Annotated in this window: 51 protein-coding genes and 1 CRISPR repeat array (1 of these 52 cut by a window edge); of the genes, 32 read left to right on the top strand and 19 right to left on the bottom strand. The window is 69.5% G+C overall.

Going from position 1 to position 56,872, the window contains the following annotated elements:
• Positions 1 to 1,342, top strand: partial view of a carboxylesterase family protein gene (locus ACWGSK_RS25390; RefSeq protein ID WP_358514121.1) — the 3' portion only. The gene continues 11 nt to the left of window position 1, outside the view; 1,342 of the gene's 1,353 nt are visible here — the last part of the coding sequence; the start codon falls outside the window, past its left edge; the stop codon is at positions 1,340 to 1,342.
• 51 nt (positions 1,343 to 1,393) lie between these two features.
• Here the strand turns inward: ACWGSK_RS25390 and ACWGSK_RS25385 are convergent, their stop codons facing one another.
• A complete protein-coding gene (locus ACWGSK_RS25385) occupies positions 1,394 to 1,738 on the bottom strand; it encodes a hypothetical protein (protein WP_358514119.1) in 345 nt (114 codons plus the stop codon).
• A 57-nt stretch (positions 1,739 to 1,795) separates the two neighbouring features.
• On the opposite strand from ACWGSK_RS25385, the gene ACWGSK_RS25380 reads away from it, so the two are divergent.
• Positions 1,796 to 2,707, top strand: a complete 912-nt coding sequence (locus tag ACWGSK_RS25380) for an MFS transporter (RefSeq protein ID WP_452456954.1) — start codon at positions 1,796 to 1,798, stop codon at positions 2,705 to 2,707.
• A 240-nt stretch (positions 2,708 to 2,947) separates the two neighbouring features.
• Here the strand turns inward: ACWGSK_RS25380 and ACWGSK_RS25375 are convergent, their stop codons facing one another.
• Together ACWGSK_RS25375 and ACWGSK_RS25370 are read right to left on the bottom strand one after the other, a co-directional pair.
• Positions 2,948 to 3,784 (bottom strand): phosphosulfolactate synthase, encoded by an 837-nt coding sequence (locus ACWGSK_RS25375; RefSeq protein ID WP_358514114.1) that lies wholly within the window; start codon positions 3,782 to 3,784, stop codon positions 2,948 to 2,950.
• Entirely contained in the window at positions 3,777 to 5,213 is a 1,437-nt protein-coding gene (locus tag ACWGSK_RS25370) for an MmgE/PrpD family protein (protein WP_452456953.1), read from the bottom strand. Before ACWGSK_RS25370 ends, ACWGSK_RS25375 begins: the two co-directional genes overlap by 8 nt.
• A 360-nt stretch (positions 5,214 to 5,573) precedes the next feature.
• On the opposite strand from ACWGSK_RS25370, the gene ACWGSK_RS25365 reads away from it, so the two are divergent.
• From ACWGSK_RS25365 to ACWGSK_RS25320, 10 genes are all read left to right on the top strand, one after another.
• Positions 5,574 to 5,945: a VOC family protein gene (locus tag ACWGSK_RS25365; protein WP_358514108.1), complete on the top strand. Its 372-nt coding sequence runs from the start codon at positions 5,574 to 5,576 to the stop codon at positions 5,943 to 5,945.
• A 216-nt stretch (positions 5,946 to 6,161) separates the two neighbouring features.
• Positions 6,162 to 7,205 carry a LacI family DNA-binding transcriptional regulator gene (locus tag ACWGSK_RS25360; protein ID WP_358514106.1) on the top strand — a complete coding sequence of 348 codons (1,044 nt, stop codon included), beginning with the start codon at positions 6,162 to 6,164 and terminating at the stop codon, positions 7,203 to 7,205.
• Positions 7,202 to 8,200, top strand: a complete 999-nt coding sequence (locus tag ACWGSK_RS25355) for a carbohydrate ABC transporter permease (protein ID WP_358514104.1) — start codon at positions 7,202 to 7,204, stop codon at positions 8,198 to 8,200. Before ACWGSK_RS25360 ends, ACWGSK_RS25355 begins: the two co-directional genes overlap by 4 nt.
• 3 nt (positions 8,201 to 8,203) lie before the next feature.
• Positions 8,204 to 9,031, top strand: coding sequence for a carbohydrate ABC transporter permease (locus ACWGSK_RS25350; RefSeq protein ID WP_358514102.1), 828 nt, complete (start codon positions 8,204 to 8,206; stop codon positions 9,029 to 9,031).
• 64 nt (positions 9,032 to 9,095) lie between these two features.
• Complete coding sequence (locus tag ACWGSK_RS25345) at positions 9,096 to 10,367, top strand: ABC transporter substrate-binding protein (RefSeq protein ID WP_358514100.1); 1,272 nt, start codon at positions 9,096 to 9,098, stop codon at positions 10,365 to 10,367.
• 48 nt (positions 10,368 to 10,415) lie between these two features.
• Entirely contained in the window at positions 10,416 to 11,588 is a 1,173-nt protein-coding gene (locus ACWGSK_RS25340) for an ADP-ribosylglycohydrolase family protein (protein WP_358514098.1), read from the top strand.
• Positions 11,585 to 12,940, top strand: coding sequence for an ADP-ribosylglycohydrolase family protein (locus tag ACWGSK_RS25335; protein WP_452456952.1), 1,356 nt, complete (start codon positions 11,585 to 11,587; stop codon positions 12,938 to 12,940). The genes ACWGSK_RS25340 and ACWGSK_RS25335 overlap by 4 nt, the downstream gene beginning before the upstream one ends.
• Entirely contained in the window at positions 12,937 to 14,988 is a 2,052-nt protein-coding gene (locus ACWGSK_RS25330; protein WP_452456951.1) for an SUMF1/EgtB/PvdO family nonheme iron enzyme, read from the top strand. The genes ACWGSK_RS25335 and ACWGSK_RS25330 overlap by 4 nt, the downstream gene beginning before the upstream one ends.
• Positions 14,985 to 16,193 carry a CaiB/BaiF CoA transferase family protein gene (locus tag ACWGSK_RS25325; RefSeq protein WP_452456950.1) on the top strand — a complete coding sequence of 403 codons (1,209 nt, stop codon included), beginning with the start codon at positions 14,985 to 14,987 and terminating at the stop codon, positions 16,191 to 16,193. The genes ACWGSK_RS25330 and ACWGSK_RS25325 overlap by 4 nt, the downstream gene beginning before the upstream one ends.
• Positions 16,190 to 17,029: an HpcH/HpaI aldolase/citrate lyase family protein gene (locus tag ACWGSK_RS25320; RefSeq protein ID WP_358514089.1), complete on the top strand. Its 840-nt coding sequence runs from the start codon at positions 16,190 to 16,192 to the stop codon at positions 17,027 to 17,029. Before ACWGSK_RS25325 ends, ACWGSK_RS25320 begins: the two co-directional genes overlap by 4 nt.
• Positions 17,030 to 17,077: 48 nt before the next feature.
• Here the strand turns inward: ACWGSK_RS25320 and ACWGSK_RS25315 are convergent, their stop codons facing one another.
• Positions 17,078 to 17,617 carry a M23 family metallopeptidase gene (locus tag ACWGSK_RS25315; RefSeq protein ID WP_452456949.1) on the bottom strand — a complete coding sequence of 180 codons (540 nt, stop codon included), beginning with the start codon at positions 17,615 to 17,617 and terminating at the stop codon, positions 17,078 to 17,080.
• 303 nt (positions 17,618 to 17,920) lie between these two features.
• Positions 17,921 to 18,400 carry a hypothetical protein gene (locus ACWGSK_RS25310; RefSeq protein ID WP_358514085.1) on the bottom strand — a complete coding sequence of 160 codons (480 nt, stop codon included), beginning with the start codon at positions 18,398 to 18,400 and terminating at the stop codon, positions 17,921 to 17,923.
• A gap of 96 nt (positions 18,401 to 18,496) precedes the next feature.
• Here ACWGSK_RS25310 and ACWGSK_RS25305 point away from each other — a divergent pair, with 96 nt between their 5' ends.
• Together ACWGSK_RS25305 and ACWGSK_RS25300 are read left to right on the top strand one after the other, a co-directional pair.
• Positions 18,497 to 20,485, top strand: coding sequence for a S9 family peptidase (locus ACWGSK_RS25305; RefSeq protein ID WP_358514083.1), 1,989 nt, complete (start codon positions 18,497 to 18,499; stop codon positions 20,483 to 20,485).
• A gap of 62 nt (positions 20,486 to 20,547) precedes the next feature.
• The gene (locus ACWGSK_RS25300) at positions 20,548 to 21,294 is read left to right on the top strand and encodes a class I SAM-dependent DNA methyltransferase (RefSeq protein ID WP_358514081.1); all 747 of its coding nucleotides are present in this window, start codon (positions 20,548 to 20,550) and stop codon (positions 21,292 to 21,294) included.
• 97 nt (positions 21,295 to 21,391) lie between these two features.
• Here ACWGSK_RS25300 and ACWGSK_RS25295 read toward each other — a convergent pair whose 3' ends face one another.
• The 4 genes from ACWGSK_RS25295 to ACWGSK_RS25280 all read right to left on the bottom strand — a co-directional run bounded on the left by ACWGSK_RS25295 (position 21,392) and on the right by ACWGSK_RS25280 (position 26,141).
• Positions 21,392 to 22,042 carry a class II aldolase/adducin family protein gene (locus tag ACWGSK_RS25295; RefSeq protein WP_358514079.1) on the bottom strand — a complete coding sequence of 217 codons (651 nt, stop codon included), beginning with the start codon at positions 22,040 to 22,042 and terminating at the stop codon, positions 21,392 to 21,394.
• Entirely contained in the window at positions 22,039 to 23,280 is a 1,242-nt protein-coding gene (gene otnK / locus ACWGSK_RS25290) for a 3-oxo-tetronate kinase (RefSeq protein ID WP_452456948.1), read from the bottom strand. The genes ACWGSK_RS25295 and otnK overlap by 4 nt, the downstream gene beginning before the upstream one ends.
• 97 nt (positions 23,281 to 23,377) lie before the next feature.
• A complete protein-coding gene (locus ACWGSK_RS25285) occupies positions 23,378 to 24,754 on the bottom strand; it encodes a GntP family permease (RefSeq protein ID WP_452456947.1) in 1,377 nt (458 codons plus the stop codon).
• Between the two features lies 1 nt (position 24,755).
• Positions 24,756 to 26,141: a homoserine dehydrogenase gene (locus tag ACWGSK_RS25280; protein ID WP_452456946.1), complete on the bottom strand. Its 1,386-nt coding sequence runs from the start codon at positions 26,139 to 26,141 to the stop codon at positions 24,756 to 24,758.
• A gap of 167 nt (positions 26,142 to 26,308) precedes the next feature.
• Here ACWGSK_RS25280 and ACWGSK_RS25275 point away from each other — a divergent pair, with 167 nt between their 5' ends.
• Positions 26,309 to 27,133, top strand: a complete 825-nt coding sequence (locus tag ACWGSK_RS25275) for a DeoR/GlpR family DNA-binding transcription regulator (RefSeq protein WP_087100530.1) — start codon at positions 26,309 to 26,311, stop codon at positions 27,131 to 27,133.
• A gap of 81 nt (positions 27,134 to 27,214) precedes the next feature.
• Here the strand turns inward: ACWGSK_RS25275 and ACWGSK_RS25270 are convergent, their stop codons facing one another.
• The 3 genes from ACWGSK_RS25270 to ACWGSK_RS25260 are packed head-to-tail and all read right to left on the bottom strand — an operon-like array spanning position 27,215 to position 30,332.
• Positions 27,215 to 28,246: a FecCD family ABC transporter permease gene (locus ACWGSK_RS25270; RefSeq protein WP_452456945.1), complete on the bottom strand. Its 1,032-nt coding sequence runs from the start codon at positions 28,244 to 28,246 to the stop codon at positions 27,215 to 27,217.
• Complete coding sequence (locus tag ACWGSK_RS25265; protein ID WP_452456944.1) at positions 28,243 to 29,319, bottom strand: iron chelate uptake ABC transporter family permease subunit; 1,077 nt, start codon at positions 29,317 to 29,319, stop codon at positions 28,243 to 28,245. Before ACWGSK_RS25265 ends, ACWGSK_RS25270 begins: the two co-directional genes overlap by 4 nt.
• A gap of 14 nt (positions 29,320 to 29,333) precedes the next feature.
• Complete coding sequence (locus ACWGSK_RS25260) at positions 29,334 to 30,332, bottom strand: ABC transporter substrate-binding protein (RefSeq protein ID WP_452456943.1); 999 nt, start codon at positions 30,330 to 30,332, stop codon at positions 29,334 to 29,336.
• 141 nt (positions 30,333 to 30,473) lie between these two features.
• On the opposite strand from ACWGSK_RS25260, the gene ACWGSK_RS25255 reads away from it, so the two are divergent.
• Both ACWGSK_RS25255 and ACWGSK_RS25250 read left to right on the top strand, forming a co-directional pair.
• Positions 30,474 to 31,229, top strand: a complete 756-nt coding sequence (locus tag ACWGSK_RS25255) for a helix-turn-helix domain-containing protein (RefSeq protein WP_452456942.1) — start codon at positions 30,474 to 30,476, stop codon at positions 31,227 to 31,229.
• 135 nt (positions 31,230 to 31,364) lie between these two features.
• Positions 31,365 to 31,529 (top strand): hypothetical protein, encoded by a 165-nt coding sequence (locus ACWGSK_RS25250; RefSeq protein ID WP_160049361.1) that lies wholly within the window; start codon positions 31,365 to 31,367, stop codon positions 31,527 to 31,529.
• A 103-nt stretch (positions 31,530 to 31,632) separates the two neighbouring features.
• Here ACWGSK_RS25250 and ACWGSK_RS25245 read toward each other — a convergent pair whose 3' ends face one another.
• The 3 genes from ACWGSK_RS25245 to ACWGSK_RS25235 form a co-directional block, all read right to left on the bottom strand.
• Complete coding sequence (locus ACWGSK_RS25245) at positions 31,633 to 32,073, bottom strand: hypothetical protein (RefSeq protein WP_452456941.1); 441 nt, start codon at positions 32,071 to 32,073, stop codon at positions 31,633 to 31,635.
• Entirely contained in the window at positions 32,073 to 34,616 is a 2,544-nt protein-coding gene (locus ACWGSK_RS25240; protein ID WP_452456940.1) for a multicopper oxidase domain-containing protein, read from the bottom strand. Before ACWGSK_RS25240 ends, ACWGSK_RS25245 begins: the two co-directional genes overlap by 1 nt.
• Before the next feature lie 152 nt (positions 34,617 to 34,768).
• The gene (locus ACWGSK_RS25235) at positions 34,769 to 35,485 is read right to left on the bottom strand and encodes a helix-turn-helix transcriptional regulator (protein WP_452456939.1); all 717 of its coding nucleotides are present in this window, start codon (positions 35,483 to 35,485) and stop codon (positions 34,769 to 34,771) included.
• 288 nt (positions 35,486 to 35,773) lie between these two features.
• On the opposite strand from ACWGSK_RS25235, the gene ACWGSK_RS25230 reads away from it, so the two are divergent.
• From ACWGSK_RS25230 to ACWGSK_RS25200, 7 genes are all read left to right on the top strand, one after another.
• Positions 35,774 to 39,433, top strand: coding sequence for a nitrate reductase subunit alpha (locus ACWGSK_RS25230; protein WP_452457016.1), 3,660 nt, complete (start codon positions 35,774 to 35,776; stop codon positions 39,431 to 39,433).
• Between the two features lie 31 nt (positions 39,434 to 39,464).
• Positions 39,465 to 41,027 (top strand): nitrate reductase subunit beta, encoded by a 1,563-nt coding sequence (gene narH, locus ACWGSK_RS25225; protein WP_452456938.1) that lies wholly within the window; start codon positions 39,465 to 39,467, stop codon positions 41,025 to 41,027.
• Entirely contained in the window at positions 41,024 to 41,680 is a 657-nt protein-coding gene (gene narJ / locus ACWGSK_RS25220; protein WP_358515777.1) for a nitrate reductase molybdenum cofactor assembly chaperone, read from the top strand. The genes narH and narJ overlap by 4 nt, the downstream gene beginning before the upstream one ends.
• Positions 41,677 to 42,423 (top strand): respiratory nitrate reductase subunit gamma, encoded by a 747-nt coding sequence (gene narI, locus ACWGSK_RS25215; RefSeq protein ID WP_087100522.1) that lies wholly within the window; start codon positions 41,677 to 41,679, stop codon positions 42,421 to 42,423. Before narJ ends, narI begins: the two co-directional genes overlap by 4 nt.
• Positions 42,420 to 43,601 (top strand): MFS transporter, encoded by a 1,182-nt coding sequence (locus ACWGSK_RS25210; protein ID WP_452456937.1) that lies wholly within the window; start codon positions 42,420 to 42,422, stop codon positions 43,599 to 43,601. The genes narI and ACWGSK_RS25210 overlap by 4 nt, the downstream gene beginning before the upstream one ends.
• 264 nt (positions 43,602 to 43,865) lie before the next feature.
• On the top strand, positions 43,866 to 44,699 hold the full coding sequence (locus ACWGSK_RS25205; RefSeq protein ID WP_087100520.1) for an aldo/keto reductase: 834 nt from the start codon (positions 43,866 to 43,868) through the stop codon (positions 44,697 to 44,699).
• Between the two features lie 71 nt (positions 44,700 to 44,770).
• Entirely contained in the window at positions 44,771 to 44,935 is a 165-nt protein-coding gene (locus ACWGSK_RS25200) for a hypothetical protein (RefSeq protein WP_160049359.1), read from the top strand.
• A 108-nt stretch (positions 44,936 to 45,043) separates the two neighbouring features.
• Here ACWGSK_RS25200 and ACWGSK_RS25195 read toward each other — a convergent pair whose 3' ends face one another.
• Entirely contained in the window at positions 45,044 to 45,709 is a 666-nt protein-coding gene (locus ACWGSK_RS25195) for a poly-gamma-glutamate hydrolase family protein (RefSeq protein WP_452456936.1), read from the bottom strand.
• A 126-nt stretch (positions 45,710 to 45,835) separates the two neighbouring features.
• On the bottom strand, positions 45,836 to 46,141 hold the full coding sequence (locus ACWGSK_RS25190) for a hypothetical protein (protein ID WP_087100518.1): 306 nt from the start codon (positions 46,139 to 46,141) through the stop codon (positions 45,836 to 45,838).
• Between the two features lie 220 nt (positions 46,142 to 46,361).
• On the opposite strand from ACWGSK_RS25190, the gene ACWGSK_RS25185 reads away from it, so the two are divergent.
• From ACWGSK_RS25185 to ACWGSK_RS25175, 3 genes are all read left to right on the top strand, one after another.
• The gene (locus tag ACWGSK_RS25185; RefSeq protein WP_087100517.1) at positions 46,362 to 47,408 is read left to right on the top strand and encodes a zinc-binding dehydrogenase; all 1,047 of its coding nucleotides are present in this window, start codon (positions 46,362 to 46,364) and stop codon (positions 47,406 to 47,408) included.
• A gap of 184 nt (positions 47,409 to 47,592) precedes the next feature.
• A complete protein-coding gene (locus ACWGSK_RS25180) occupies positions 47,593 to 48,729 on the top strand; it encodes a hypothetical protein (RefSeq protein ID WP_143847424.1) in 1,137 nt (378 codons plus the stop codon).
• 60 nt (positions 48,730 to 48,789) lie between these two features.
• The gene (locus ACWGSK_RS25175; RefSeq protein ID WP_087100515.1) at positions 48,790 to 49,221 is read left to right on the top strand and encodes an HIT family protein; all 432 of its coding nucleotides are present in this window, start codon (positions 48,790 to 48,792) and stop codon (positions 49,219 to 49,221) included.
• Between the two features lie 164 nt (positions 49,222 to 49,385).
• Positions 49,386 to 49,780: direct repeats of the CRISPR family, unit length 29 nt; unit sequence GTGAGCCCCACGCACGTGGGGATGGACCG.
• A gap of 81 nt (positions 49,781 to 49,861) precedes the next feature.
• On the opposite strand, the gene ACWGSK_RS25170 is transcribed toward ACWGSK_RS25175, so the two are convergent.
• Entirely contained in the window at positions 49,862 to 50,593 is a 732-nt protein-coding gene (locus ACWGSK_RS25170; RefSeq protein WP_452456935.1) for an SDR family NAD(P)-dependent oxidoreductase, read from the bottom strand.
• A gap of 93 nt (positions 50,594 to 50,686) precedes the next feature.
• Here ACWGSK_RS25170 and ACWGSK_RS25165 point away from each other — a divergent pair, with 93 nt between their 5' ends.
• The 4 genes from ACWGSK_RS25165 to ACWGSK_RS25150 all read left to right on the top strand — a co-directional run bounded on the left by ACWGSK_RS25165 (position 50,687) and on the right by ACWGSK_RS25150 (position 52,980).
• Positions 50,687 to 51,166, top strand: coding sequence for an MmyB family transcriptional regulator (locus ACWGSK_RS25165; protein ID WP_087100514.1), 480 nt, complete (start codon positions 50,687 to 50,689; stop codon positions 51,164 to 51,166).
• Positions 51,163 to 51,762 (top strand): helix-turn-helix domain-containing protein, encoded by a 600-nt coding sequence (locus tag ACWGSK_RS25160; protein ID WP_452456934.1) that lies wholly within the window; start codon positions 51,163 to 51,165, stop codon positions 51,760 to 51,762. The genes ACWGSK_RS25165 and ACWGSK_RS25160 overlap by 4 nt, the downstream gene beginning before the upstream one ends.
• A gap of 83 nt (positions 51,763 to 51,845) precedes the next feature.
• On the top strand, positions 51,846 to 52,505 hold the full coding sequence (locus ACWGSK_RS25155) for an SAM-dependent methyltransferase (protein ID WP_452456933.1): 660 nt from the start codon (positions 51,846 to 51,848) through the stop codon (positions 52,503 to 52,505).
• Entirely contained in the window at positions 52,498 to 52,980 is a 483-nt protein-coding gene (locus tag ACWGSK_RS25150) for a DinB family protein (protein WP_452456932.1), read from the top strand. The genes ACWGSK_RS25155 and ACWGSK_RS25150 overlap by 8 nt, the downstream gene beginning before the upstream one ends.
• Before the next feature lie 311 nt (positions 52,981 to 53,291).
• Here ACWGSK_RS25150 and ACWGSK_RS25145 read toward each other — a convergent pair whose 3' ends face one another.
• Entirely contained in the window at positions 53,292 to 54,056 is a 765-nt protein-coding gene (locus tag ACWGSK_RS25145) for a transposase family protein (protein WP_452456931.1), read from the bottom strand.
• Positions 54,057 to 54,820: 764 nt separating this feature from the next.
• Here ACWGSK_RS25145 and ACWGSK_RS25140 point away from each other — a divergent pair.
• A complete protein-coding gene (locus ACWGSK_RS25140) occupies positions 54,821 to 56,185 on the top strand; it encodes a DUF222 domain-containing protein (RefSeq protein ID WP_452456930.1) in 1,365 nt (454 codons plus the stop codon).
• Positions 56,186 to 56,872 lie beyond the last annotated feature (687 nt).

Raw genomic sequence — 56,872 nt, 5'->3', positions numbered from 1 at the left:
CACCTCCGTCTCCAAGGGTGAACACCACCGCCTGGACACCCCCGCGGGCCCGATCGTGGGGAAGGTGCGCGGCGGGGTCCTGCGGTTCCTCGGCATCCCCTACGCGCGGGCCGAAAGGTTCCGGGCGCCCTCGCCGCTCGAACCCTTCACCGAACCCTTCGAGGCCACCGAGGCCGCGCCCGCCGCCCCACAATCGATCTCCCGGGTGGTCTCCGAGGCGGTCGAGGGCATCCCGACCGGTCGCCAGGACGAGAACTGCCACCACCTGTCGGTGACCGTGCCCGTCGACCTGGCCGAGGACGAGCGCCCGCCCGTCCTGGTGTGGTTCCACGGCGGCTCCTATGTCACCGGCGCGGGCGACCTGGCGATCTTCGACCCGGCCCGGCTGGTACGCGAACAACGGGTCGTCGTCGTGTCGGTCACCTTCCGGCTCGGGGTCCTGGGCTACCTGCGTCTGCCCGGTGTCGCCCCCGCCAACCTGGGCCTGCTCGACCAGGTGGCGGCGTTGCGCTGGGTGGCCGCCAACATCGCCTCGTTCGGGGGCGACCCCGACAAGGTCACCCTCTTCGGGCAGTCCGCCGGTGGTGACGCCGTCGCCCACCTGATGATCAGTCGCGGCGCCGAAGGGCTGTTCCGGCGCGCGATCGTGCAGAGCGCCCCGCTGGGACTCCTCAGCCGACGCGACCGCATGTACGAGGCGATGGCCGGGGTGGTGGGCACCCTCACCCCCGAGACCGACACCCGCGACATGCTCGCCCGTCAGGAGAGGGCGGTCGAGGCCGGCAGGGGCTTCGGGCTGCCCAGCGCCATGCCGTTCGGCACGCGTTACGGGCACGATCCGTTGCCCCCCGAGTCCCTCCGAACCCGCGCCTGGCGCGAGGCGGCGCCCCGGATCGACGTGCTCGTCGGGGCCACCAGCGAGGAGACCGGGCTGTTCGCCGAGTTCCTGCCCCCGATCAAGAGGATGTCCGAGCTGCCGGTGATCGGCTCCACCCTGCGCCGGGCCCTGGTGCGCCTCACCACCTGGGTCATCTACACCGGGCCCGTGCGGGGCTTCGTCCGTCGCCATCGCCGGGCCGGTGGTCGGGCGGTGCGCTACACCTTCACCTGGCGGCCGGAGGGGAGCCCGTTCGGGGCCGCGCACATCACCGACATCCCGTTGCTGCTGGGCACGCGCAAGGCCTGGGAACGGGCGAGCCTGGTCGGCCGCACCTCCTGGGAGGAACTCGACCGGCGTGGTCGTGCGGTGCGGCAGGTGTGGGGCGAGTTCGCGCGCACCGGGTCGGTGAGCGCCGAGTCCGCTTCGGCGGCCGCCGACAGCCTCACCGTCCACCGGTCCTGACGAACCCGACCCCGACGAGCCCCGTCCCCGTGAACCCGCCGAGGTCGGGGCTCAGCCGACGATCCGGCGCAGCTCCGACCGGCACCGGCGGTACAACTCCACCGGGTCCTCCTCGCGCCCCTGCGCGGCCAGTTCTCCCCAACGCTCCCAACAGGCGCTCCACACCGCCACGGCCACCTCCACCACCAGCAGCACCGTGGTGGGGTCCAGCCCTTCCAAGCGGTCGTTGAGACGCTCGCGCAGACGCGTGGCGAGTCCGCGTTCCTGGGCGGCGGCCAGCGCCCTGAGTTCGGAGTCCCCGGACAGCAGTCGCGCGACCCTGCGGTGTTCCTCCCGCTCTGGGTCGTGTTCGCGACCCATCACCTTCTCCAACGCCGCCTCGACGTCGCGCAGCACGGTGTCGGGGTCGGTGCCGGTGACCTCCAGGGTCTCGATCGCCCGGAGCAGGCGCGATTGTCCCGGGAGACCGGCCTGTTCCTTGGTGGTGAAGTGCCGGAAGAAGGTGCGGGAGGAGACCCCCGAGCGTTCGGCGGTCTGGTCTACGGTCTGGCCTCCGCCGAGGGACTCACCGATGGAAGCGTCGTCCCGCTCGTGGCCCTGGTGGTCGGTGCGGTCGCCCTGGTGCTGTTCGTCCTGCGCCAGCGCGCCCTGACGCGCACCGGCGGCGAGCTGCTGGACCTGCGTCCCTTCGCCGTGCGCAACTTCCGTGTCTCGTTGATCATCGTGGTCGTATGCATGGCGACCATGCTCGGCACCGTCATGGTGCTGCCGATCCACCTCCAGGTCGGCCTGGGTCTGAGCGTGCTCACCACCGGCCTGCTCCTGCTCCCGGGGGGCCTGATCCAGGGCGTGCTCTCGCCCATCATCGGCCGGGTCTACGACCGGGTCGGACCACTGCCCCTGGTCGTCCCCGGTGCCGTCCTGCTCGCCGCCGGTCAGTGGTGGCTGAGCACCCTGACAGCCCAGACCTCCATCACGGTGGTCGTGGCCATGCACGTGGTGTTCTGCGTCGGTATGGCGATGCTCATGACCCCACTGATGACGCTCGCCCTCGGTTCGCTGCCGCGCAGGCTCTACTCTCACGGCAGCGCGATCATGAACACGCTGCAGCAGCTCGCGGGCGCCGCCGGTGTGGCCGTTCTGGTGACGGCCATGTCGATCGGTGCCGCTGGAGCGGGCACGGCCGACGCGGTCGCCGCCCAGGTCCAGGGCACCCAGGACGCGTTCCTCGTCGGCGGCTGCCTGGCCCTGGTGGCCGTTGTCTGCGCACCACTGGTGCGCCGGCTGCGTCGGGACCCCGACGCCGAATCGATCGAGCCCGCCCGAGAGCGGAGCGGATCGGAACAGGCCGGCGCTTCGGCCTGAGCCGTGACCCGCGACGTGCCCCCGGGGTGACACCACCCCGGGGGCCCGCCGTGCGGAGGCTCGGACCACGCGGGTGCGGCCGTCGACGGGTGTGATCGGTGGCCGGTGTGACCCTCACGCCCGTCTCGCTCATCCGGGTATCCCTTCACGCTTTCCGGACCGGCTCCGCGCCGGCCCTGGTTCTCGCCTTCGACGCGTGTCCGTTCCGGGTATTCGACGAATACCCGGCCGGGGTCCGGATCAGGGCGCCGGGTTGATGACACGACCCCAGGTGGACTTGTTGCCCCAGACGTTCTGCCGCAGACCCTCCAGCTGAAGGATCTGGGAATGGTCGACGAAGAGGTTGACCTCGTTGCCGTAGTTCTTGACGTACCACTCGAACACGGGACCGTCCGCGGCCTCGAACATCACGTTCTCCAGGCCCAGCCCGTTGATGATGGACGCGGCGGCGCCGGTGTTCCACTCGTTCACGTTCTCGGTGATGCCCTCGGACTCGATCATCACGATCGACGCACCGGCTTCGAGGGTCTTCTCGGCGCGGTCGATGAGGTCACCGATGTCCTTCTCGCCCTCGCTCGCCAGCTCGGCCTGGCCGGAGTCGCCGCCGGAACCGATCTGGATCCCGAGCTCGGGCTTGGCCTTCAGCCCGGCGTCGACGACCTTTTCCACCAGGCGCAACAACCCGGAGGTGTTGAGCATGATGAAGCCCGTGGAGATCTCGATGACGTCGAAGCCGACCTCCTTGGCCTCCCTCAGGTACCGGTCGACCGCGTCGTCGCCGTAGCGCAGCACGGTCTCGATCCATCCGCCCGAAGACACGTAGGCTCCGTGCTCGTGGGCGATGTCGCTGAAGGCGCGCACCTGCTCGGTCGGCACCAGCGAGAACGAGCCACCGGCCCACTTGATGCCGTCGACCCACTGGCCGGCGACATCGAAGACGTCCCGCAGGTGGCGGGTGCCGAAGGTGCTGTAGTAGGGCGCCCGGATCTCGGTCATCCCGAAGGTGCGGGGCTTGGCCGGCCGGTAGGCGCGGGGAACGAAGTTGAATGACACGTCGTGTGGGACGGCGTTACCCATGATGGTGTCCCCTTTCTCGTGGGCCCTCTTCCCTTTTCGGAGCGTGCGGGCGAGGTCGGGACCGGATGGTCCGGACCCTGGCCAGGGCCGCGGTGAGGTCGGTGGTGTCGGCGTAGTCGAGGCCGCGCACGATCTCCGCGATCTCCTCGCGCAGTTCGGCGTCGGCGAAGGGCCGGGTCAGCGCGTCGAACTTGGCGCGGGCGCCGGCCCAGTCGAGCGGGTCGGTGTGGAAGCCCTTGTAGGCCGAACGTTCGGCGCGCAGCACGGTCCCGTCCCGCAGGGTGACCTCCAGGTCGGCGGGCATCTCCTCGGGGAAACGGGCCGAGAACCCCGTATCGGGGACGATCTCGACCTTGCGCATCAGTCGCTGCACGTCCCGGGCCACGATCCGCTTCGGCGCGTACTGGGCGGGATCGAGCACACCGTCCAACAGGACCACGGCGACCATCCACGGCAGTGAGTGGTCGGCCTCCTCCTTGGTGCGGACGGTGCGTTTGTCGCCCTCCTCCCCGCCGCCGATGATCGAGTACGCCACGTCGAAGGTGCGCAGCCGTACGGCGGTGATCGCGTCGGCGTCGAAACCGGCCTGGGCCCGGATGGCCTGGGCGGCGTCCAGGGCCGACTGGGAGTGGATCTCGGCGTTGTGCTTCTTGATGATCGAGCGCCGCACCCGCTCCAGGTCCTCCTTGGACCAGTCGATGGTGAAGTTCCCGGCGATGGATTCCTTGAACCCCTTGTTGCCCTCGAACACCTCCGCCGGACCGGTGATCCCCCGCGAGGCCAGCAGCGCCGCGAACGTGCCCTCCTTGGACACCTGCGGGTAGGCCAGGCCCTTCCAGTGCGAGAGGTCGCCGGTGCGGGTCACCCGCAGGGCGTTGTTGGCGGTGCCGGAGATCGCGATCGCGTTCGCGATCTGATCGACGGGCAGTCGGAACGCCTTCGCGGCGGAGGCGGCCGCGGCGTAGGCGCCCTGGGTGGTGTGGTCGAAGCCCTTGGCGCGGACCGGAGCCACGTCCGACAGCCGTGAGTGGACCTGGTAGGCCACGGCGAAGGCGGTCAGCAGTTCCCGGCCCGAGGCGTTCACCGATTCGGCGGCGGCCAGGACCGCGCCGAGGTTGTCCGACGGGTGGTTCGTCTCGCCCGGGGCGAGGTAGGAGTCCATGAAGTCCAGATAGCGGCTCAGCGCGCTGTTGTGGAAGGCGGCCCGGTCCGGGGAGGTCCGGCCTCCGCCGATCAGCGTGGCGGTCGGCTTTCCGCCCAGATCCTCGATGAGGCCGCGGATCGCGACCATGGGTTCGGCGTCCAGTGCGCCGATGGCGACGCCGAGCGTGTCGAGCACCCGGATCTTCAACTGGGTGATCGCTTCTTCGCTCAAGTCGTCGAACGTGGAGCCCGCCACGAAGCGGGCCATGCCCTGTACCTCGGTCATGAGCACCCCCTGGGAATGAATCTGATCCTTAGGTAAGGCTAGCCTTATTATCACTCATAGTTATCTCGTTGTCAAGATAAATGGGGGGCGTATCGTCACACCGGGCCCGATCGGGAACGAAGGCCGAGCCGGTGTGGTGGTCCACTCGGGATCCGTCCGGACGAGGGGGAGGGTTACGAGGAGTGATCGCGTCCGGGGCCGACGTCGCTATGCGGGATGGCGCCGCTGCTCATCGCCATGGCGGAGCCGGGTGGTCGAGCCCCCGTGTCAGGCCGAGTGCTACGGGCGCGAGAACGATGAGGTTCGCCGGGCCGAGAAAACCATTGACCGGGGGTCGGCGCCGTGTAATCGTCGGTGCCCATGAGTCCTATCGCGAAGTTCAGCCTGGCCGCCATCGACAGCCGTGACCCCCTCGCCCTGGCCGAGTTCTACGCGGCGATCACCGGATGGCGGATCGAGCCGTGGGAGGACGACGGCTGGATCGAACTCGCGAGTGAGGTCGGAGCCACGATCGCCTTCCAGAAGGCCCCCGGCCACGTGCCGCCGGAATGGCCCGGTGACGCCCACCCGCAGCAGCTCCACCTCGATTTCGACGTCCCCGACCTGGACGAGGGAGAGCGGCGGGTGTTGGGGATCGGTGCTCGCAAGACCGACTTCCAGCCCGCCCCGGACAACTTCCGGGTCTTCGTGGACCCGGCCGGCCACCCCTTCTGTCTCGTCCGTTCGGACTGAGCCCACGGCGGGGGATGAGCGTGGGGTGGGTATCCGGGGCCGTTGAGGTCGACTCCGGAAGCCTTGCGGACGTCCGAAATAATCCCTAATGCCTGACTTGACGGTCTCCGGATCAGGGCACTAGGTTTCCGGAAACGTTTCCAGATCTCTTCTCGCGCCGCCTCTCGGCGCGGCTGGAAACGTTTCCGCATCCCCCTCGGCTTGGCTGGAGCCACGATGACGTCCTCACGAGCGACCCTGATCCAGGTCGCGGAACGGGCAGGGGTCTCCCTGTCCTCCACCTCCCGCGCCCTGCACGGAGGCGGAGCCAGCGCGGCCATGGTCGAACGCGTCCGCGCGGCCGCCGCCGAACTCGGCTACAGCCCGGACGCGATCGGGCGCTCGCTGCGGATGAAGAGGACGTTCCAGGTGGCCTTCGCCGTCGCCGACATCGGAAACCCCGTCTACGTCGAGATGATGACCGCCATCCACGAGGTGCTGGCCCCGCGCGGGTACCGCGTGGTCGTGATGTCCACGGGGGACACCACGACCTCCACCACCGAGCTGGTCCGCAGCCTCAGCGGCGGTTTCGTCGACGGGATGATCCTGGTCCCGCTGCGCACCGACGACGCCCTCATCGAGGCGTTGCGGGAACAGGAGGTCCCCGTCGTGGTCATGGGCCGTCCCCTCAAGGAACACGGGATCGACTCGGTCTCCACCGATTCGGCCGACGGGATCGCCCGGGCCGTGAACCACCTGCGCGAACTCGGTCGATCACGGATCGGGTTCCTCAACGGCCCCCTCGACACCACCCCCGGCCAGGCGCGCCGGCGCGGTTTCGAGGCCGTGGGCGCCCAAGGGCCGGTCGAGGAGGCCGAGAACTTCACCGTGGCGGCCGGTGTGGTCGCCGCCCGACGTCTGCTCGCGGCCGGTGAGGCCGAGGGCCGTCCGCTCGACGCCGTGGTGGCCGCCAACGACCTGTTGGCCATCGCCGCCATCCGCGCCGCGCGCGAACGCGGACTCACCGTCCCCGGGGACCTCGCCGTCACCGGCATGGACGACACCGAGTTCGGCCGGGTGTTCCAGCCGAGCCTGACCAGCGTCTCCCTCGGTTCGGCCGAGCGAGGGCGGGCCGCCGCCGAGATCATGCTGAGCCTGGCCGAGGGAAGCCACGAGGGGACCCGACAGATCGAGGTCGGACCCGAGCTCGTCGTTCGAGAGTCCACCGACCCCACCGCCCTGCCCGACGACATCGAACCCCTCTCCCTGGACTCACCTTGAGAACCCTGTCCTTCAAGGACCCCACCACGGGCAGGAGAACCTCCTCGCCCGGCGGCCCGCCCACCGGCCGCCGTACCCCCGCGCACCGGGGACCGCGCCCCGGCGGCCTGGCCCGGAACCGCCGCCGTGAGGCCGCCGCGCTGGTCATGCCCTCGCTGCTGCCGATCCTGGTGCTGAGCGTCGCCCCCCTGATCATGGGCGTGGCGTTGGCCTTCACCGACGCCCGCCTGGTGCGCCGGCCCGACTACGAGGTGGTCGGCCTCGACAACTTCGGCCGGCTGTTCGACAACTCCTTCTTCTGGGAGTCGTTCCGCATCGGCATGGTGTGGGCGGTCTCGGTCACCCTGCTCCAATTGGTCGCCGCCCTGGGCCTGGCCCTGCTGCTGAACTCGGGGCTGCGGCTCCAAGGGCTCACCCGGGTGCTGGCCCTGATCCCGTGGGCGATGCCCCCGGTGGTCGTGGCCATCATGTGGCGGATGATCTACTCGCCCAACGCCGGTCCGCTCAACGCGGTCATGGACGGTGTGGGTCTTCCCGGCGACATCAACTGGCTCGGTGACTTCTCCACGGCCCTGCCCGCCGTCATCGTCGTCGGGGTCTGGGTGGGCATGCCCCAGACCACCGTGACGCTGCTGGCCGGACTCCAGCAGATCCCCGACGAACTGCACGAGGCCGCCGCCATGGACGGGGCGGGCGCCTGGCGTCGCTTCGTCGACGTGACCCTGCCGAGCCTGCGCCCCATCATCGCCTCCATCACCTCCCTCAACTTCATCTGGAACTTCAACTCGTTTTCGCTGGTCTACGTCCTGACCGAGGGAGGGCCCGGCGGTCGCACCATGCTGCCGATGCTCTTCACGTACCTGGAGGCGTTCAAGAACCGCAACATCGGCTACGCCGCCGCGATGGGCGTGGTGCTCGTGACCGTGGTGGTCCTGCTCTTGGCCCTCTACCTGTGGTCGCAGTTCCGCCAGGACGACAAGGGCAAGGTGGGCTGACCGATGCGCACTCTCGTTCGACCCGCCCAGTACGCGGCCCTGGCCTGCTACATCCTCTTCCTGGGCTTCCCACTGCTGTGGCTGATCTCGGCCTCGTTCAAGACCTCCGCCGAACTCAACTCGCTCGCGGTGAACCTGTGGCCCGCCGAATGGCACTTCGACAACTACGTCCGGGCACTCGCCCGCCAGGGGTTGGTGGGCTCGGCGTGGAACAGCCTGCTCGTCGCCCTGTCCTCGACGGCGTTGGTCATCCTCATCGCCCTGCCCGCCGCCTACGTCCTGGCGCGGCTCAAGGGGATGGTCCGGGCCGCCGGGGTCGGCTGGATCCTGGTCAGCCAGGTCTTCCCCGTCATCCTCATCATCCTGCCCCTGTTCCTGGTGCTGCGGACCATCGGCCTGACCGACAGCCTCGTCGGCCTGGTACTGGTGCACACCACCTACACGCTGCCGTTCGCGCTGTGGATGCTCCAGGGCTACGTCACCGGTATCCCCATCGACCTGGAGGAGGCCGGGGCCATGGACGGAGGGGGACGACTGGACGTCCTGCGCCGGATCGTGCTGCCCCTGTTGCTGCCCGGTGTGGCGGCCACCGCCATGTTCGCCTTCGTCTCCTCCTGGAACGAGTTCTTCTTCGCCCTGGTGCTGCTCCAGTCACCGGAGAACTACACCCTGCCCATCACGCTGAAGATGTTCATCGGTGGTGAGGGCAAGGTCGCCCTGGGCCCGCTCGCCGCGGGATCGGTGCTGGCCGCCGTCCCGAGCATCGTCTTCTTCGCCCTCCTGCAGAAGAAGCTCACCGGGGGCCTGATGGCCGGCGCGGTCAAGGGCTGAGCCACCCGCCGCACCCGTCCGACCCCCACCACCCCGCTCACCTTGAGGAAAGGACCCCCCTTCCATGAACACCCGAGTCGCCTCCGTGGCGGCCATCCCGGCCACGTTGCTGCTCCTCACCGCCTGCGGAGGAGGTGACGGCGAGGACGGTGGCGTGGTGACACTGGAGTTCCAGTCGCTCTCCGACCAGCCCGCCGCCATCGAGGCCACCGAACGGATCGTCGAGTCCTGGAACGAGGAACACCCCGACATCCAGGTCGAGATCGTCCCCGCCGGCTGGGACGGCATCTACGACAAGCTCATCACCCAGTTCAACGGCGGCGCCGCGCCGGACATCATCCACTACGAGGCCGCCGGTATCGCCCCCTTCGCGGTCGACGGCTACCTCGCCGACCTGTCGGACCTGATGTCGGACGCCACACGCGTGGACATCCCCACCGGCGTCATGGACTCGGTGACCGTCGACGGAAAGGTCGTGGCCTACCCGACCGAACTGCAGTCCTACGTGGTCTTCGCCAATCGCGGCCTGTTGGAGGACGCCGGGGTGGGGGTCCCCGACGGCGAGACCATGACGTGGGACGAACTGCGCGAGATCTCCGAGGCCACCACCTCGGGCGACCGGTACGGACTGGGCTGGGGCCTGTCCAGTCCCACGGCCGCGTTCATGTCCATGGCGCCGGCCTTCGGTGGCACCTTCTTCGACGGCACCGGTTCCGAGGCGGGCCTGGTCATGGAGGAGGGCGAGATGGCCCTGCCCGAACTGGTCGGGGAGATGGCCCACGACGACGAGTCCATCCAGCCCGTCAGCCTCACCCAGTCCGGTTCCGACGTGCTCGCCTCCTTCTACGCCGAGGACGTCGCGATGACGGTCCAGGGCTCGTTCCAGGCCGCCAACATCCAGGCCGACGCGCCCGACGACCTCGACTGGGTCGTGCTGCCCCCGCTGGAGGGACCGGCCGGTCCCTGGCAGACGGCCAACCCGCAGACCCTCTCGGTCAACGTCGACTCCGAGCACGTCGAGGAGTCCGCCGAGTTCCTGGAGTACCTCACCTCCACCGAGAACCTCGCCGACCTCAACGAGGCCGACGCCCTCATCCCGGCGACCGAGTCCGCCAGGGAGATCATGGGCACCTCCCTGGCCGAGGAACCCGGTTGGGAGGCCATCCTCGAATCCGGCGAACACCTGGAGTCCTCGCCGTTCCTGTTCGTGGACGCCTACCCGCAGTGGAAGGACACCGTCGCCACCCCCGCCTACCAGCGTTTCCTCGCCCAGGAGATCGACGCCGACGAACTTGAGGCGGAGCTTCGGGCCGGCTGGGACGAGATCACTCGTTAGCGGTTCCCCCGGACGCGCACGGCGTCCACCGACGAAGGGAAGTGACCCGTGGACTGGTTGCAGGACCGGGCGGTGGCCGTCATCACCGGCGCCGCCGTGGGCGACGCCCTGGGCGGCGCCACAGAAGGATGGACACCCGAACAGATCGAGGAACGGCACGGTGGCAGGGTCACCGGGCTCGTCGGACCCTGGTATGAGAACTGGCGCGACGCCCGCCCGATCGCGCCCTACCACAAGGGTGACGGACACATCACCGACGACACCCTCATGACCCGGGCACTGGTCGAGGTGTACGCCGGGCGTCGTGAGCACCTGGACGCCTACGCCATGGCGCGGGACCTGGTGCCGCTGATGATCGGCGAACCGCGCTGGATCCCCGAACTGGAGTCGACGGCCCTGCTGCTGCAACGGGTCTTCCTCGCCGAGAAGTGGATCGTGGCCCGGCTGCACTACGGGCACGTCGACCCCCGTGAGGCGGGGGTCGGCAACGTCGTCAACTGCGGGGCGGCCATGTACGTGCCCCCGGTCGGGTTGGCCAACGCGGGCGATCCCCGCGCGGCCTACGCCGAGGCGATCGACCTCACCGGCGCCCACCAGTCCAGCTACGGCCGTGAGGCGGCCGGGGTCTTCGCCGCCATGGTCGCCTCGGCGGTCGCGCCCGGAGCGACCCTGGACGACGTCGTCGCCACGGCGTTGGAGGTCTCCCACGACGGGACCGGGGCCGCGCTGGAGGCGATGGTCAAGGCCCTGGACGGATTCGGCGACCCGCCCACCGACGACGAGGGCGAACGGGCCCTGGCCCGGATGGTCCGGGAGACGGTCGCGCCCTTCGACTCGGTGGGCCCCGAGTACCGGAACATGTCCATGGACGCGCGTCGACCCTCGCGGACCAAGGCCATCGAGGAACTGCCCGCCGCGCTGGGCCTGCTCCTGGGCCACCGGGGCGACTACCGCGGATCGGTGCTGGCCGCGGTCAACTACGGGCGCGACGCCGACTCCATCGCGGTCATGGCGGGGGCGATCTGCGCCGGGCTGGGCGGGACGTCCGTCGTCCCCGACGAATGGCTCGACCCGGTGGAGGAGGCCAGCCGAATGGACATCCGAGCGACCGGACACCTCATGGGCGAGGCCGCCGCCGACATCCTGCGGGCCGACCGTGAGCGAGCCCTCGCCCGACTGCGGATGCTGGACACCCTCGGAACAGGGGGTGCGTCCGCGTGAGGCTCACCTGGGCACAACCGGAGGACCTGCTCGCCCACGAACTCGTCCAGTCCGAGGCCGAGGGCCACGACGTCACCGGTATCCGCCGGACATGGACGGACGCCGGGGGCGACCCCGTCCCGGCCGTGGGCGGGGCCGGTGCCACGGCGGCCGACCCCCGGCTCCGGGCACTGGCCCGCGACCTCCTCGACGAACTCGACGCCCTGCCCCGACCCGAGCAACCCGACCACTGGTCGCGGGTCGAGACCGCGCTGCCCACCGCCCCGACCCGACCGGCGCTCCCGCACGACCTGCGCGAACGCGTGCACGGCGCCTGGGCCGGCCGCGCCGCCGGGTGCCTGCTCGGCAAACCGGTGGAGAAGATCCCCCGAGAGGGCATCGAGGAGATCCTGCGCGCCACCGACCGCTGGCCCCTGGACCGCTACTTCACCGCCGTCGGCCTGCCCGACGACGTCGCCGCGCGCCGACCCTGGAACCGGCGCAGCGCGGGCACGTCGCTGGAGGAGAACATCGACGGCATGCCCGAGGACGACGACCTCAACCACCCCATGCTCGCCCTCACCCTGATGGAACGGCACGGGCGCGACTTCACCACCGACGACGTGGCCGCCCTCTGGCTCGACCTCATGCCCGCCGGTCGTGTGTTCACCGCCGAACGCGCGGCCTACCGCAACCTCTTGGACGCCCGTCCCGTCCCGGAGACCGCGACCCGCTACAACCCCTTCCGGGAGTGGATCGGCGCGCTCATCCGCACGGACCTGTACGGGTGGACCAACCCCGGCGACGTGCGCGCCGCGGCCCGCCTGGCCTGGACCGACGCCCGACTCAGCCACACCCGCGACGGCGTGTACGGCGCCATGTGGGCGGCGGCCCTGGCCGCCTGCGCCCTGACCCACGACACGGTCGAGGACGTCCTGGACGCCGCGCACACGGTCCTGCCCCCGCGAAGCCGTACGGCCCAGGCGGTCGACCTGGGCCGGGAAGCGGCCGCGCGCGGCGACGTCCGCTCCGGCCTGGACCGGCTGCACGCCGCCTACGGCCACCTGCACTGGGTGCACGTGCTCAACAACGCCGCCACCATCGCCTACGCCCTGACCCGGGGCGAGGGCGGGTTCACCCCGAGTGTGTCGATCGCGGTCACCGCCGGTTGGGACACCGACTCGGCCGCGGCCACGGTCGGCGGCGTCGTGGGTGCCCTGCGGGGCTTCGACCGCGTCGGCGCCCGGTGGACCGACCCGCTGGACGGGCGCATCGCCACCTCACTGCCCGGCGGCGAACGCCGCATCGACGACCTCGTCACCCGCACCCTCGCCCTCGTCGAGCCCGACCCGAACTCCCCGAGGACCCCATGACCTACACCTTCGACCCCCTGGTCCCACGCCCGATCGACCGGCCCACCGAGGTACCGCTGGAGCAGGCCCCCACCTCCCAACACCTCGCCGAACTCGACGACGCCAAGATCTTCGCCGCCCCCGAACGGTCCGCGGACCGTCCCGCCTGGCGGGCGCGCCTGCACGCCTGGCGCGAGGACGCCCGCGCGCGGCACCACTACGACGACTCCGCCTACACACGCCCCGAGGCGACCTGGGCGGCCGGCTGCCACACGGTCGCCCAGGTGTGGCTGTGGGACGAACTGCTCTACTCCTTCGCCGAACATCGCTTCACCCCCGAACGCTTCCTCGCCGACGCCCGGGCACGCTTCGGCGGACTGGACGCCCTCGTGCTCTGGCACGCCTACCCGGTGATCGGCCTGGACGATCGCAACCAGTGGGACCACTACCGTCAGGTTCCGGGACTGTCCGGCCCCGGCGGGCTGATCGACACCCTGCACGCCGCCGGGGTGCGCGTGTTCGTCGACTACAACCCCTGGGACGTGGGCACCAGACGCGGCGCCGACGACGTCACCGAACTCGCCGCGCTCGTGGCCGACCTGGAGGCCGACGGGGTCTTCCTCGACACCCTCAAGAAGGCCGAACCCGAACTGGTGGACCGGCTGGAGGAGGCCAGGCCCGGGGTGGTGCTGGAGGGGGAGTCGAAACTCCCGGTGGAGCGGATCCAGGACCACTCCGCTTCCTGGGCCCAGTTCTTCGCCGACTCTCCCGTGCCCGGTGTGCTGCGCGCGCACTGGTACGAGCGCCGCCACATGCAGCACCACGTACGGCGCTGGCACCGCGACCACACCGAGGAACTACGGTCGGCCTGGCTCAACGGTGTCGGCCTCATGGTCTGGGAAGTGGTATTCGGTGTGTGGGTGGGCTGGTCGGCGCGCGACGCCGCCACCCTGGCCCGCATGGTCGCCGTCCAGCGCGCCGCGGGCGACCTGCTGCTGGAGGGGGAGTGGACCCCGCTCGCCGAACTGCATCCCGACGCGGACGAGGCCGGTGTGTACGCCTCCAGGTGGGAGCACGGCGGCCTCACCCTGTGGACCCTGGCCAACACCCGCGGAACCGACCACGACGGGCCGGTGCTCACCGACCCCGGCGTGCGGGAAGGGGTCCACTTCGACCTCACCGGTGGTGGTCGGCTCGCCGCAGACGGGCACACCCTCGTGCCCGCCCACGGCGTGGCCGCGCTGTTGCACGTGGCACCGGGGACGGCCGTGCCCGACTGGCTCCCAGACCTGGTGAAAGAGCTTTCCCAACGACCGCACACCCCGGACGCACGCTTTCCACACCGTCTGGCCCACCGGGTCACCCCCCGGGCGCCGAGGTTCTCGCACGCCGGTCCGGGCCCGGAGACGGACGCGGTCGTCGTCCCGGCCGGCCCCTACGTGCTGACCGTGCGCCACCGGGGACGCGAGACCGGCATGTACCAGGGCGCGCCCTACGTCGACGAGTGGAAACCGCTTTCTCCCCGTCTGCACGACGCCCGCACCCTCCAACGCGACGGAGAGCTCGCCCACCCCGTCGCGGTGGCCGCCACCGAGGTCACCAACGCCGAGTTCGCCGAGTTCCTCGACGCCACCGGCCACACCCCGGACACCGCGCACCGCCTCCTCGACCACTGGATCGATGGCCGACCCGATCCGTCCGCGCACGACGAGCCGGTGACCTTCGTCGACCTCGACGACGCCCGCGCCTACTGCGCCTGGCGGGGCGGACGCCTGCCCACCGAGGACGAGTGGCAGCTCGCCGGCGAACAGGGCGGACTGCGCCGAGGCGAGCCCGCGGTGTGGAACTGGACCGAGAGCGAACACAGCGACGGGCGCACCCGCTTCGTCATGCTCAAGGGCGGCAGCGACCACCACGCCCACGGATCCGACTGGTACGTCGAAGGCGGTCGCCGGGCGCCCGACCACAGCGTCAAACTCCTGCTGCCCGGTCTGGGACAGGCACGCTCGGCCACGGTCGGCTTCCGCTGCGCCTGGGACCTGCCGGGGAAGGAGGGAGAACCCGCGTGACCGTCTCCCGTGACCCCGACCGTGGGGCCCTGACCGGGCTGCGCGTCGTCGACGCCTCGACGCTCTTCGCCGGCCCCATGACCGCCCAACACCTGGGCGACATGGGAGCACACGTCACCAAGGTCGAACACCCCACCAGACCCGACCCGGCGCGTACCCACGGGGCCGCCGCCGACGGCGTCAACCTGTGGTGGAAGACCCTGGGCCGCAACAAGCGGACCGTCACCGCCGACCTGTCGGGCCCCGGCGGGCGCGAGGTGTTCCTCGCCCTGGCCGAGCGGGCCGACGTGGTGATCGAGAACTTCCGCCCCGGCACCCTCGAACGCTGGGACCTGGACTACGCGGTCCTGTCCGCGCGCAACCCCCGACTGGTACTGGCCCGGGTGAGCGGCTTCGGGCAGATCGGCCCCTACCGCTCCCGCCCCGGCTTCGGCACCCTCGCCGAGGCCATGAGCGGGTTCGCCGCCATGACGGGCGAACCCGAGGGACCGCCCACCCTGCCGCCCTTCGGATTGGCCGACGGCATCGCCTCCCTGGCCACCGCCTACGCGGTGATGGTGGCCCTGTCGGCTCGCGAGCGCACCGGTCGCGGCCAGGTCGTGGACACCGCCATCATCGAGCCCATCCTGGCCATGCTGGGTCCGCAGATCACCCGTTGGGACCGGCTCGGCACAGTTCAGCCGCGCACCGGAAACCGCTCGGTCAACAACGCCCCGCGCAACACCTACCGCACCCGTGACGGGCGCTGGGTGGCCGTCTCCACCTCCGCCCAGTCGATCGCCGAACGGGTGGTGCGCCTGGTGGGCCGCCCCGACCTGATCGAGGAACCGTGGTTCGCCACCGGGGCCGAACGCGCACGCCACGCCGACGAGCTCGACGAGGCCGTGGGCTCCTGGATCGCGAAGCACACCCGTGAGGAGGTCGTGGTCGCCTTCGAACGGGCCGAGGCGGCCGTCGCCCCGGTCTACGACGGGGCGGACATCGTCGACGACCCCCAGTTCCAGGCGCTCGGCACCGTCCACCGGATCGAGGACCCCGACCTGGGGCCGACCCTGATGCAGGGTCCGCTCTTCCGGCTCTCCGAGCACGACGGCGTCATCGGGTTCACCGGACGCCCGCACGGCGCCGACACCGACGAGGTCCTGGCCGAACTCGGCTTCTCCGACCAACGCGTCGCCGAACTGCGAGAGGAGGGCCAGGTGTGAGCCCCACCCATCCCGACCGCCCGCCGCTCACCCTGCTGTACACGCCCGCCGACCGGCCGGACCGGGTGGCCAAGGCCCTGGCCGGGGACGCCGACGTCGTTCTGGTCGACCTGGAGGACGCCGTGGCCCCGGCCCACAAGGTACGGGCGCGGGCCGAGGCGGTCCGGCTGCTGGCGCGGGTGGAACGGCCGGTGCAGGTGCGCCTCAACCACCCCGAAACCCCCTGGCACACCGGTGACGTGGCCGCCCTGGCCGACCTCCCCGCTCACGTGGGCGTACGAGTGCCCAAGGTGGAGAGCCCCGACCAGGTGCGTGCCCTGGCCGCGATGTCGCCCGGACGGGACCTGCACCTGCTGATCGAGTCCGCGCTGGGGGTGGAACGCGCCTTCGACCTGGCCGTGGCCGCACCCACCGTGGCCTCGATCGCGCTCGGTGAGGCTGACCTGCGCTCGGACCTGCGTGTGTCCACCGACACCGGCCTGACCTGGGCCCGCGCTCGTGTGGTGGTCGCCGCCCGCGCCGCCGCGCTGCCACCGCCGGTCATGTCGGCGTACCCGCACGTGCGCGACCTCCAAGGACTGGCGTCCTCTTGCGCGGCCGGACGCGACCTGGGCTTTTGTGGTCGCACCGCGATCCATCCGGCGCAACTGCCCGTCATCGGCGAGGCGTTCCTGCCGAGTGCGGGGGAGATCGATCGGGCCCGCGAGGTCGTTCGCCGGGTCACCGACGCCGAACTCGCGGGTGTGGGGGCCGTCGCCCTGGCCGACGGCACGTTCCTGGACCGGGCGATGCTCGACCAGGCCCGTGCGGTCCTGGCCCTGGCCGCGACCGGCTGAACACGAACCGCCCCGTTCCCGGATCGGGAACGGGGCGGCCCGCAGGTGTCAGCAGCCGGTGCTGCTGGTGATCGTGGTGTTGCCGTAGTAGTAGACCTCCACCCCGTTGAGCACGACCTCCACGACCGTGCCGCCGACGCGCTGTTCGTAGTGCAGGTGCGGTCCGGTGGAGCCACCGGTGCTGCCGACGGTGCCGATCGCCGTGCCGGTGGAGACGCTGTCACCGACCGCCACCGACTGGGTCTGCAGGTGGGCGTACAGGGTCGAGACACCGTCGCCGTGGTCGATGACGATGTAACGGCCGTAGCTCTTGTTGCCGAGGTCGGCGACCGTGGTCACGGTGCCCGAAGCGCTGGAGAGCACGCTCTGCCCTTGTGCGTCGGAGCGCTGGAAGTCGACGGACAGCAGCGGGTTGTGGTTGGTGCGGGTGTTGGCGTTCCAGACCTGACCGCACTCGAAGGGCGTGCGCAGGTTCAGGTCGGCGACGGACAGGTCGTCGGCGGAGGCGCCCGCGGGGGCGAGCACGCTCAGGAACAGGGTGGCGGCGGCCGCGGTCGCGATCCGCTTGAGGGTTCGAGGGAGCTTCATTCGGGTCCTTTCTCGCAGAGCGGGGTTGCGAGACCCCACGAGGCGGCTACCCGTTCACCGGCCACGAACCCATCCCCATGTCGGTTTGTTTCGTTGGAGCAGGTCATCGCCGAAGAATTTCTTTGTCCACGCCCCCGCCCGCCGATCGCGAGAGCGGGCACCGGAAGCGCACCGTGGGTGCTTCGGTGCTCTGGCAAGACCCGGTGCGAGACCACGACATCCTTGCGGGGCAGCCGATACGTCCGCCGAGGTCGACCAGTACCGCGGGGTGGCACGCGAACCCGGAGCCGGCCAACGGGACGGTCAACGGGCGCGCGGGGCCAGGATCGCGGTGACGGCCGCGGCGACGAGCAGGATCAGGATCGCCGGACCGAACGTCATGGCGGCCAACCCCAGACCGATGTTGGCCCCGATGCCCGGAGCGGTGGCGATCATCCACCACACGCCGCCCATCATCGGGATCGGGGTCAGCAACAGGATCACCAGGCCCCAACGAGGCGCGAGCCGACCGCCGGCCACCGCGCGCACCAGCAGGATCGCCATCGCCACGGTGAGCAGCAGAGCGCCCACCCCCAGGAGGGTCTCGGCCCAGGCGGGGAGGATGAGCGGATCGATGGCGTAATCGGCCTCGGACAAGGGGAAGCCCTCGGCGGCGGCGACCTCCTCGGGACGGGTGTAGGTCAGCCACCAAGTGGAGATCGCCGACCCCACCAGCAGCGCGACCGTCTGTAGAACCGGGACCGACCGGGGGCGGTGAGGGGTGTGAGTCGAGGTCTCGTTCATGCCCCCATAGTGGTCGAATCGGGTCCGGTCCGCGTGAGTGCGCGTACTCAATGCCCTGACGATCTCCGAGACGGGTGCCTCCGATAGCGTGAGGCGGTGTTCTCCGACTTCAGCGACATCGAAGCCTTCGTCCGGATCCCCCGAATCTCCGCCGTGGCGGTCGGACCCCGAGGTCGGGTGGTCGCCGCCGTCTCCCAGCCCGACGAGTCCGGTTCGAGGTTCGCGTCGGCCCTGTGGGAACTCGACCCGGAGGGCCTGGCCCCGGCTCGCCGACTCACCTTCTCCGAACGCGGAGAGAGCGCGCCGCGGTTCGCCCCCGACGGTTCGTTGCTGTTCACCTCCGGGCGCCCGGACCCCGAGGGCGGGCAGGGAGAGGACACCACGGCGATCTGGCGCCTGCCCGAGCACGGGGAGGCGAGCCCGCTCGCCCGAACCGCCGGAGGCCTCCAAGTCGCCGGCGTCGCCGACGACGGTTCGATCCTGGCGACGACGAGTGTGACGGTCGGGGCCGACCTGGGCGATGACGCTCGGCTGCGAAGCGCGCGCAAGGACGCCGGACGGTCCACCATCTGGCACACCGGCATGCCGGTCCGCCACTGGGATCACGCGCTCGGCGACCTCAGCCCACGCCTGGTGCTCGTCTCCCCGGACGGTGAGATCACCGACCTGACCGAAGACGCCGACACCGTGGCGCTGAACGGAGCGTCGGCCGACCTGTCCGCGGACGGTCGCACCGTCGTGACGACCTGGACCGAACGGATCCGAGGTGGGCAGACCCGCACCGACATCGTCCTGATCGACACCGTGACCCACAAGCGGACCACCTTGCTGGCGGCCGACGACGACCAGGAGTACGGATCCCCGCTGCTCTCTCCCGACGGCGCCCACTGCGCGGTGACACGGCGGACGATCTCCACCCCCACCGACACCGGTTACGGCTCCCTGTGGATCCACCCGCTGTCGGACGGCGCACCGGTGAACGTCGACGTCGGTGACCTCACGATCCGCGAATACGCGTGGCGCCCCGACGGAACCCTCCTGGTCGCCGGTGACCTGCACTCCTCCGGCGCGGTGCTCACCGTGGACCCGCGCACCGCACGGGTGCGGACCCTGGTGGACGGAGCGGTGTTCTCCTCCCTGGCCCCGGCACCGGACGGTTCCGTGTACGCGCTGCGTTCCGACATCACCACGCCTGCGCGACCGGTGCGATCGACGCCGGAGGGTCAATCGCGCGAACTCCCGGCGCCCGGTTCGGTGGCGGCGTTGCCGGGCGACCTGGAACGGGTGTGGACCGAGGTCGATGGTGTACGCGTCGGTGCGTGGCTGTGCCTGCCGGAAGGCGCTTCCTCGGCCACACGGGCTCCGACGATGTTGTGGATCCACGGCGGACCGCACACCTCCTTCAATGCGTGGAGTTGGCGGTGGTGCCCGTGGTTGTCCGTCGCCCGTGGCTACGCCGTGCTCATGCCCGACCCCGCCATGTCCACCGGCTACGGGAACGCCGGCCTGAACCGAGGTTGGCCCAGGCGGCCGGACGTGGTCTACCGCGAATGCGAGACACTGCTCGACCAGGTGCTGGAGCGCCCGGAACTGGACGCCTCCCGCACCGCGCTCCTCGGTGCGTCCTTCGGCGGCTTCATGGCCAACTGGATCGCCGGACACACCGATCGCTTCTCGGCGATCGTCACCCACGCCGGGCCGTGGGCGCTGGAGCAGCAGCACCGCACCACCGACGCGGCGGCTGAGAAGACGCGCGTGCACGGCCACGAGGAGGACGACCCCGAGTGGTACCGGGCCAACTCCCCGCACAACGGCGCGGCGCGTGTGACCACCCCGGTGTTGATCTCGCATGGGGACCGGGACTACCGGGTGCCGATCGGTGAGGCTTTGCGGATGTGGTGGGATCTGGTCTCGGGTTGGGACGGCCCGCCGGAGACGCTGCCGCACCGGTTCCTGCAGATGACCGGCGAGAACCACTGGGTGCTCACCCCGTCCAACATCCGCGTGTGGAACGAGGCGGTGCTCGCGTTCTGCGATCAGCACGTGCTCGGGGCCGACCCCGTTCCCGACGTCCTGCCCTGGTGACCGGCCCCCTGCTCTGAGAAAACCGGTGGCTCCGGGCCAGGGCCCGGAGTTACCGTGCCGGCATGGGCGAAAGCGAGAACGTGTGGGACGCCGAGGCCGCGGCCGAATACGACACCCCCGGTGAGGGCATGTTCGCCCCCGAGGTACTCGGCCCGGCCGTGGACCGACTGGCCGAACTCGCCGGCGGGGGCGCCGCCCTGGAGTTCGCGGTGGGCACCGGCCGGGTGGCCGTACCGCTCCTCGAACGGGGCGTGCCGGTCCAGGGCATCGAACTGTCCGAGCACATGGTCGAACGCTTGCGTGCCAAGGTCGACGAAGACGCGCTGCCGGTGACCCTCGGGGACATGGCCACCACCGTCGTGCCGGGCGAGTTCGCCCTCGTCTACCTGGTGTTCAACACGATCTCCAACCTGCTCACCCAGGCCGAACAGGTCGAGTGCTTCCGCAACGCGGCCCGTCACCTCTCACCCGGGGGGCGGTTCGTGGTGGAACTGGGCGTGCCCGACCTGCGGCGCCTCCCGCCCGGACAGGAGGCCGCGGTCTTCGCCTCCGAGGACGGATACGTGGGGCTGGACACCTACGACGTCGTGCGTCAGCATCTGACCTCGCACCACTTCTCCTTCGACGAGAGCCGCCGGGCCCGACTGTTCCGCTCCCGGCACCGGTACGTGTGGCCGGCCGAACTCGACCTCATGGCGCACATCGCCGGTTTCGCCCTCGAATCCCGTCACGCGGACTGGCGTGGCGGCGCGTTCATCGCCGAGTCCCCCTCCCACGTGTCCGTCTATCGCTTGCCCACCGCACGGTGAACACCATGATCGCGCACGTGGGGATTCCGCTCGGTGTCCCGGGGACCGCGTCCGGTCCCGTCCTCGAACCCGGACCGGGTTCGAGGACGGTCAACGCTCACAGGTCCCAGGTCGTCCCGTAGCGCAGGGTCAGTTCCCGCACGTCCTCGGCGGACAGGACCGAGAACTCCCGGCCCTGAAGCGCCACCACGATGCGCGAGGCCTCCTCCAGCTCCACGGCCCCCTCCAGGGCGCCGGCCGCGTCGTCGGCCGCCACCAACGAACCGTGGTTGGCCAACAACGCGGCGCGGAACCGACCGGGCAACCCGGCCACGTTCTCGGCCAACCGGTCACTGCCCGGCGCGGCGTAGGGGACCAGGGGCGCCTGACCGACCCGCATCACCAGGTAGGGGGTGATCGGCGGCAGGGCCGAGGCCGTCGACCAGGCGGGCAGGCAGGAGGCCGCCGTGGTGTGCGGTGAGTGCAGGTGCAGCACCGCCCCCGATCCCTGGACCCTGTCGTACATCGCCAGGTGCAGGGGGAACTCCTTGGAGGGCGATGGCCCCTCCAAATGCCGCCCGCGCTCGTCCAGCACGGACAGCCCCCTCGGCCCCAGGTCACCGAGGGAGACCCCGGTGGGGCTCATCAGGATCCGGTCGCCGACGCGCACCGACACGTTCCCCGACGACCCCGGGCTCAGCCCGGATTCGACGGCGCGTCGGCCCACCGCGCACAGTTCCTCGGCGGCCTCCTCCAAACGAAGCTTCACCGTCCCGCCTTCCACGCGCGTACGAAGAGGTCCTCGGCACCGAAGTTGCCGGACTTGAGCATCAGGTGCAGGGCGTCGTCGCCCCGTTCGGCGAGCATCCACGCCACACCGGGGTCCACCTCGGGACCCAACGCCAGTGGGCCCACACCCAGGCTTCGCACCACGGCGCCGCTGGTCTCACCACCCGCGACGAGAAGGGAACGCACCCCCGCCTCGACCAGCCGCTTCGCGACCAGGGCCAGGGCCTCCTCCATCAACGGGGCGTCCGCGGTGTCCACGACGTGCTCGGGCGCGGCGGTCGCGTAGACCACGAACGGGGCCGAACCACCCTCCAGGGCCCGGTCCACGATCCGAGAGACCTCCCCGTCGAAGTCGGCGCGCAGCTCGGAGGGGAGGAGCCGGTGACCGTCACCGTGGGCGAGCGCGTGGCGCACCTGCCCCTGAGTGGCCCGGGAGGCGCTGCCGGAGAGCACCACGCGCGGTCCGTCGGGCAGGCTGATGGCGCCTGGACCCGAGGTTCGGGGGCCGCGCAGCCCCGCGGCCAGGGCGCTTCCTCCGGTGAGCACGCCCAGGTGTTCGCTCGCTCGGGCCAGCGTGTCCAGGTCGGCCTCGTTCAAGGCGTCGACGATCACGAACCGGGCTCCCGCCGCCCGGGCCCGTTCCAGGGCGGTGCGCACCGCGTCGACCCCCCGGTCCACCACGGGCCAGGGCACGAGCGCGACCTCGTCGCCTCCCCCGCTCACCTGTGGGGCCAGGAGCCGCAGCAGGCTGGAGTCGGTCATGGGGGTCAACGGGTGGTGGCGCATCGGTGACTCGTCGAGGGGGTCGTCGCCCACGAAGAGGTGACCGCGGTAGACGGTGCGCCCGTTGGCGGGGAACGCCGGGGCGACCACCGTCATCGGTTCGTCGAGCGCGTCGAGCACCGCCTCGCAGACGGGGCCGATGTTGCCGCGCGGGGTCGAGTCGAAGGTGGAGCAGTACTTGACGTAGAACCGTTCGCAACCGGCACGCCGCAGCGCGGCCAACGCGTCCAGGGAGACCTTGACGGCCTCGTCCACGGGCACGGTGCGCGACTTCAGCGCCACCACCACGGCGTCGGTCCCGTCGGGGACGGGGATCGTCCCGACGGTGCCCTCGTCGCCCAGGACGACGGTGGTCCGGAAGCCGGCCGTCGTGAGGGTGATCGCGATGTCGGTCGCTCCGGTGAGATCGTCGGCGATCACGCCGAGGGTAGCCATGGGGTCCTCCTGTGGTCGGTTCTTACAGCGGTGACGACCGCTCCCGTGCCGCGCGGCACGGTGGCCCGGGCGGGGAGCGGTCGAGGGGGAGGGCGGATCAGACCACGCCCAGCGCGACCATGGCGTAGAGCACGGCGAACCCGGTCACACCCGAGATCAGCGAGGCGATCCCGATGGAACGGATGCCCTGACCCACCGTCATGTTGGACAGCGTGGTGGTGACCCAAAAGCCCGAGGAGTTCGCGTGCTTCATGATCTGCGCACCGGTCGCGCAGGCCAGGTAGACCACGAGGGGCGACAGGTCCAGCGAGGGGATCAAGGGCTGCATGATGGCCGCGGAGGTCATCACGCCGAGGATGTTGGAACCGGTGATCGAACACACGGCGGCGGCCACCAGGAACGGGACGATGATCGGTGACAGGCCGGTGCTCTCGATGCTCCCGGCCACGCTCTCGGCCACACCGGTCTCCCGGATGATGGTGGCCAGCGCGCCGCCCACACCGGTCAGGGCCAGGGGCATCGCGGCGATGCGCAGCCCGGACTCGAACAGGTCGTTCAGGGTCTCCTTGTCGCGCCAGCGGCCGCGGAACAGCGGCAGGGCCAGCAGGCAGGCCAGGAACAGGGCCAGGGTCGGCTCGCCGAGGAACAGCACCAGGCCGGTGAACCAGGAGCCCTCGGGCAGGACCGGGGCGGTCAACGAGGCGAAGACGATGAGGACGATGGGGGCCAGGATCGGCACCAGGGAGCCGAACAACCCCACCCGGGGAGTGTCGGTCCCGTTGTCGGCGGCGGCACCCGAGCCACCGCCGCCGGCGGAACCGCCGGCGTTCACCAGGTGTTCGACGAACTCGGGCTTGGGCGCCACGTGGGTCTTGATCCGGGAAAGGTAGAGGGTCGCCGCCAGCACACCGGGAACGCCCACCATGAGTCCGTAGAGGATGGCCTCGCCCATGGACACCTCCAACAGGGAGGCGGACGCGAGGGGACCGGGACCGGGAGGGACCACCGAGGTCATGACGTAGGCGCCGATGTAGAGGATCGGTCCCAGCCTCATCATCGAGATGCCCGTGCGGTAGGCCAGCGCGGACACGATCGGGATCAACATGACCACCGCGGTGTCGGCGATGAGCGGGATGCCCAGGACGGTCGAGGCCAGGGCGATGGCCCAGGGGACGCGCTTCTCGGCGAACATGCGCAGCGCGGTCTCGGTGATCTTCATGGCGGCGCCGCTCAGTTCGAGCATCTTGCCGAGCACACAGCCGAAGATGACCAGCAGACCGACGCTGGCCAGGGTGCTGCCGAAGCCCTCCTTGACCAGTTCGATGGTGGCCTTCCCGCCCATGCCCAGGACGAGTCCGAGCGCCACGACCACGATGAACAGCGTGGCCACGGGATGGACCTTGAACCGTGCGATGAGCAGGATCAGGACGATGATGGCGGCCAGGAACGCCAGGAGGGTGGAGAGGTCGGACATGTCATCGGTTCCGATCGCTGATGCGGGTGCGGGCGTGGCGCCACGCGTGCAGGAGGGTGGTGTCGGGGTCGGCGAGGTCGTCGATCCCGATCAGGGCGCCGGCGGGGACGTCGCGGGCCAGGGTGGCGTGCGCCGCCAGGTACAGCGGGGCCACGTCCTGGGGGGCGTGCGCGGTGTCCAGCAGGACCGCGGCCACACCCTCGACCTCGTGGTGGTGCCCGCCCATGTCGAGTCGGGTGCCCGCACGCAGGGCCTCCCGGGCGCGCCCGGCCAGGACCGCGTGCGGGGCGGGATGGCGACGACCGGCCCCGCGGTGGTGGTCGACCGCGTCCAGCAGGCTCAGCGGCGTCTCGACCCCCATGAAGTGGTAGGGCAGGTACATGCAGGCGTAACGCCCGGAACGGGAGACGACGTGCCCCTTCTGGGCGAGCAGTTCCCAGGTGACGGGGTCCCCGGTGCGCACGACGACGAAGACCCCACCGGCGAAGGACGCCTCCTCGGGCAGGCGCAGCACGCTGAAGACGTCCACCACGCCGTCGGCGGTGAGGATGCCCCCGTCCTCTTCGCGGGCGTAGACGTCGGCCAGTTCGGCGACACGGGCGACGGGGTAGTGGAGTGACTCCACGTCCGGCACCAGGCCGGTGTGGCCGGCCACGACCGCCATCTCGCAGTAGTCGGCGGCGGCCGAACGCTTGAGACCGGCCACGGCGCGGGCGCGCGCGGCCAGGGTCGCCGGAACGTCCTCGCCCAGGGTCGCCAGGTCGGCCAGTTCGGGGGCCTCGATCTCCTGGTCGAGTTGGCGCACCCGCCCGGTGGCGGGGTCGAAAACCAGGTCGTACTCGCCGGACTTGCCGATCGCCACGACGTCGAGCCCGAGCCGTAGGGCGCGCTCGTACCACTCGATGAGGTTGGCCGGCTGGTCGCCGATGCCGGGGGTGTACACCACGTCGTGTTCGCGGGCGAGGTCGGCCAGGGCGATGCCCGCGACGGAGTCGACCTCCTTGGAGACCATGACCACGTGGCGTCCGGTCTCGATGGCCCCGCGTGCGGCCTCGGTGCCCACTCGCGGGTTCCCGGTGGCCTCGACGAGCACGTCGTGATCGGCCCGGGTGAGCAGGGCGACGTCGGCGACGACCGCGATCCGGTCCGGGGCCAGGGCGGCCACCTCTTCGGGGGTGGCGCACACCTGAAGGTCGGAGCGGTCATAGCCCAGCTCCACGCACAGGTCGATGGTCCCGGTGGTGTCGAGGTCGCACAGGACCGCGGGGTGCAGCCGTTCGATGCGCGTGGTCTGTGCCAGCAGCGTGCGCGCGAAGCCGCCCCGTGCTCCGGTGAGCGCGTACCGCACGGGGGAGGGCGGCGGGGAGGTGGCGTCGGTGCCTTCCATGGTTCTCCTTCTCTCACCTCACGAGTGGCACGTGGTGTGCCGGGGTCGCGAAGGCAATGAGCAGAGTTTTAACACTAACGGAACATATGAGTCAACAATACTCACAGTTGGGATCATCTGGGAACTATCGGTACCATGATGAGTGTGAACAGACCTGAAGGAGGACGATGATCCCGGCGCAACGGCGTGACCTGCTCCTACGTGAGCTGCGCGGCACGGGCGTGCTGAGCGTCAGAGAGCTGTGCGAGATCCTCGACGTCTCACACATGACGGTGCGCCGCGACATCATGACGTTGGAGGAGGAGGGCAAGGTCCGCTCGGTCCCCGGCGGGGTCGAACTGGCCTCACAGGTGCGCTCCGAACCCTCCTACCGGGACAAGTCCCGGGTGGACCTGGCGGAGAAGCGGGCCATGGCGCACGCGGCGGCGGAACTCGTGGGGCAGGGCCAGACCGTCTACCTGGACGCGGGCACCACCCTGGGCCAGCTCGTGCCGCTGTTGTGGCACGTCACCGGACTGACCGTCATCACCAACGACCTCACCACCGCCGCCTCCCTCACCGATCACCCCGACGTGACCCTGTACCTGGTCGGGGGTCAGATCGACCGCGAGAACCGGTCCTCGATCGGTGACATCGCCGCCGACATGGTCGCCGAGTTCAACATCGACGTCGCCTTCGTGTCGACGAGCTCATGGGACCTCCATCGCGGCTCGACCACCCCCTCCCGCTCGAAGGTGGCGGTCAAACGCGCGGCCATGGCCGCGGCCTCGTCCTCCGTCCTGGTGGCGGGCGCCGACAAGTACGGCGCCTTCGGCACGTTCAAGGTCGCACCGCTCACCGGGTTCACCTCGGTGATCACCGACGACCGTCTTCCGGACGCCTCGGCGCGGGCGGTCCGCGAACTCGGCGTCCCCCTGGAGATCGTCACACCCCGGCGCGAAACCGGCGGTGACGAGACCGACTCGGAGGAGGCCTCCACCGCCTCGGCCTGAGGAAGGCCCTCCCGCTCGGACCCACCTCGTTCCGCGTGCCCCGCCGGACGCACTTCGTTCGGCGGGGCACGCGGGCGCGGGTCAGGAACGGCCGCTCTCGCGGAACAGCAACCACACCAGGTAGCCGCCGCCCAGGCACACGGTCACCGCGCCCACCGGCAGCGCGATGCCCGGGATCGCGTACCGGGCGATGAGGTCGGCCATCGACAGCAACAACGCGCCCGCCAGGGCCGACCCGGTCAGGTCCGCGATGCCGCCGTGCCGGGTCAGCCTGCGGGCGATCTGAGGGGCGACGAGGGCGACGAACGCGATCGGTCCGGTCACCGCCGTCACGACCGCGGTGAAACCGACACCGATCACCACCATCAGGGCCTTGGTGGCCTCCACCGGAACCCCCGACATCGCCGCGGTGTCCTCGCCCAGCTCCAGTTGACGCATCCGGCGGCCGAGCGCCGGCAGGGCCAGGAAGAGCAGGACGGCCATGGCGGCGGACACCCCCACCGGCGGCCAACCCACCCCGTTCAGGGTGCCGGCGCCCCAGATCGCGGCCCGCAGGGCCACGTCCAGGTCCGCCTTGACCGAGAACCAGGTGTTGACCGAGGACAGCATCGCGCCGACCGCGATGCCGACGATGATGAGCCGGAACCCCCGCATCCCCTGTCGCAACGCCAACAGGTACACCGCCAGCGCAGTACCCAGGCCGCCCAGCACCGCGCCGCCGGCCAACGTCGGATAGCCGCTGCCGCCCAGCATGATCACGCACACCACACCCGTGTAGGCGCCGGAGTTGAGCCCGATGATGTCGGGGCTGCCCAACGGGTTGCGGGTGAGCGACTGGAACAGGGCGCCGCTCAACCCCAGACAGGCACCGAACAGGGCGGCGGCGACGGCCCGGGGCGCCCGCCACTCCACCACCACGAGCCGGTTCGGTCCCTCCGAGCCCGGAGCCAGCGCACCGATCACCTCCGGGATCGGAATGACGCGCGAACCCATGGAAAGCGCTATCAGGACACAGGCCGGCAGCGCCAGGAGCATGATCCCGTAGACGATGAGGGCCCGCCGGGAGGAGCGCACGCTCACCCTCCCGGCCCTCAGCACGATCGTGTCCCTCACAGCGCGTTCGCCTTCGTCCGTCGAATCAACATGATGAGCACGGGCGCGCCCAGGAACGCGGTGACGACACCGACCTGGAGTTCGCCCGGCCAGACCACCAGACGCCCGATGACGTCGGAGAGCAGGACCAGCGCGGGCGCCGCCACCAACGTGAACGACAGGATCCACCGTTGGTCCGGGCCGGTGATCATGCGCACCGCGTGCGGCACCATCAACCCGACGAAGGAGATGGGACCGGCCGCCGCGGTGGCCGCACCGCACAGCACCGTGATCGCCACGATCCCGAACGCGCAGGTCAGGGCCACCCGCGCCCCCATGGCGTGGGCGAGCTCCTCGCCCAGGGCCAGCGCGTTGAGCGAACGGGTCAGCGCCAGAGCCAGTACGAGGCCCACCAGGACGAACGGGGCGATGGCCGCCACGGTGCCCTCGGGGCGATCGGCCAGGGTGCCGGCCTCCCAGTAGCGCATCCGGTCGAAGCTCTCGGGGTCGACCAGGGTCAGCGCCGAGGCGGCTCCGCTGAAGACCGCGCCCAACGCGACCCCCACCAGGACCAGCCGCAACGGCGTCGCCCCACCCGGCCCACGAGCGGAGACGAGGTAGACCATCGTGGCGGCGATGAGCGCGCCCGCGAACCCCGACCACAGGTACTGGTCGATCCGGGTCACCCCGAGCACGGTCACGCTCACGGCGATGGCGAACGCGGCGCCCGAGTTGACCCCGAGGATCCCCGGGTCGGCCAGGGGGTTGCGGGTCAGGGCCTGGGCGAGCGCCCCGGCCACGCCCAGCGCCATGCCCACGAGCAGGCCCAGCAGGGTGCGCGGCACGCGTAGGGCGAGCACGGTCAGATGGTCGATGCTCTGGTCGGGGGCGGTCAGGGCCGCCCACACGGTGGACACCGGTAGGCGGGCCGACCCCACCATGAGACTGGCCGCGCAGGACAGGGCGAGAAGGATCAGGCACAGGAGCAGCCACACCGGACGGGCGCCGATTCCTCGGCGGTGGGGCTCGTCCGGTGTGGCGGTGGACCCGTGCGGGTTCCGTTCCTCCCCGCGGTTCTTCAAGAGGGAACGCACGTGATGGGGGCTTCCTAGGAGAACTGTTCCTCGACGATGTCCAACAGCGCGAGTTCCTCGTCGTAGTCGCCGCGCAGGCCCCAGTGGGGCAGGTCGTAGGCGTTGCCCTCCTCGAACGCGGGCAGCGCCGCGTAGACCGACGACTCCGACAGGCTCTCCACGTCGGCGGTGTCACCGTGGAAACCGATGATGAAGACGGTGGGGGCGTCGACGATCCGACCGACCTGTTCGCTGGAGATCTCGAACATGTCACCGCCGGCGGTGTAGGGCTCGAAGTCGTTCTCGGTGAACAGGGTGTCGGTCTCGAAGCCCAGGCGCGCGAACGTCTCGGGCAGCCCCATGTCCTCGATGAGCACGTAGGGGGTCTGGTCGGCGGTCACCGTCAGGAAGGTCGCCGGGTTCGGCGGGACGGTGATGGCCGCCGCGACCTCCTCCACCCGTTCGTCGTAGGTCGCGGCGAGTTCCTCGTAGTGCTCGGGGCTTTGGAAGACCTCCTCGGCCAGGAAGGAGAACTGGTCCTGCCAGGTGGTGCGGGTGTCGTCGACGATGACGGTCGGCGCGATCTCACCGAGCCGGTCGTAGGCCTCCACCGCCTGGAAGTGCGGGAACCCGAGACCGCCCGCGATGATGAGGTCGGGTTCCAGGCCCAGGATCGCTTCGAGGTCGAACCCGTCCGCGCTCCACGGCAGGATCTCGGTGCCGTCCTCCTCCGCGGCCTGGGCCCAGTGCTCGGAGAACGCCCCTTCGGTGTCGGCGGTCTCGGGGATGACCCCGACCACCGGAACGTCGAGGTGGTAGAGGTAACCGGCCAGGGCGTGGTTGAGGACCACCACCCGCTCGGGGGCGCCGGGAACACTCACCTCGCCCTGCCCGGTCTCCACGACCCGGGTTTCGGATCCGGTGGCCTCCTCGGCCTCGGTGGTGCTTTCGCCGGCCCCGCAGGCGCTCAGGGCCAAGGATCCGACCGTGAGCAGGGACATGAGGGGCACAAGGGGGACTCGGAGGGATCGCATGGGGCCTCGTTCTGGACAAGCTAGGGGAGACGGGGGGCCGACAGGAAAGATAAGGTAAGCCTAGGCTAATATCCCTGGTGCCGGTGGGCGCGCCCCAGGTGACATCGGTGCTCGCCCGAGATGACATGTTCTGGAGCCGTGATGACGCCGAAACAGCTCTGCCGGGTCGTGCCCGAGAACACGATCCGGTTCCTGGGACACGACACCCACGAACACGAGGTGCCGCACCTGATCCACGTGGTCGCCGGAGCGGCCGAACTGGTCGTGGCCGGAGAATCGATCACCCTGCGGGCCCGGCACAACCTCTGGCTGGCCCCGCACGTGCCCCACTCGATGCGGTTGGAAGAGGGCGGGATGGCCCTGGGGCCGCTGCTCTCCCCGGGCACCTCGCCCCCACAGCGGGTGCATCGACTCGGGGTGGTCCCCGAACTCACCCGGGTCATCATGACCGTGCTGGGGGCGGCGCCGGCCACCGCAGACCAGGTACGCCCCTTCCGGGACGCCCTCGATGCCGTCCTGGGCGGGCTGTCGCGGCCGCGCTTTCCCGTCACGCTGCCCGAACATCCGGTGGCCAGGGCCATCGCGCGCGAGACCGCCCGCTCCGAGGCCACCCTGGAGGAGCTCGCCCGACGCCACCACACCAGCGTCCGTCACGTCCAACGCCTCTTCGTCGAGCAGACCGGGCTCGTCTACACCCGATGGCGCACCCGGGCGCGGTTGAACACGGCGATCGAACGGCTCAGGGCCGGCCACGGTCTGCCCGAGGCGGCCCGGGTCTCGGGTTATTCGACCAGAAGCGGCCTGCTCCGTGCCCTGAGCAGGGAGAGCGGCCTGCCCGAGTCGCTGCTGTCCGAAGACCCCCTGGCCGCACTCGACGCGACACCGGTCGCGGCCTGACCCCTTCCGAACACACGCCGGAGCGGGCGATTTTCCTATCTCTTGGGTAGGTTGTTTTCTACACTGGTGTGACGGGCGCGGATCCGCGCCCGTCACACCCACCGTCCACGCATCACTTCGGGAATCGAGGGGACCATGTCCAGGGTCAAACTCCGGCTACGCGGCCAGGAGGACGACGTCGAGCGTCTGTTGGAGACCCTGCGGTCCGATGAGGCCGTCCGACTGGACGAGAAGGTGCCGGAGCCGCAATCCGGTGGCTACGTGGTCGTCCACGCGGTGGCCTCCACCGACGACGAGTAGGACCTCCACGCGCGGGGACCGGCCGTGATCCTCAACGTCCGATCCGCACCGCCCGCCGCACGCTCGGAGGCCCCGACCCGGACCGGGCCGGGGCTCTACCCGGTCAGATCCTCGGCAGCAGGGTGGCCAGCAGGACCACGCCGACCGAGGTCACCAGGCCCGTCATCGCCATGGTCCGGGCCAGACGCGGCCTGGTGCGGGTGGTCGCGCCGTGCAGCGTCGCCGCGACCATCACCACACAGAACAACGCCAACTTCGCCGCCAGCACCCGGCCGTATCCGGGTTCGAGCAGGGAGGCCCAGGTCACCCCGGCGCCCCAGGCCAGGGCGATCCCCGTGCCCAGCTGGACCGGTAGGAAGAACCCCGCCGTGAGGGTCCCGAAGCGCTTTCCGATGGCGGTGAGCACCGTGGCGCGACGTTCGCCTTCCAGGGTCCGTCGGGTCAGCGGCATGACCACCAGGGACACGGTGAGCTGTCCGCCCACCCACAACATCGCCGAGAGCACGTGCAGGAAACGCGCCCCTGCCCAGACCGCTTCCTCCATCAGGGTTCCTCCACCTCGAAGTGTCCGTGCGCGCCACCCTCGGCGTGGCGCAGATCGTGGTCGACGAAGGGGTAGTGCCCCGCCTCGGGGAAGGTCGTCTCGACGAAGCCACCCTGGGCCGTGCCCAGATCGAGTGACTGGGAGCCACCGTCGTCGTCGGGGCGCAGCAGGTAGGCGCCCTCCTTGTAGACGGTGTCGAAGCGCGCCCCGACCACGTGGAAGGAGGTTCCGTCCAACGGGCCGGCGGTCACCACCCACACGCGCACACGTTCGTCGACCCGCGCCGCCAACGGCGCGTGGTCGTAGCCCATGGCGGCACCGTTGAACATCCACCCCTGGGGTCGTCCGGTACGGATGCGCTCGGTCTGCTCGGCGTCGCCGGGCTCACCCGGGTACAGCTCGCCCTGGACCAGCACGTACTCGCGGTCGACCTCGGCCAGGTCGGGCGGGTCGATGATCACCGCCCCGTACATGCCGTTGGCCAGGTGGTGGCTCATCGGCGCGGTCGAGCAGTGGTACAGCCACGCCCCCGCCTTGTCGGCGGTGAACCGGTAGGTGAGCTCCTCGCCCGGGGCGATGGTGCGCATGGGTTCGTCCGGGGCCAACGAACCGGCGTGGAAGTCGATGCTGTGCCCCATCGTGCCGTCGTTGACCAGGGTGACGACGAAGACGTCACCGATCTTCCCGCGCAGGACGGGCCCGGGCGCGGTGTCGCCGAAGGTCCACACCGGGCGCCGAACACCGGGCGCGACCTCCTGTTCGCTCTCGCCCACCCGGATCTCGACCTCGTGCTCGTCGGTGTCGGGGGCCGGGTCCAGCTCGGCGTCGATGGGTTCCCAATCCTGGCTAAACTCTCCGGACAGGTCGAGCGGCGCATCGGTGGCCCCCATGGAGTGCTCACCGTGTTCGGCGACGGGAAGGTCGTCGCCGGTGGTGGTCACCGTCATCTCCATGCCCGAGGCGCGGTGTCCCATCACCGAGCACCACCCTCGCAACGGACCGTCCACCACCCCCACCTCCAGGGTGGCGCTCTCCCCGGGCGCGAGTACGGGGGTGCGCGTTCCGTTCTCCATGCGCAAATCGTGCGGTTGGGCGTCCTCGTTGGTCACCTCCAACACCAGTGCGTCGCCCGGGTCGACGGTGATGGTGCCCGGTTCGACCACCATGTCTCCGAGCGCCACGTCCACGGTGCTCGTCCGACCGGTGGGGGTGACGGCGGATTCCTCGTCGGTGGGCACACCGAGGGCGAACACCAGCGCCAGCGCGGTCAGCGCGGCGCCCAACCCGGCTCCCAGCAGCCCGGGGGAGGCGGTCACCTCCCAGGCTCGCAGGACGACCACCACGGCGAGCAGCACGAACGTCGCGGCGCAGGCGAGCACCAGTGCCCACGCCGCGGTGCCCCACGGCCCCGGGAGCAGGGTCAGCGGCAGGCCGAGGTTGAGCGCGGCCAGGCGGACCGGCCACCCCCGACCCAGCAGCGCGGTGTTGGCCTTGACCGCGCGGGGACCGCCGCCCAAGACCACGGGAAGCAGGTAGGTCAGGGACCCCAATAGGACCTGGCCGGCGAAGCCCACGAGGAACAGCGGAAGGAGCGGCTGTAGGACGGTGTGCACCTCGTGCGGGGCGTGCACGGCCAGGGTGTGGACGTCCACCGCCAACGCGGCGAGCAACCAGACCAGGGAGGCGGAGACCGACCAGGCCGCGGCCCCCGTCGGCCGTTTGCGCAGCGCGGTGCGCACCAAGGGGACCAGGCAGAACAGGACCCCGGCCGCGTACACCACGATCCCGGCCAGGGCCACCCAGCGCATGCCGGCGGCGAGCCCGACGGCACTCGCCACCAACCCCACCAGGACGGGGACCAGGGCGCGGCGGGCCACGGTGCCCGCGCCCTCCACGACGCGGGTGCGCAGGATGGTCGGCCACAGCGTAAACAGGCTGCCGATCACCGCCAGACCGACCCAGCCCCACAGGTTGAGGTGGACGTGCGCCGCCAACGACCGTTGCCGGACCTCGGGACCGGCGGCGTCGAACAGCATCATCGTGCCGAGCACGGCCCCCAGCACGAACGAGGCGCCGGCCGCCGTGTACCAGGCGCCGATGTGGGCGAACCCGCCGCCCAACGCACTTCGGCAGGCGCGTGCCAGGGCCAGGGTGTGCACCACGACCACGCCCAGCACGGCCACCGCGCCGACCACCGCGAAGGGGATCAGGGTGGAGGTCGCTCCGACCACCAGGACCACGACGCCGGTGTTGAGCACGGTCAGCCGGGCGGCCTGGTAGCGGTCCGAGGTCGCGGGCAGGCGCAGCAACGCGACCGTGAAGTGCTCGGTCCAGGTGATGATCGCGTTGGTGACCGTTCCGAGCAGGAGCAGGTGCACGGGCAACCAGGAGGGCAGACCGAGCGGGCCGACGGTCGCGGCGGCGCACACCGCGAGCAACGCCCAGACCAGGGCGATCGCGTTGGCGCGGGCGTGCCAGGACACGTGCCTTGGCAGCGGCGGTGGCCGGTCGGGGCGTTCGATACGCACGAACGTGGCGGGCATGACGGCTCCGTTTCCGAACAGGGGACGACCGCGTGCGCGGCCGGCCGGTTCCGGCCCAAGGGGCGTGTGCTCCGGGGCACGGTGGGCGATGAGCTCCCGGTGGCACGGAAAAGGGGACGTTGTTGGCGGGCGAGAGACGTCGGGAGCGCGATTCAGCTCCCGGGAGGGTCCTCCACCTCCGTTTCGCGTAGTTCGGCCACGCAGTGTCCCGGGGTGGCGAAGGGGCGCAACCGTACGGCCTCCACGGGCGCGCGCATGCGTTCCAGGGCGCCGCGGATCATGCCCAGGTGGACGCCGCAGACCACGTCCGGGGCGGCCTCGGCCACCTCACGGAAAGGGCAATGACGCAGGTCGATGCGGGTGCCATCGGGGGAGGGGCGGGGGCGGAACCCGGTCTCGCGCAGGAGGTCGGTCACCGTGGCACGGGCGGTGTCGGCGTCCACGGGTGGGCGCGTTCCACGGGAGTCGATCAGTCGTTCTCCCTGGGCCTGCCCGGCCCGCACGGCGGCCTCGGCCTGATCGCCCTCGATGGCGGACAGGTGGGCCACGAGCGCTTCGGCGAGCATCCGGTAGTCGCGCTGTTCATCGTCGTCGGCCGGGGTGTACAGGGTGCGCGGGCGCCCGGGCCGATCACGCTCCTCGGGGTCGGCCAGGACCAACCCCCGGTCGGTCAGTAACGCCAGATGTGAGCGCACGGTGTTGGCGTGCAACCCGACCACCTCGGCGATCTCGCGGACGTCCATCGGATGGTCGGATCGGCGCAGGATCTGCAGGACGGCGACCCGGCTGGGGTCGGCCAGGACCCGATGCTCGCCGGGGTCGATCCCCGTGCCGGCGGACGTTCGCCCTTGGTTCCCGTGGTCGTTCACACCTTGTGTTTACACGGTCCCGATTGTAAATACAACGCAGGTAGTGAAAAAGCGTGTGGACGTGCGGATGCACGTGCGACCCGGGGGGACTTAAGGCCCACCACCAGTACAGACCTTCGCGGGACGATCCCGGACTCATGACTTTGGTCCGACTGCCACGTCCGCTGGTGGGGTGGGAAGGGCAACAGGTCACCGAGACGACCGCAGGCGGTCGTCGAAGGAGAGAGGACCTCAGTAGTGACCCGCTACGATCCGCGCGAAAACTCCGAAACCGGGCCCGCGCCCGGTATGGACGGTCCGGTCTCCGACGCACTTCTGCGCACCCGCAGATTCCTTCGCCCACAAGAGGTGTCCGAGGACCTTCGTACCGTCCACCGCGTCGGCGGCCGAGACGCCGACGTCTTCTACCGAGACCGCTGGAGCCACGACAAGGTGGTGCGCTCCACCCACGGGGTGAACTGCACCGGATCCTGTTCCTGGAAGGTCTACGTCAAGGACGGGATCATCACCTGGGAGGGACAACAGACCGACTACCCGTCGGTGGGCCCGGACAGCCCCGAGTACGAACCCCGAGGCTGCCCTCGCGGCGCCGCCTTCTCCTGGTACACCTACTCGCCCACCCGCGTGCGCTACCCGTACGTGCGCGGTGTGCTGCTGGAGATGTACCGCGAGGCCCGCGAGCGCCTCGGCGACCCGGTCCTGGCCTGGGCCGACATCGTCGACGACCCCGAACGCGCCGCCCGCTACAAGCGCGCCCGCGGCAAGGGCGGACTGGTGCGCGCGAGCTGGGAGGAGGCCCTGGAGATCGCGGCCGCCGCCCACGTGCACACCGTCGCCGAACACGGCCCCGACCGGGTCGCCGGTTTCTCCCCGATCCCCGCGATGTCGATGGTCTCCCAGGCGATCGGCTCCCGCTTCTACGGGCTCATCGGCGGCTCGATGCTCTCGTTCTACGACTTCTACGCCGACCTTCCCGTCGCCTCCCCGCAGGTGTTCGGTGACCAGACCGACGTGCCCGAGTCCGGTGACTGGTGGAACGCCGGCTACCTCATCATGTGGGGCTCCAACGTCCCCGTCACCCGCACCCCGGACGCCCACTGGATGGCCGAGGCCCGCTACCGGGGTCAGAAGGTCGTCGTGGTCTCCCCGGACTACGCCGACAACACCAAGTTCGCCGACGAGTGGCTGGCCGCACGGCCCGGCAGCGACGGCGCCCTGGCCATGGCCATGGGACACGTGGTGCTGCGCGAGTTCTTCGTGGAGCGCACCACTCCCTACTTCGACGACTACGTGCGTCGCTACACCGACCTGCCGTTCCTGGTGCGTCTGGAGGAGACCGACGACGGCCACCGCGCCGGCAAGTTCCTCACCGCCCAGGACCTGGGCCGAGAAGGCGAGAACACCGCGTTCAAGACGGTCGTCCTGGACGAGACGACCGGAGAACCGGTGGTCCCCAACGGCTCGCTGGGCTTCCGCTACGGCGAGGAGGGCGAGGGCAAGTGGAACCTCGAACTCGGTGACACCAAGCCCCGACTCACCTTGTACGAAGGCTCGGACGGCGAGGCGGTCGAGGTCCACCTGGCCCGCTTCGACACCGAGGACGCCCCGCCCTCACGCCGCGGCGTACCCGTGCGCCGAGTGGGCGGCCACCTGGTCACCACCGTCTACGACCTGCTGCTCGCCCAGTACGGCGTGGGTCGCGAGGGCCTGCCCGGCACCTGGCCGACCGGCTACGACGACCCCGACGAGCCGGGCACCCCGGCCTGGCAGGAGACCTTCACCGGCGTCCCGGCCGCCCGCGCCGAGCGGATCGGCCGCGAGTTCGCCGCCAACGCCGAGGAGTCCAAGGGCCGCTCCATGATCATCATGGGCGCCGGAACCAACCACTGGTTCCACTCCGACACCATCTACCGCGCCTTCCTCACCCTGACCACGCTCACCGGTTGCCAGGGCGTCAACGGCGGCGGCTGGGCGCACTACGTCGGCCAGGAGAAGACCCGCCCCCTCACCGGCTACAACCAGATGGCCTCGGCCGGGGACTGGTCGCGTCCGCCCCGACACATGGTGCAGACCGCGTTCTGGTACCTGCACAGCGACCAGTACCGCTACGACCGGTTCAGCGCCGACCAGGTCTCCTCCGGGCTGGGCAAGGGCCTGTTCGAGGGCATGAGCACCGCCGACGTCATCGCCCAGTCCGCGCGCATGGGATGGATGCCCTCCTACCCGACCTTCGACCGCAACCCCCTGGACCTGGCCGACGACGCACGCCAGGCCGGACTCCCGATCACCGAGTACGTACCGCGCGAACTCAAGGAAGGGAGGATGCGCTTCGCCTGCGAGGACCCCGACGCGCCCAAGAACGCGCCCCGGGTCCTGACCGTGTGGCGGGCCAACCTGCTGGGCAGCTCCGCCAAGGGCAACGAGTACTTCCTCAAGCACCTACTCGGCACCGACTCCTCCCTACGAACCGAGGAGGCGCCGGAGGGCCAACGCCCCCGGGACGTGCGCTGGCGGGAGGAAGCACCCGAGGGCAAACTCGACCTGCTGCTGTCCCTGGACTTCCGGATGACCAGCACCACCGTCTTCTCCGACGTGGTACTCCCGGCCGCCACCTGGTACGAGAAACACGACCTGAACTCCACGGACATGCACCCGTTCGTGCACCCGTTCAACCCGGCCATCTCCCCGCCCTGGCAGGCCCGCACCGACTTCGACGCCTTCCACGGACTCGCCCGCGCCTTCAGCGAACTGGCCGTCGAGCACCTGGGCACGCGACGGGACGTGGTCGCCGTGCCGCTGACCCACGACACCCCCGACGCGATGGCCACCCCCAACGGCACCGTCCTGGACTGGAAGTTCGGTGAGTGCGAGCCCATCCCCGGCGTGACCATGCCCAAGCTCGTGGAGGTCGAACGCGACTACACCGCGATCGCCGCCAAACTCGGCGCGCTGGGCCCGCTCGCGGACAAGCTCGGCGTGACCACCAAGGGCATCACCTACAACGTCGACAAGGAGATCGACTACCTGGGCCGGGTCAACGGCACCGTGCGCGGCGGGCCGGCCGACGGACGCCCCGCGCTCGAACGCGACTCCCAGATGTGCGAAGCGATCCTGGCGTTCTCGGGCACCACCAACGGACGCCTGGCCACCCAGGGGTTCCACACCCTGGAGAAGCGGGTGGGCACCGAACTGGCCGACCTGTCCGCCGAGAGCGAGGGCAAACAGATCACCTTCGCCGACGTGCAGGTCGCACCGGTGTCGGTACTCACCTCACCCGAGTGGTCGGGCAGCGAGAGCGGTGGACGCCGATACTCGCCGTTCACCATCAACGTCGAACGCAAGAAGCCCTGGCACACCCTCACCGGACGCCAGCACTTCTTCCTCGACCACGACTGGATCACCGAGGCCGGAGAGAACCTGCCCGTGTACCGGCCGCCGCTGAACATGCACCGGCTCTTCGAGGAACCCGAGGTCGGGGACAACGGCGAACTCGGCGTGACCGTGCGTTACCTGACCCCGCACAACAAGTGGTCCATCCACTCCGAGTACCAGGACAACCTGCTGATGCTCAGCCTGTCCCGGGGCGGCCCGGCCATCTGGATGAGCGGCGCCGACGCCGACAAGATCGGCGTGCGCGACAACGAGTGGATCGAGGCGGTCAACCGCAACGGCGTGGTCGTGGCCCGCGCCATCGTCTCCCACCGCATGCCGGAGGGGACCGTGTACATGCACCACGCCCAGGACCGGCTCATCGACGTTCCCCGCGCCGAGACCTCCGGCAAACGCGGCGGCATCCACAACTCGATCACCCGGCTGCTGGTCAAGCCCACCCACCTCATCGGTGGCTACGCCCAGTTCAGCTACGCCTTCAACTACATCGGCCCCACCGGTAACCAGCGCGACGAGGTGACCGTCATCCGTCGGCGTTCCCAAGAGGTGGAGTACTGATGCGGTCGATCGGAACGGGGGAGGAGTACGAATGAAGTTGATGGCTCAGATGGCCATGGTGATGAACCTCGACAAATGCATCGGGTGCCACACCTGTTCGGTCACCTGCAAACAGACCTGGACCAACCGTGCCGGCATGGAGTACGTGTGGTTCAACAACGTCGAGACCCGGCCCGGGCAGGGCTACCCTCGCACCTACGAGGACCAGGAGAAGTGGAAGGGCGGCTGGGTCCGCAAACCCAACGGACGCCTGTCCCTGCGTTCGGGCGGTCGGCTCAAGAACCTCACCACGATCTTCGCCAACCCCACGATGCCCGGCATCGACGACTACTACGAGCCCTGGACCTACGACTACCAGACGCTCACCAACGCCCCGCTCCAGGAGCACACGCCGGTCGCCCGACCCAAGTCGCTCATCAGCGGCCGCGACATGGCGATCCGGTGGAGCGCCAACTGGGACGACAACCTCGCCGGCGGTCCCGAGCTCGCCCAGGACGACCCCGTCCTGCGCAAGGTCTCCGACAAGGTCAAGCTCGAATTCGAGCAGTCCTTCATGTTCTACCTGCCCCGCATCTGCGAACACTGCCTCAACCCCTCCTGCGCCGCCGCGTGCCCCGCCGGGGCCATCTACAAGCGCAGCGAGGACGGCATCGTGCTCGTGGACCAGGACACCTGCCGGGGCTGGCGCAAGTGCGTGACCGCCTGCCCCTACAAGAAGATCTACTTCAACCACCGCACCGGCAAGGCCGAGAAATGTACGTTCTGCTACCCCCGCATCGAGGTCGGCATGCCCACGGTGTGCGCCGAGACGTGCGTGGGACGGCTGCGCTACCTGGGCCTGGTGTTCTACGACATGGACGCCGTCCTGCCCGCCGCCTCGGTGGAGGACGACCATGACCTCCTCGACGCACAGCGCGAACTGATCCTGGACCCCAATGACCCCGAGGTCGTCCGCGCCGCCGAGAAGGAGGGCATCCCCCGCGACTGGATCGAGGCGGCCCAACGCTCGCCCATCCACTCGCTCATCAACGAGTACAAGGTGGCGCTGCCCCTGCACCCCGAATACCGCACCATGCCCATGGTCTGGTACATCCCGCCGCTGTCCCCGGTCGTGGACGCCGTGTCCGAGACCGGCCAGGACGCCGAGGACCGCGACAACCTCTTCGCGGCCATCGAGAGCCTGCGCATCCCCATCGAGTACCTGGCCGAACTCTTCACCGCCGGAGACACCGGACCCGTCACCGACTCACTGCGCCGCCTGGCCGCGATGCGTTCCTACATGCGCGACATCAACCTCGGACGGGAGACCGACGAACGCATCCCCCACGCCGTGGGCATGGACGGCGAGAGCGTGTACGACATGTACCGGCTGCTCGCACTCGCCAAGTACGAGGACCGCTACGTCATCCCGCCCGCGCACACCGAACAGGCGCACTCCCTGGAGGCCTTCGCCACCGGATGCAGCCTGGACACCGAGGGCGGACCCGGCATGGGCGGCCCCGGCGCCGGCGGACCGGACAAGGGCGGCCCGCTCACCGGAGGCAAGGTGTCGCTGCCCATGCCCTCGATCCGTCGGTCGGGGGAACACACATGAGCCTGTTCAAGGCGCTCAAACGCCACCCCATCACCGATCGACAACGCGCCCTGACCCACAGGATCGCCGCCCTGGTGCTGGCCCACCCCGATGAGCGGCTCCTGGCCGACCTGCCGATGCTGCGCCAGGCGGCCGAGGAACTACCCGACCCACCGCGCGCGGACCTGATCGGGGTGATCGACCGGCTCGCCTCGACCCCACCGCCCGAACTCGCCGAAACCTACGTCGGCACCTTCGACCTGCACCGGCGTTCGTGCCTGCACCTGACCTACTACGCGCACGGGGACACCCGAAACCGCGGCGCCGCCCTGCTGTCGTTCTCCAACGCCTACCGCAGGGCCGGTTTCCTCCTCGACGAGGACGAACTCCCCGACCACCTGTGCGTGGTCCTGGAATTCGCCGCCACGGTCGACCCCGTCGGCGGCACGCGCTTACTGAACCGGTACCGGGCCGGGCTGGAACTGCTGCACCTGGCCCTGCGCGACGCCGACTCCCTCTACACCGGCGCGGTCACGGCGATCAACGCCACTCTGCCGCCCAAGACCGACCGAATCGACGACAAGGTCGCCCGACTCGTGGCCCAGGGGCCACCCGTCGAAGAAGTCGGTCTCGCCCCCTTCCCACCTCCGGAAACCAGGAGCGTGCACTCGTGAACACCGCACTCGAAACGGTGTTGTGGGTCATCGTCCCCTACGCCTGCATGGCGGTCTTCCTCGTCGGCCACTACTGGCGCTACCGCTACGACAAGTTCGGCTGGACCACCCTGTCCACCCAGCTGTACGAGAGCCGGCTGCTGCGCTGGGGCAGCCCCCTGTTCCACTTCGGCATGCTCGCCGTCATCGGCGGCCACGTCGTGGGCCTGCTCATCCCCAAGTCGTGGACCGCGGCCGTGGGCGTCACCGACGAGCTCTACCACGTCATGGCCGTCGGCCTCGGCCTGGTCGCCGGGATCGCGGTGGTCGTGGGACTCACCCTGCTCATCCTGCGCCGACGCCTGGTCGGACCGGTCTTCCGGGCCACCAGCCGGATGGACAAGCTCATGTACGTGGGGCTCGGGCTGGTGATCGTCACCGGCATGGCCAACACCATCGTCGGCAACGTCATCGGCCACTACGACTACCGGGAAGGGGTGTCGATCTGGTTCCGCGGGCTGTTCGTCCTGGACCCGGACCCGGCCCTGATGGCCGCCGCGCCGCTCACCTTCCAGGCGCACACGCTCTCCGCCCTCGCGCTGTTCGCGCTGTGGCCGTTCACCCGGCTGGTGCACGTGTTCAGCGCGCCGCTCGGCTACCTGTGGCGGCCCTACGTGTTGTACCGATCACGGGACACCCGGATGGGTGAACGCCGCGGGCGTCGCGGGTGGGAGAACGTCGAGGACGGGAGCCGGATGCCATGAACAGCGGAGCCAGAACCAACCTCGTCCTGGCCACGGCGGCGTTCGCGCTCATGTTCTGGGCGTGGAACCTGATCGCGCCCCTGGCACCCGACTACGCCGCGCGCCTGGACCTGAGCCCCACCGAGACCTCCGTGCTCATCGCCTTTCCGGTGCTGATCGGGGCCGTGGGCAGGATCCCCGTCGGGGCTTTGACCGATCGCTACGGTGGCCGGGTGATGATGGCGGCGGTCGCCTTCGTCTCGGTGGTGCCGGTGCTGCTGCTCGGCTTCGTCGGGGACTCCTACCCGATGCTGCTGGTGCTGGGGTTCTTCCTGGGGATCGCGGGAACCTCCTTCGCCGTCGGTGTGCCGTTCGTCAGCCGCTGGCACTCAGCGGAGAAAAGAGGATTCGCCACCGGCGTGTTCGGTGCGGGCATGGGTGGAACGGCGCTGTCGGCGTTCCTCACCCCGTACCTGGCCGACACGATCGGGTTGTTGGGCACACACGTGTTCATGGCCGTGGCGCTGGTGCTGATGGGCGTGCTCGTGCTGGTGGTGTGCCGCAACCCGCCCGGATGGGAGCCCTCCACCGACCCGCTGATGCCGCGCCTGCGCGGAGCCCTCGGGTTGCGGGCGACCTGGCAGAACATCCTGCTGTACGCGGTGGCCTTCGGCGGGTTCGTGGCCTTCTCCACCTACCTGCCGACCCTGCTGCACAACGCCTACGGGTTCGCCCAGACCGAGGCGGGCCTGCGCGCCGCCGGATTCGCCCTGGTGGCCGTCGTGGCCAGGCCGGCGGGCGGCATCCTCTCCGACAAGGTCGGCCCTGTGCGGGTGTGCATGGTGTCCTTCGTCGGGACCACGCTCATGGCGGGCGCGCTGGTCTTCCACCCACCGGCCGAGCTGGCGGCCGGGACGGTGTTCGTGCTGATGGCGGCCTTCCTCGGGTTGGGCACCGGAGGCGTGTTCGCCCTGGTCGCGCAGTTGGTGGAACCGGCCCGGGTGGGTACCGTCACCGGGCTCGTGGGCGCGGCCGGTGGGCTCGGTGGGTACTTCCCGCCGCTGGTCATGGGCGTGGTGTTCCAGGCGTCGGGGGCGTACGCCTTCGGGTTCGTGCTGCTGGCAGCGGTGGCGTTGGGGACCGCGGTTTATACGGGGGTGGCGTTCCGCGACCGCCCCAAGGTCGAGGCCGAGGTGTAGTGATCGAGTAGGGGTCGTGGGGTGGTGGGTGGAAGGTCGCCCACCGCCCCACACTCATCGGTCGGTGGGACGGATGGTCTCGATGAAGGAGTTCCATTCGGGTCGGTCGAAGGAGAGGTGCCCGTGGGGACGGGCCGCTGTGCCGGTTCTACGAGGCAGTGTCACCGGTGTTAGCCCCGGGTCCCGCCACACCGGGTGAGGCCTGAACCGTGCCGTGGTGGGTAACGCCCGATACACAGGACACGACCAGGAACAGGGGGACGCATGACCAACACGCACACCTCGCACTCGGGCCTCAAACTGCCGGAGATCGGGTTCGGTACGTACAAGCTCAACGGAACGGAAGGCGTCGACGGGATCTCCCGTGCGATCGCCAACGGGTACACCCTGCTCGACTCGGCCTTCAACTACGAGAACGAGGGCACGGTGGGCCGTGCTGTTCGTGCATCGGGCGTCGACCGCGACAACCTGATCGTCACCTCGAAGCTCCCGGGTCGGCACCACGAGTATGACACGGCCGTACGCACGATCGAGGAGAGCGTCTACCGGACCGGGCTCGACCACCTCGACCTCTACCTCGTCCACTGGCCGAATCCGAAGCAGGGACTGTACGTGCAGGCGTGGGAGGCACTGATCGAAGCGCGAGAGCGTGGCCTCGTCCGCGCGATCGGCGTCTGCAACTTCCTGCCCGAACATCTCGAAACCCTTCAGCAGCGCACCGGCGTACTACCCGACGTCAACCAGATCGAGCTGCACCCGTACTTCCCCCAGAGCGAGCAGCTCGCCTACGACTCCGAGCGCGGCATCCTCACCCAGGCGTGGAGTCCGCTCGGGCGCGGCAACGACCTGCTCGATCGTGACGACGTCGGCGCGATCGCCCGGGACCATGGCGCCACACCCGGGCAGGTGGTGCTCGCCTGGCAGATCGCGCGTGGCGCCATCCCGCTGCCGAAAGCCGCAGCCGACGAACGTCAAGTCGAGAACCTTGGCGCGCTCGATGTCACGCTCACCGATACCGAGGTCGCGGCGATCACGGCCTTGGGACGTCCGGACGGTCGCCTGGCGGGTCAGGACCCCGCCACGTACGAGGAGTTCTGAGGCGAAGACGTGTACGCGGTCGGGCTCGATCCAAGAACATGGAGCACGATGTAGAGGAGCGAGAAGGCCTCGTGGGTCGCGCCGATCACGAACGGCACCCGGGACGGCGGGTTCAGCCGACAGAACCGCCGTCGTCCTGGCTGCGCGGTGCGGGCTACCGGGTCGCGATGCTCACCGGCGACAACCACGCCACCGTCACCGCGCCCGCCGCCCGCCCGGCCCTCGACCACCCTTGACCGGCGCTTTTGTGTCGAAGCCAGTGACAGCAGGAGCCCGCGCGAACTCCGACCTTCCGTCTTCGGCAAGCCGTTGGTGGGCGAGTGACCGGACAGCCGTGAATCGGGTCAGCGCTGGGCAACGGCCCGTTCGACGGCGGCGACGTAGTCGTCGAAGGCGTCGGTGGGGGTGCGGTCGATCATGAGCTCGTCGCGCTGGCCACGGGTGAGTTCGAGCTGGACTCCTTCACCACTCGTGTTGCGGTTGGTGATGTTGTCGGGGCTCTCGCCCTTGAGGTGATCGGGAATGGTACCGGGGACCTCGAACCCGGCCTCGCGCAGTTCCTCGCGCACCGCGTCACGCAGGTCGGTGTCCAGACCGCCCACGTAGGTGAGGGACTCGTCCCCGGCGGCTCCGTGCCAGGAGACGGTGTAGTCGGAGTCGGCGACGATGTCGACGGTCATGGGCTCGTCGAAGCGAGTGGAGGTGATGTGCAGGACGCTGTTGCCGGTCGGTTTGATTCCCTCGAACGTGGCGAAGGCGTGGTCACCGGATTGCGCGGCGTGGTCGGCGAGTTCGGTGGTGGGGCGTTCGATGCCGCCGCCATGGATGGCGATGTGGGCGACGTCGGTGCTGCCCTCACGGGTGGAACGCCGGTAGTCGGTGCCCTCGGTCTCGTTGGCGGCGAGTTCGGCGTAACTGGAGTAGGTGTCATCGGCGGCTGCGGGTCCAGCGGGCGCAAACGGGATGGCGAGAAGGGCCACGGCGGCGACAGCGGCGGTCCTGAGGGGCATGTGGGTCCTTCCGAGCGGGGGTGATCGCGGGGCACATGCTACGGGGCGGTGAACCGACAGACCATGACGTCCGAGTGAAAACGAGACGCCCCCACGGCGAAGTACCGTGAGGGCGTCCTGGAACGTCTAACGGGTGTTGGCCTCGTGCACCGAACGGAGGGTCAGGAGCCGGTCCCGGTGGCGGCGCTTGCGGTTGCCTTCCTTGTTGAAGGCCTGCCACTCGGTGGTGCATCCACGCTTGTGGCACCCGGCGCAGCATCCGCGACGAAAGAGCATGGAATCGGGGTGCTCCCACCGGCAGCGGGTCGTCGGTTCCTCGCGGGTCGGGGCGGGCGGTAGGTCGCAGTCACCCCATCGGTGGTCGTGCATCGCCGACGGAGCGTGTTCACGCCGGCGTACCCACAGTGGTTTGGTCTTGTCCGTACGGGACATCTCGTTCCTTTCGGAACCCGCCACTCGTGATTCCGGAACCTCCGGGCGAGTGGCTAGGCGTACAGACCCATCACCACCACCTCCTCGAACCGTGTTTCGACGTGTATCCGTCGTATCACACGCCCCGCGTCACCGTAATCCCGGATTCCCTGGAGTCGGGGACCTGGAATAGGGAATGTGGAGGTCACGGACCTGTGCGCTCGCGACGAAAGGCGAATTCATGACCGTCCCCGAGACCATGCTCGCGGCTCGACTGCTGAGACACGGCGGACCCGAAGCCCTGGAGTTGGCCCGTGTGCGGGTCCCGACGCCGGGAACGGGTGAGGTCCTGGTGCGTGTGGGCGCGGCTGCGTTGAACAACACCGATGTGTGGACCCGGGAGGGCTCCTACGGCCTGCCGGGTGAACCGATGGCCCGCGCCGGATGGCTCGGAGCGATCGACTTCCCGAGGATTCAAGGGGCCGACATCGCGGGCACCGTCGCGCTGACCGGTGAGGGTGTCGACTCCGGCTTGCTCGGCGCACGGGTTCTGGTGGACCCGGCCCTCTATGACGGTCCCGGTGAGCACGCCGAACCCGTGGGTCTGCTCGGCAGCGAACGCGACGGCGGCTACGCCGAGTACACGGTGGTGGCCGCGGATCGGGTCCACCTCGTCCAGGACTCCCCACTCGGCGATGTCGAACTGGCCTGTCTGCCGACCTCCTACGGAACCGCTCTGGGGATGTTGGAGCGAGGGGGAGTGCAAGCAGGTGAAACGGTCGTGGTCACCGGCGCCTCCGGCGGCCTGGGCCTGGCCCTGGTCCAGCTGGCCGTGGCCCGGGGAGCCCACGTCATCGCCATCAGCAGTTCCTCGAAGCTGGCATCGGTTCGTGAAGCCGGCGCCGGGACGGTATTGGATCGCGGCACGACGGGTGTGTGGGAACAGGTACCCGAAGGTGTCGACGCGGTGCTCGACGTCGTCGGCGGCCACGGCATCACGGAGGGGATGGACCGACTGCGCCTCGGTGGGCGATGGGTGATCGGTGGAGCGTTGGGCGGCAACGAAGCCCGGGTGGACGTGCGAAGGATCTATACGCGAAGACTGCGCCTCATCGGTTCCAGCATGCACACTCCGGCACATTTTCGTCGGTTGGTGGACCTGGCCCGTCAAGGGGCGGTCAGCCCGGTGGTGGCCAGCACATACCCCCTCGCAGAGGTGCATCGGGCCCAGGCCGCCCTGAACGAACGTCGTCACGTGGGCAAGCTGGTGTTGACCTTGTCGCCATGACGTCGAGGACCCCGCGCCTAGGGGAGACGGGCTCTGGTGACACGGGCACGGATATCGTCGATGGACCCGGGCCGTGATCACGGGTTCCATCAAGGGTTCCCACGGTCGTGGCCACGCAGAACCGGAAGGACGAACGGTGCCGACGAAGGGCTTTCCCCAGAGGGGAGAACGGAACGAGGATGCCGTGGAGGAGCACTTGTTCGAGGAGTTCGCCGACGCCTCCCCCGAACAGGCGATCGAGGCGGTCGAGCTGATGCTGGTGGAACCTTGGCACACCGACGCCGACACCCCCTTCGAACACCGCATCGGCGACATCAGCATCACGTCCAGCGATGACGTCGACCTGCACGAGATCGAGTTGCTCCGCAGCCCGGACTTCTTCGATGACTCCACCGGTGAGTTTCACACCGCAATGCTGGAACAGGCCGAGCCGGTGGCGAACACGATGGAGCGAGCAGCACGTGAGGCCTGGGGCGAACCCACCGTCATCCAGGTCTCGGACGACCCCCACGCTTGCACGGTCCTGGACGTCGTCCTCACCACGCTCAACCACACGACCGTCCTGGTCTGGCGACGGGGAGACCGCTACGTCGCCCTGATCAGTGGTCAAGGCGACAAGGAACTGCGGTTCATGTTGACCTTCCTGGTCCTTTCCCGCGCCGCCGTGGAGGACGCGGTCTTCGACTTGACGGGCGAAGCTCCACAGGTTTCGGCCGTCGAGGGGCGCCTGGCCGCGACCCTCCCGCCCGGTGTCGTCCTCCCCGAGCAACTCGGTCGTGCGTGGTCGTTCATGGAGTCGCAGGGGTGGGGAGGTGAGGACGCCGGGGGAGACCCGTTCCTCACGCCCTATCCGGGAGAGTTCCAACTCGGTCCGGTGTTCTCGGCGGGTTTGTCGGTTCGTGGGTGGCTCGACCCCGAGGCGCCCGGCGCCGAGCGCCTCATCCCGCTCGCGGAGACCGACGGCTCTGGCGGCCTCGCCCTGCTCTGGTTCGACGACTCAGGTGCGCCTCGCTTCGTGGCGCTTTCCTCGGAAGGCGGCGAAGGGATCCGCCTCGCGGACGACCCCGTCGACTTCCTGAAGCTGGTCGCGATCGGGTACCGGGAATTCGTCGACCATGCCTTCGGCGCCGAACCGGACGCGTTCGATGATGAGGACGACGCCGAGGGACAGGAGGCGAAGGAGGCCCACGCTCTGTTCCGTGCCTGGGTCGAGTCGGAGTTCGACGTCACCGTTCCGAGTATGTGGGAAGTGCGCCCGGACCGAGAGTTCCAAGCGTGGCTGCAACCGTTGGTCGACGAACACGGGATCGGACTCGATTGATCGACCGAGGTCCCTGATAGAACCTTGAGGACGCCACTCGCGGACAAGAAGGGCCTTCCCATGCCGACCCTCTTTTCGAAGATCATCGCCGGTGACCTACCCGGGCACTTCGTCTGGAAGGATCCGGAGGTCGTGGCCTTCCTGTCCATCGCCCCGCTCCGCCCGGGCCACACTCTGGTCGTCCCCCGTGCCGAGGTCGATCATTGGACCGCTATCGAGCCCGCGCTCCTGGCCAAGTGCATGGAGGTGGCCCAGGCCATCGGTCAGGGTGTACGCGCGGCCTGGGACGCCCCTCGTGCCGGGATGGTGATCGCGGGCTTCGAGGTCCCGCACATGCACGTCCACGTGGCCCCGGTCTGGGACCTGTCCGATTTCGACTTCACCACGGTGGAGGTGGAAGAGGACCGGAACGTTCTGGAAGCGGCGGCCGAGCGGTTGCGCACCGCCCTCCAAGAATTGGACTTCCCCCACGCCGTTCCACCCCGGACCTGACCCGCGCTGTCCCGAGTCCCTCGGTGACCTGGTTCTGTGTGTCGTTGGTCAGGGATCGGTATATGGGATCATGACGGCGTCGAAGAGGTGACCCCGGCTCGGAACTCGGCCTGATCTGAACATAACGCGGAGATAACATGCCGCGTTGTTGCAGGTCGTTAACTGTGAGCCCCACGCACGTGGGGATGGACCGGTGGCCGCGAGCATGGCCACCGGAACGTGGCCGTGAGCCCCACGCACGTGGGGATGGACCGATGTCCTTCTGATGACCGCCGCCGACCTGTGGGTGAGCCCCACGCACGTGGGGATGGACCGGGTGACCCGGGGCAGGATGGCGCCGACGGCGCGTGAGCCCCACGCACGTGGGGATGGACCGACCGAACTCGACGATGCCGAACCAGGGTTCGAGTGAGCCCCACGCACGTGGGGATGGACCGGCTCCCCCGTGGTGGGTTTGCAGCCTGCGCGGGTGAGCCCCACGCACGTGGGGATGGACCGGCCAGGGCGGCAACCCAGGCCTCGTCCAAAACGTGAGCCCCATGCACGTGGGGATGGACCGAACTTCGACACCTTCCGGTCCAAGCCCATGTCGGTGGGGTGTTCCGCTCCGGTGGCCACACGTGCCGGTTCTGCTGGGCGATTACCAGGGCAACTCCCCTGACTCGTCCTGGAGGGTTCCGGTCGGGCCGTCCGGGCCGAGGGTCGCCATGCGCACCACGACCTCGGCGCTCTCCTCCACCGGCCTCCCGATCCCGAGGGCCGCGGTCATGTCCGTCGCGGTGGTGCCGGGCTCCAGCGCGTTGAACTTGATGCCGGGGTGGACCTTGGCGTATTGGACGGTCAACATGGTGACCGCGACCTTGGACGCGGAGTAGAGCGCGATCGGCAGGGCGAACTCCGGCCGATCCGGGTTGGTTACCGCCCAGAAGGATCCGGCGCTGCTCGAAATGTTCACCACGGTGGGGTTCGACGACCGGCGCAGCAGGGGCAGCGCAGCCTCCGTGACGCGCACGACCCCCGCCGCGTTGGTGTCGAAGGCCAGCAGGGCCTTGGGGCCGTCCGGGTCTCCGGTCGGCAGGATGCCCGCGTTGTTCACCAGGACGTCGAGCCGCCCCTCGGCCGAGTCGATGGTGGCCAGTGCCGCTGCCACCGAAGCATCGTCGGTCACGTCGGGTCGGACGAAGCGTGCGCCGAGCTCGGCGGCGGCCTTCTCCCCTCGCTCGACGTCACGAGCCCGATGTAGATGGTGTGCCCCGCCGCCTGAAGCTGCCGTGCCGTCTCGAAACCGATGCCCTTGTTGGCCCCGGTGATCAGTGTGACCGTCATGTTCGTCCCCTTGGAGTAGCTGTTCCGTTCGCTTCGTTGGGAACACTAGGAACGGTCACGCTCTGGAAACAGAGCCTCGCGGAGTCTGGGGTGTGGCAGGACCCCCTCTCTTCGCTCTGAAATTTTCTAGGCTGGACCTATGAGCGAGACATCGAATCCCCTGGGCGCGTTCCTGCGTGCTCGGCGCGAACTGGTCACGCCCGAGCAGGCTGGTATCCCCGACTACGGAGCGCGGCGAGTGCCCGAGCTGCGGTGTGAAGAGGTCGCCATGCTCGCCAGTGCGCTCGACCCCCGTCCTGTCGTGGGCGGTGACATCGACGACCCTCGCTTCATCGAGCTGACCGGAGAGCTGTCCCTGGCCAGTCCCCGTTTCCGTGATCTCTGGGCCCGCCACGAAGTGCGAGGGCAGCGCGGGACCAAGCTCCGCTTCGATCACCCGCAGGTGGGGGAACTCAGCCTCAACCGGGAGCGGTTGAGCATCGGCGGGGCCGAGACCCTGCAACTCGTCGTGTACCACCCGGACGCCGGATCCACGGACGCGGAGAAGCCGGCTCTGCTGGCCTCGGCCGACCTGCCCACCGTGGACGCGGAACCACGGTTCTGGGCATCTGAAGCATGAGTCGGGAACCGGCGCACCACGACGCCGAAGACCGGGCGGTGCTCGACGCCGTGGGCGCGCGGTTGCGGGCCCTTCGCAAGCAGGCGGGGCTGACCCTGACCGAACTGGCGCAACGGACCGACATCACCCCCAGCACCCTCTCGCGACTGGAGACCGGCCGGGTCCAGCCGAACCTGGGTCAGCTGCTGCCACTCTCGCGGGTCTACCGGGTCCCGATCGATGAACTCGTCGACGCGCCCCGCGTGGGCGATCCGCGCGTACACCTGCACCCGGTACGCCGGTTCGGTCTCACGTTCATCCCCCTCATCCGGCGTGCCGGCGGGGTCCAGGCCTACAAGGTCGTCTACCCACCCGCCAGGTCCCTCGCTGCGCCCAGGATGCGCACACACGAAGGGCACGAGTGGTTCTACGTGCTCTCGGGAAGCGTCCGCCTGGTTCTGGGTAGTGAGCAGGATTTCCTGGTGGAGGCCGGAGAGGCCGTCGAGTTCGACACCCGTACGCCGCACTGGATCGGCAACCCCGCCGAACGGGAATCCGCCGAGGTCCTGGTGGTCTTCGGCGCCCAGGGCGAACGCGTCCACCTGCACGAGGACTGAACGGCCGGCCTCGCATGGACGGGTTCTTTGCATATCTGCACAAAGGTGTGCTTCCGAGGGTCGGAGACGCCCAACATGGCGACATGGAATCAGAAACCGCACCGCTTTCGTCCGACCGTGAGTTCTGGGAAGGCCGGTACCGCGAGGAGAATCCTTCCTCACCGGACCCCGGGCCGAGTCCGGCCTTCACCGCGCTCATGGAGGATCCGCGCCTCGTACCACCGACCACGGGCACTCGTAGGGCGCTCGAACTCGCCTGCGGCCGTGGTGGAGACGCGCTCTGGCTCGCCGCCAGGGGATGGCGAGTCACCGCCGTCGACATCTCAGAACAGGCGCTGACCACGCTGAACGAACGTGCCCGCCGCACCGGTCTGGCGGATCGCCTGCGCACGCGGCACCACGACCTGGCCCTCTCACTGCCCGAGCCCAAGGCGTGGGACCTGGTCTACGCCAACTACTTCCACACCCTGGCGGACATCGACCGCGACACCATCCTGCGCCAGGTGTCGGAATCGGTGACCGAGGGTGGGCTGCTGATCGTCATCGACCATGGTTCCAGTGCGCCCTGGTCGTGGGAGCAGCGTCAGGACCATCCGACGCCAGAGGAGCTGTGGCGTTCGCTCGACCTGGGAGGCGACTGGTCGCCGCTCGTGTGCGAGCGACGCTCCCGGACAGCCCAAGGACCAGAGGGTCGGACCGCACGCGTGATCGACAACGTGGTGGTGGCCGGACACAATGCCTGACTTGAATCGTCGACGTGACCGGCCGCCGCCCAGGACCGGCCCGGGTGAGAAGGAGGTCCTCACCGGTTTCCTGGACTACCTGCGAGAGAGTGCCCTGGCGAAGGTGGCGAACGCTCCCGAGCAGTGGGTGCGTGTCCCAGGGGTCGCCTCCGGCACGAACCTGCTCGGTCTCATCGAACACCTGACCCATGTCGAACGCCGACTCTTCCTCGGTGAGCAGCCCCATGACTGGGCGGCCACCTTCCACGCCGATCAGCGCAAGAGCACGGAGAGCGTCCTTCAGGGATACCGCGATGTCATAGCCACCGCGAATCGGGCCATCGGCGCCTGTACGGACCTTGAGGAGCCGGCCCACTCGGGCGGGTCCGCGCCGTCGATGCGGTGGGCCCTGGTGCACATGATCGAGGAAACCGGTCGTCACGCCGGTCACCTCGACATCCTTCGTGAGTTGATCGATGGTGACACCGGCCGATGAAGCAGGTCGCGTGAACTCCATCGGCCACGCGTGAGCCCCGAGCATGGAGGCGTGATGGGCCTTCATGCCCGGGTCCTATCCTGCCAAGGGCCTCACCCTAACGGCGGGCCCTCCAAGGTGCCGAACACCCCGGCCTGTAAATTCACGGTCTCCACATCCAGCGGCGGAGCCGGAAAGCACAACGGGATCAGGTTGGTCTGCTCAGGTACCCATAAGAGGGAAAGCTCAGGGGGCTCGACGTACTCTTCCTGTCCCTCACCGCCCGGATCACGCTCTCCGATACGCAGGGAGTGGTACACAGTGAGCCTTTTTCATCCTGCTTCTCGGAGTTGAAGGACGAGTACGGCTCGGGTGATCTCTCCGGCCCGGTGCGGGCAGCATCGCAACCGGCGTAGGACGTCCCAGTTCTTGAGCTGGGCGAAGGCCCGCTCCCCGGGGCTGCGGAGCTTGGCGTGCTCAGAGTTGGCGTCCTTCTTCCACTGCGGCTTGCCCTGGCCCTTGAACGGGCAGAACACCACCTGTGACAGGCCCACGTACCCCTTGTCGCCCAGGCCGAGCAGCCTTGCGGCCTTGATGCGTTCGGCGATCTTCCACACCCGGGCGGCTCTGGTGTCGTGCACCGATCCGAGCAGTGACCACGACGTCCACAGGGGTTCCCCGTTGGGTGCGGCCACCACCTGGATGTTCATGCCGTGGCGTTTGTGCTTGCCGGAATAGAACGGGCGGTCGGCCGCCACACGGTCGCGGGCGATCAGGGTGCCATCCACGATCACGTACCCCCATCCCTTGCGGCGTGCGCGGTGTAGGCCCTGTTCCAGGGTGGGTGCCTGCTGGGCGAGCAGGGCCGTGGTTTCGCGCACGTAGTGCCAGGCGGTCGTGGTTCCTACCTCGAAACCGGCTGCGACCTGGGTGAACGTCTCGCCTTTGTGCAGGTGGACCAGGACCAGCAGGGCCTGTTGCGCGGGGTTCAGGCGACGCCATCGGGAACCGGTGTTCTTGCGGTGGGCGCGGATGGTGCGGGCGGCCAGGTTCAAGGTCCGGTGTGACAACGGCAGGCAGGAACGGTACAACAGCATGTGGAGCCTCTGGTGCTGGATTTTCTTGGTCGTTAACTCCTCTACCAGGGGCTTTTTGCTGTTCAGGAGGGGTTTTGGATGGTCGGTGCAGAGGCGTGACCTGCACCTTCAGGTTGAAAAGGGCTCAGTGTCACTTCCGGTGTCGAGAAGACCGAAGGAACTGAAGCCGCCGCCTTGGTCACCGTGGCGGGTGTCGGGTTGTTGGTGGGGGCGCCTGGGGTCGAGAGCCTTGGGGTTAGTGGGCGCTGTGTGGGTGGGGCGCCTGAGGTTTCTGGCTCTTGGGGTTGTTAGGCGGGGTAGGGGTGGGTTCTCCCTCCTTCCCCGCCGCGTGATTGTTGCCGCCCGCACCGCACGCGTCAAGGCAATGTCGAGTGCTGTGACGATGGGGTTGGTGGCCTTGACCCGTACGGTGCGGGCGGCGGTTTGGCGGCTATCGGAGAAGGGGGGAGAGTGGTCGGGGTCCCTAGGGCCCTGTGGGCCTTCGGCCCACTCCGGCCGTAGCCGGCCGGATCCCTTCCCTTCCGCCTGGTGTCCTCGTGGGCCGCGTCGCCACTACGTGACGGGTCCGGTCACGAAGGGCCCGCTACAGGTGAGGCACGGGGCGGTACGCGTCCCAGCGGTAGCCGGCTCTGGTGGCAGAAAAAAGGGTTGTGGATAACCCACAATAAGAGCCATTCCATGATAGGCATGCCGGCCTCAGAATTCGGCCAATAAACTGGCGAGTAGGCCTGCCATTTTCGTGGGCGTTCGCATATAATCAGAGTATGAGCTTTCCTCCCAGCACACCGCGCCCGACCGGGGACACCCCGGTCGATAAGGCGATGGCGGGTGCGCGGGAGATGGCGGTGGAATTCTCCGGCCGGGATATCCCGTTCGGGTGCGAAACCGATGTGCTCGACCAGTTCGGCCGCCTCAATGGGGAAGTTGACCGGATCCGTTATGGGATGCTGCCCGCTCTGGCCCGCATGGAAGCCACCGGCGCTCTACTGGAAGAGGGCGGACAGCGCAGCATCCAAGCATGGATCACCCACCAGTGGGGCACCACCCCCGCTGAGGCCCACAACCTGGCCACCCTCGCCCGAGCCCTACACAAGCAACAGCTGCCCCTCGTGGAAGAAGCCTTCCAGGACAGTGTGCTGTCGTTGGGGGAAGCGTGCGCCATCGCGACCTCCACCGAAAAAGCCACCGCCGAGTGGACGAAGGTCCTCGAAACAGCGGATGAGGAATTCACATCCACCCGCCCGGATGTGGAGGGTTTTCGGGCCCGGTTGGAATACGGGCTGATCGCTTACAAGCACGAGCGTCCGCAGGTGTCGGTGCGTCAGTTGCGGGACGCGGCGAAATGGTTCGTCGCACGGTTGGACCCGGATAAGGCCGACCGGGACTACGATGAAACGTTCGAGAAGCGGGGCGCCCAGTTCTCGCCGACGTTCGAGTCCGGGTTTTTGCTGCGGATGTGGGGGCCTGGGGCCGATAACGAGCTGATCCAGGCCGCCCTGGAGGCTTACACCGAACCGTATGGGCCGGAGAACGCCGCTGTGCCGAAGCATCAGCGCACCTATGACGCGATGATGCGGATCTTCGAGACCGCTCTGGGCCATCGGGAGTGCGCCAAGGCCCCCCAGGCGTTGGCCACGCTGAACATCACCGTCCCGTTGAAGCGGTTCCTGGGCGACGTCACCGCAGAGCCGGCCACCACCGAGGATGGTGTGGTCATCCCCGACCAGATGGTGGCCCGCCTGACCCCCCAGAGTTGGTTGCGCCGGTTCGTGACCGACGAGGAAGGCCGGACCCTGTTGGATGTGGGGCGAAAGCAGCGGTGCGCTCCGGACCCGGTGCGTCAGGCGGCCGGGTTCAAAGAGTTCACCTGCGAGTGGCACCAGGGCTGTGACGTGCCGCGTAGCTGGTCGCAGTACGACCACATCGTCCCCTTCTCCCACGGTGGGGTGACGAGCGCGGAGAACATGCAGGTGCTCTGCTCGACCCATAACCGGCTCAAGCACCGGTTGCAGGCCAAGGTGAACCGGCAGATCTGGGAGCACCACCACGCCCAGAACCGCCAGGAAGCGGGAAAGGACAGCGGGTCCGGGGATGGGGAGGGGGAGCCAGCCCCAGCCACCGCCCTCTAACCACCACCCGTTTCCACGACCACCCGTTTCCGCCAGGTGGAACACCACCACCGCGAGATCACCCCTGGTTGGGTGTCAGACCCCAAGGGCCCTGTGTCCTGTGGGGATATCGGCATGCCCCCACCACGAACCCCCACCCCGAGCCATATCCCGGGGACGGAGTGGCTCCCGTTGGGGGTACCGGCAGCACACCTGCCGGCACTGCCTCTACTGCGAGTACCAGCACTGGTACTGGCACCACTGCCACCCCACTGCGGGCACAGTGCCGGGTGCCGGCACCGGGGCTACCCCCACCACCACTGCCCGCCGGTACCGGGGGCTGCTACCGGCACCGGCGTGGTCTTGTTGCCAGAGCCGGCTACCGCAGGGACGCGCCCCACCACCCACCCCACCTGTAGCGGGCCCTTCGTGACCGGACCCGTCACGTAGTGGCGACGCGCTCAACGAGAAAGCCAGAGGGAGGGGAAAGGATCCGGCCGCCTGCGGCCGGAGTGGGCCCCCGGCCCACAGGGCCGTTGGGACCTCAACCACTCTCCCCCCCTTCCCCGATAGCCGCCAAACCGCCGCCCGCACCGCACGGGTCAAGGCCACTAGCCCGATCGCTACAGCACACACCATCGCCTTGACGCGTGCGGTGCGGGCGGCAACAATCACGCGGCGGGGAAGGAGGGAGAACCCACCCCCACC

It is taken from the genome of Nocardiopsis sp. NPDC055551 (assembly GCF_053619415.1).
Note: the sequence above shows the minus strand (reverse complement) of the source record. Positions and strands in the feature narration are given on the sequence as shown.

What these genes read in the sequence shown, in the direction of transcription:
- narJ (WP_358515777.1), top strand. Translation starts at nt 41,024, where the DNA reads ATGAGCCTGTTCAAGGCGCTCAAACGCCACCCCATCACCGATCGACAA.
- ACWGSK_RS25230 (WP_452457016.1), top strand. Translation starts at nt 35,774, where the DNA reads ATGGACGGTCCGGTCTCCGACGCACTTCTGCGCACCCGCAGATTCCTT.
- ACWGSK_RS25185 (WP_087100517.1), top strand. Translation starts at nt 46,362, where the DNA reads ATGACCGTCCCCGAGACCATGCTCGCGGCTCGACTGCTGAGACACGGC.
- ACWGSK_RS25360 (WP_358514106.1), top strand. Translation starts at nt 6,162, where the DNA reads ATGACGTCCTCACGAGCGACCCTGATCCAGGTCGCGGAACGGGCAGGG.
- ACWGSK_RS25375 (WP_358514114.1), bottom strand. Translation starts at nt 3,784, where the DNA reads ATGGGTAACGCCGTCCCACACGACGTGTCATTCAACTTCGTTCCCCGC.
- ACWGSK_RS25260 (WP_452456943.1), bottom strand. Translation starts at nt 30,332, where the DNA reads ATGCGATCCCTCCGAGTCCCCCTTGTGCCCCTCATGTCCCTGCTCACG.
- ACWGSK_RS25330 (WP_452456951.1), top strand. Translation starts at nt 12,937, where the DNA reads ATGACCTACACCTTCGACCCCCTGGTCCCACGCCCGATCGACCGGCCC.
- ACWGSK_RS25350 (WP_358514102.1), top strand. Translation starts at nt 8,204, where the DNA reads ATGCGCACTCTCGTTCGACCCGCCCAGTACGCGGCCCTGGCCTGCTAC.
- ACWGSK_RS25370 (WP_452456953.1), bottom strand. Translation starts at nt 5,213, where the DNA reads ATGACCGAGGTACAGGGCATGGCCCGCTTCGTGGCGGGCTCCACGTTC.
- ACWGSK_RS25240 (WP_452456940.1), bottom strand. Translation starts at nt 34,616, where the DNA reads ATGCCCGCCACGTTCGTGCGTATCGAACGCCCCGACCGGCCACCGCCG.
- ACWGSK_RS25285 (WP_452456947.1), bottom strand. Translation starts at nt 24,754, where the DNA reads ATGTCCGACCTCTCCACCCTCCTGGCGTTCCTGGCCGCCATCATCGTC.
- ACWGSK_RS25315 (WP_452456949.1), bottom strand. Translation starts at nt 17,617, where the DNA reads ATGAAGCTCCCTCGAACCCTCAAGCGGATCGCGACCGCGGCCGCCGCC.
- narH (WP_452456938.1), top strand. Translation starts at nt 39,465, where the DNA reads ATGAAGTTGATGGCTCAGATGGCCATGGTGATGAACCTCGACAAATGC.
- ACWGSK_RS25195 (WP_452456936.1), bottom strand. Translation starts at nt 45,709, where the DNA reads ATGCCCCTCAGGACCGCCGCTGTCGCCGCCGTGGCCCTTCTCGCCATC.
- ACWGSK_RS25165 (WP_087100514.1), top strand. Translation starts at nt 50,687, where the DNA reads ATGAGCGAGACATCGAATCCCCTGGGCGCGTTCCTGCGTGCTCGGCGC.
- ACWGSK_RS25245 (WP_452456941.1), bottom strand. Translation starts at nt 32,073, where the DNA reads ATGGAGGAAGCGGTCTGGGCAGGGGCGCGTTTCCTGCACGTGCTCTCG.
- ACWGSK_RS25205 (WP_087100520.1), top strand. Translation starts at nt 43,866, where the DNA reads ATGACCAACACGCACACCTCGCACTCGGGCCTCAAACTGCCGGAGATC.
- ACWGSK_RS25140 (WP_452456930.1), top strand. Translation starts at nt 54,821, where the DNA reads ATGAGCTTTCCTCCCAGCACACCGCGCCCGACCGGGGACACCCCGGTC.
- ACWGSK_RS25255 (WP_452456942.1), top strand. Translation starts at nt 30,474, where the DNA reads ATGACGCCGAAACAGCTCTGCCGGGTCGTGCCCGAGAACACGATCCGG.
- ACWGSK_RS25275 (WP_087100530.1), top strand. Translation starts at nt 26,309, where the DNA reads ATGATCCCGGCGCAACGGCGTGACCTGCTCCTACGTGAGCTGCGCGGC.
- ACWGSK_RS25175 (WP_087100515.1), top strand. Translation starts at nt 48,790, where the DNA reads ATGCCGACCCTCTTTTCGAAGATCATCGCCGGTGACCTACCCGGGCAC.
- ACWGSK_RS25210 (WP_452456937.1), top strand. Translation starts at nt 42,420, where the DNA reads ATGAACAGCGGAGCCAGAACCAACCTCGTCCTGGCCACGGCGGCGTTC.
- ACWGSK_RS25280 (WP_452456946.1), bottom strand. Translation starts at nt 26,141, where the DNA reads ATGGAAGGCACCGACGCCACCTCCCCGCCGCCCTCCCCCGTGCGGTAC.
- otnK (WP_452456948.1), bottom strand. Translation starts at nt 23,280, where the DNA reads ATGGCTACCCTCGGCGTGATCGCCGACGATCTCACCGGAGCGACCGAC.
- ACWGSK_RS25345 (WP_358514100.1), top strand. Translation starts at nt 9,096, where the DNA reads ATGAACACCCGAGTCGCCTCCGTGGCGGCCATCCCGGCCACGTTGCTG.
- ACWGSK_RS25145 (WP_452456931.1), bottom strand. Translation starts at nt 54,056, where the DNA reads ATGCTGTTGTACCGTTCCTGCCTGCCGTTGTCACACCGGACCTTGAAC.
- ACWGSK_RS25150 (WP_452456932.1), top strand. Translation starts at nt 52,498, where the DNA reads ATGCCTGACTTGAATCGTCGACGTGACCGGCCGCCGCCCAGGACCGGC.
- ACWGSK_RS25155 (WP_452456933.1), top strand. Translation starts at nt 51,846, where the DNA reads ATGGAATCAGAAACCGCACCGCTTTCGTCCGACCGTGAGTTCTGGGAA.
- ACWGSK_RS25160 (WP_452456934.1), top strand. Translation starts at nt 51,163, where the DNA reads ATGAGTCGGGAACCGGCGCACCACGACGCCGAAGACCGGGCGGTGCTC.
- ACWGSK_RS25365 (WP_358514108.1), top strand. Translation starts at nt 5,574, where the DNA reads ATGAGTCCTATCGCGAAGTTCAGCCTGGCCGCCATCGACAGCCGTGAC.
- ACWGSK_RS25310 (WP_358514085.1), bottom strand. Translation starts at nt 18,400, where the DNA reads ATGAACGAGACCTCGACTCACACCCCTCACCGCCCCCGGTCGGTCCCG.
- ACWGSK_RS25190 (WP_087100518.1), bottom strand. Translation starts at nt 46,141, where the DNA reads ATGTCCCGTACGGACAAGACCAAACCACTGTGGGTACGCCGGCGTGAA.
- ACWGSK_RS25250 (WP_160049361.1), top strand. Translation starts at nt 31,365, where the DNA reads ATGTCCAGGGTCAAACTCCGGCTACGCGGCCAGGAGGACGACGTCGAG.
- ACWGSK_RS25300 (WP_358514081.1), top strand. Translation starts at nt 20,548, where the DNA reads ATGGGCGAAAGCGAGAACGTGTGGGACGCCGAGGCCGCGGCCGAATAC.